Genomic DNA, 56,342 nt, shown 5'->3' with positions numbered 1-56,342 from the left:
GCCCGGGCCTGCGCCGCGCCGCCGACCTGGGGCTGGCGACCACAGTGGACGGTGTCGACTGGCTGCTGGCCCAGGATCCGCTGCCCGACCTCGTGTTCGAGGCGACGTCGGCGTCGGTGCACCGCGCGAACGCGCCGCGCTACGCGGAGGCGGGCATCCGGACCGTCGACCTCACCCCGGCGGCCGTCGGCCCGGCGGTGGTGCCGTTCGTCAACCTCCACGAGCATCTCGGAGCGCCGAACGTCAACCTCATCACGTGCGGCGGGCAGGCGACGATCCCGATGGTGTACGCGGTGTCGCGGGTGACACCGGTGAGCTACGCCGAGATCGTCGCGTCGGTGGCCTCGCGCTCGGCCGGGCCCGGCACGCGCGCGAACATCGACGAGTTCACCCGCACCACCGCCCGCGGCATCGAGGACCTCGGCGGCGCCGGCCGCGGCAAGGCGATCATCGTGCTGAACCCGGCCGACCCGCCGATGGCCATGCGCGACACTGTCTTCTGCGCCGTCGACCCCGGCGCCGACACCGACGCGATCGCGGCCTCGGTGGTCGGCATGGCCGCCGACGTCGCCCGGTACGTGCCCGGGTACCGGCTGACGAGCGAGCCGCAGTTCGACATCGTCGGCGACCGCCTGCGGGTCGGCATCTTCGTGGAGGTGACCGGCGCCGGCGACTTCCTGCCGAGCTTCGCCGGCAACCTCGACATCATGACCGCTGCCGCCACCCGGGTAGGCGAGGATCTGGCCCGCGCCCTCTAGGAGACTCCCATGCTTCCCCGCCGCTTCTCCGCCGACCTCGACGTGCGCATCACCGACTCGTCGCTGCGCGACGGCTCGCACGCCAAGCGCCACCAGTTCACCGCCGCCGAGGTCGGGGCCGTCGTCGCGGCGCTCGACGCCGCCGGGGTCCCGGTGATCGAGGTGACCCACGGAGACGGCCTCGGCGGCTCCTCGTTCACCTACGGGTTCAGCCACACGCCCGAACAGGAGCTCATCAAGGTCGCCGTGGCGACCGCACGCGCGTCCAGGATCGCCTTCCTCATGCTGCCCGGTGTGGGTGTGAAGGACGACATCCTCGCCGCCGCCGACAACGGCGCCGCGGTGTGCCGCATCGCCACCCACTGCACCGAGGCCGACATCTCCGTGCAGCACTTCGGCCTCGCCCGCGAACGCGGCCTGGAGACCGTGGGGTTCCTCATGATGGCGCACTCGTCGCCGCCGGAGGCGTTGGCGAAGCAGGCGCGTGTCATGGCCGACGCCGGCTGCCAGTGCGTCTACGTGGTCGACTCCGCGGGCGCGCTGGTGCTCGACGAGGTCGGCGACCGGGTCGCGGCGCTCGTCGCGGAGCTCGGCGACGACGCGCAGGTCGGCTTCCACGGCCACGAGAACCTCGGCCTCGGCGTCGCCAACTCGGTGCTGGCCGCCCGCGCCGGCGCGACGCAGATCGACGGCAGCACCCGGCGGTTCGGCGCCGGCGCCGGCAACACGCCGGTGGAGGCGTTCGTCGGCGTGTGCGACAAGCTCGGCATCCGCACGGGGGTCGACTTCTTCGCGATCGTCGACGCCGCGGAGGACGTGGTGCGCCCGACCATGCCCGACGAGTGCCTCCTCGACCGGATGGCGCTCATCATGGGCTACGCGGGCGTGTACTCCAGCTTCCTCAAGCACGCGTACACGGTCGCCGAGCGGTACAAGGTGTCGGGCGCGGAGATCCTCGTGCGGGCCGGGCAGCGGCGGCTCGTCGGCGGCCAGGAGGACCAGCTGATCGACATCGCGCTCGAGCTCACTCGGGAGAGTAGGTGACGGTCACGGTGCCGGTGACCGGGAGCGCCTGGCACGCCAGCGTGTAGCCGTCGGCGAAGTCCTCCTCCTCGAGCACCTCGTTGTTCACCAGCTCGACCTCGCCGTCGAGGATGCGGCACGCGCACGCGCCGCAGATGCCCTGCCGGCACGAGTACGGCGGGTTGAGGCCGGCGTCGATGATGACGTCGAGCAGCCGCTTCTTCGCCGGCCACGGCAGCGTGTGGGTCTGCCCGTCGATGGTGACCTCGGCGGTGTGGTCCGTACCCCCGGCGGCCTCCACGGGGGCCACCGGCTCGAACGGGTTCTCCAGCAACGACGAGAAGCGCTCCACGTGGATCCTCCGGCCGGGTACGGACAGGTCGGACAGCGCCGCGCGGGCCACGGTCAGGAACGCCTCCGGGCCGCAGATGTACACGTCGCGGTCGGCGTACAGGCGCAGCACGGGACCCAGGCCGGCGGCCGTGGGCGGGCCCTGCGCCGCGTCGAACCAGTGCACCACCCGCAGCCGGTCGGGGTGGCGGGTCTCGAGGCGCTGCAGCTCGTCCCGGAAGATCACCGACCCGGCGTCGCGGTTGGCGTACACGAGCGCGAGGTGACCGGTGCCGCCCGCGAGGGCCGCCTTGAGGATCGACATGACGGGCGTGATGCCGCTGCCGCCGGCGAGCAGGAGCAGGTCACCGTCCACTGTGGAGGGAGTGAACAGGCCAGCGGGCGGCAGCACGTCGAGGACGGCGCCGGGGGTGAGGGTGTCGCAGATCCAGTTCGACGCGTGCCCGTCGACGACCCGCTTCACGGTGATCTTCAGGTGCTCGTCGATGCCGGGCGTGCTCGACAGCGAGTAGCACCGGGCCACCGAGCCGCCGTCGGCGTGCGGCACCCGGACCGTGAGGAACTGCCCGGGCCGGTAGGCGAACGCGCCCTCCAGCTCCGGCGGCACGGCCAGCACCAGCGACACGGCGTCGGCGGTCTCCACGACGACGTCCTTGACCGGCACGCTGTGGTACGGCTGGCGGGCGCTCATGCGATCGCTCCGCTTCGCTCCGCGAGCCATTCGCAACGCCCTGAGTTGATGATTCGCTCGCGAGGCTCGCTCATGCGCTGCTCGCGGCCTTCGCCTCCAGGCGTCCTTCGCGCACCGCCCGCTCGATGGTCTCGCGCAGGGTCGTGCAGCCGTCGACCAGCGCCGTGGTCTCGCCGAGGGCGACGCGGGTGGCGAACTCCGCGCACTCGCGCACCGCCCGCGTGCTCCACTGGATGCTGGTGTGCTGCGGGCTGGTCTTCTTCACCCGCACCAGCGCCCCGCAGCCGTGGCAGGCCAGCTGCCGCAGCCCGTCCTCCAGATACAGCCGCTGGTCGGCGAGCGTCTCCGGTCTGCTCATGACTGCCTCTTCATGACTGTTCTGCCGCGGCCCGCTTGCGGGCGAGGTTCTCGGCGACCTCGACCTCCCACGCCTCGATGGCGCGGCTGGTGTCGACCTCGAACTCGTAGCGGGCCACCATGTCCTCGGTGATGTCGTCGACGTCGACGTAGAACTGGTCGTACCAGCGGCGGAGCTGGTACACGGGGCCGTCCTCGGCGCACAGGAGCGGGTTGTCGATGCGGCTCTTGTGCTTCCAGATCTCCACGTCCTGCAGGAAGCCGACGCCGATGCCCTTGGCCATCTTGCGCGCTACCTTGTCGGCCGTCTCGGCGTCGAGGCCGGGCAGCGTCTTGACGATGATGCCCCACTGCAGCACGAACGACGTCGGTGTCACCGGGTAGTGGCAGTTGATGAGGACGGACTCGACGGTCATGCCGTGGTAGTCGTGCCACAAATAGTCGATCATGTATGACGGCCCGAAGTACGACGCGTCGGAGCGTAGCGTGATGTCGGTGCTCGCGGTGTAGGCCGACGCGCCGACCATGTCGGGACGCGCGCGGGTCTCCAGGTACTGCGACGCGATGTGCCCTTCGAGCACGTTCTTGAACCGGGTCGGGAACGCGAAGTGGATGTAGAAGAAGTGCGCCATGTCGACGACGTTGTCGACGACCTCGCGGCAGTTGGCGCCCTCGATGCGCACCGAGTCCCAGGTCCAGTCGCTCCACTCGCCGGAGAACGCGCCGTCGATGCGCGGGATGACGACGTCGGCCGGCGGCGGCGCGCCCTGCGGGTCGTTCCAGACGAACAGCTGCCGGTTCTCCTCCAGCGTGCGCCATGACCGCGTGCGGGCCCGTGGCGGGACGCGGTGCGCGTACGGCACCTGCGCGCAGCGCCCGTCGCCGCCCCAGCGCCAGTCGTGGAACGGGCAGGCGACCTGGTCGCCCTTGACGGTGCCCATGCTCAGGTCGCCGCCCATGTGGCGGCAGAACGCGTCGAGCACGTGCAGGTCGCCCTTCGAGTCGGCGAAGACGACCAGCTTGGTGCCGAACGCCTCGACCGCGTGCGGCCCCCCGGTGCGGTAGGTGTCGGCGAGGCCGAGGCAGTGCCAGCCGCGGGCGTACCGCGTCGGTGGCGCACCCTGGTCGATCGTCCGCACGGTGTCCCGGTCGCTCATGAGACCCCTCCCGCTCAACTAGAACGTGTTCTACTATAGGCGTCGACGCAGGCGTCGTGGAAGGACATCCGATGAACTCACCAGATGCGGTGATCGCAGGGGTTCGTGAGCTGCTTCCTGTGCTCCGCGAGCGCGCGCAGGAGACCGAGGACCGGCGGGCCCTGTCGGCGGAGACCGTGAAGTCGTTGGCGGAGACGGGGTTCTTCCGGCTGCTGCAGCCCGCCAGGTACGGCGGGTTCGAGGCCGATCCCATGTACTTCTACACGGCCGTGCGCCTCATCGCGGGCGCCTGCGGCTCCACCGGCTGGGTGGCGTCGGTGGTCGGCGTGCACCCGTGGCAGCTCGGGCTGTTCCCCGACCACGCGCAGCAGGACGTGTGGGGCGCCGACGGGGAGACGCGCATGTCCTCGTCGTACGCGCCGACCGGCAAGGTGCGCGCCGTCGAGGGCGGCTACCGCCTCAGTGGACGGTGGAGCTTCTCGTCCGGCTGCGACCACGCCACCTGGGTGCTGCTCGGCGGCATCGTCATGGGCGACGACGGCCAGCCGCCCGACTTCCGCACGTTCCTGGTGCCGATCGGCGACTACGTGATCGAGGACGTCTGGAACACGATCGGGCTCCGGGGAACCGGCAGCAACGACATCGTGATCGAGGACGCGTTCGTGCCCGCGTACCGGTCGCTCAGCTTCTCCGACACGGCGAAGTGCGTGTGCCCGGGGCAGGAGCTGAACACCGGTCCGCTGTACCGGATCCCGTACGGCTCGATCTTCTCCTACGCGATCACCACCCCGATCATCGGCATGGCCGAGGGCGCGTACGAGGCGCACGTCGACTACCAGCGCAAGCGTGTGCGCGCCGCCTACGCCGGAACGAAGGCGGTGGAGGACCCGTTCTCGCAGGTGAAGGTCGCCGAGGCCGCGATCGAGCTCGACGCGGCGTGGCGCGCGCTGGAGGGCAACATGCGCGAGCTGATGGGGCACGTCACCGCCGGCGAGAAGATCCCGATGCGGCTGCGGCTGCGCATCCGGCGCGACCAGGTGCACGGCACCGCGCAGGCGATCGACGCCGTCGACCGGCTGTTCGAGAACTCCGGCGGACGCGCGCTCGCGGTCGGCACGCCGATCCAGCGGTTCTGGCGCGACGCGCACGCGGGCCGCGTGCACGCGATCAACGACGCCGAGCGGGCGCTGGTGATGTTCGGCCGCGGCGAGTTCGGGCTGTCGGTCGCCGACGCGATGGTGTGAGGAGATTCGCATGACGACCGTGTTCGAAGCGACCAGCCGCACCGTGCCGTACGGCGAGGGGCAGGTGCACTTCCACGAGGCGGGCGACTCCGGCGACCCGCCCCTGGTGCTGCTGCACGGCGGCGGGCCGGGCGCGTCTGCGTGGAGCAACTTCGGCCGCAACGTGCCCGTGTTCGCCGAGCGGTTCCGCACCCTCGCGATCGACCAGCCGGGGTACGGCCGGTCGGCCGTCGGCCCGGTCACGAGCCACTACTTCACGTTCGCGGCCGACGCGGTGGTCGCGGTGCTCGACTCGCTCGGCATCGAGAAGGCGGACCTGATCGGGAACTCGCTCGGCGGGGGAACGGCGGTGCGGCTCGCGTTGCGCCATCCCGACCGCGCCGGCCGCCTGGTGCTGATGGGGCCGGGCGGCCTCAGCCTCAACGTGTTCGCGGCCGACCCGACCGAGGGCACCAGGCGCCTCATGGAGTTCGGCGCGCCGCCCGGCCCGAGCCGCGAGAAGCTCGCCGCGTTCCTGAAGACCCTCGTCTTCGACCAGAGGCTCATCACCGAGGAACTGATCGAGGAGCGCTACGCCTACGCCAGCGACCCCGCCGCGCTCAAGGCGATGGCGGCGATGGGCGCCACGTTCAGGGACCCGAAGACGTTCGAAGACGGGATGCTGTGGCGCGAGGCGCACCGGCTGCGCAACGAGGTGCTGCTGATCTGGGGCCGCGAGGACCGGGTCAACCCGCTCGACGGCGCGCTCGTCGCGCTCAAGCTCATCCGCAAGGCCCGGCTGCACGTGTTCGGCGGCTGCGGGCACTGGGCGCAGCTCGAGAAGTTCGACGATTTCAACCGTCTGGCGATCAGCTTCTTGGGAGGGGACCGGGGATGATCCGTTCGTTGGGGTACCTGCGTGTCGAGGCGACGGACCTCGAAGCGTGGCGCTCGTTCGCCGTCAAGGTGCTCGGCATGGTGCTGGGACGCGGGCCCGATCCCGACGCGCTGTACCTGCGCATGGACGACTTCCCCGCCCGGCTCGTGATCGTCCCGGGGGAGCGGGACTGCCTGCTCGTCTGCGGGTACGAGGTGTCCGACTCGGCGTCGCTCGCCCGGATCGGGAAGACGTTGGAGGACGCGGGCGTCGCCACGAAGCAGGCCAGCGCGGAGGAGCTCGCCGAGCGCCGGGTGGCCGAACTGATCCGCGTCGACGACCCGTTCGGCAACACGCTGGAGCTGTTCACCGGCGCCGCGCTCGACGACCGGCCGGCGGTGAGCCACTACGGCAACCGGTTCGTCACCGGCGACGGCGGCCTCGGCCACGTGGTGCTGTCGGCCGATGACGACGCGGCCGGGCTGGCCTTCTACGGCGGGCTGCTCGGATTCCAACTGCGCGACACGATGCGCCTGCCGCCCGAGCTGTTCGGCCGGCCGGCCGAGGACGGTCCACTGTGGATGCGGTTCATGGGACCCGGCGTGCGGCACCACAGCGTCGCGTTCGCGCCGATCCCGGCACCGACCGGCATCGTGCACGTGATGCTCGAGGTCGACGACATCGACGACGTCGGGCGGGCGCTCGACCGGTGCCAGCGGAACAAGGCGCCGCTCGTGTCGACGCTCGGTCGGCACGCCAACGACAACATGATCTCGTTCTACCTGCGCACGCCGAGCGGGTTCGACATCGAATACGGCACCGGCGGACTGCTGGTCGACTCCGCGACCTGGGTGTCACGCGAGACCACCGCACACACGGTGTGGGGACACAAGTTCCTGCGCGGCCCCGCGCACTGAGATGCTGAAGCACAGCGTGGTCGACCCCCTGCGGTTCCGCCGCCTGTTCGGTCACTTCTGCACCGGCGTCACCGTGGTGACCACAGTGGACACCACCGGCGATACAGCCCTGCCCGTGGGCTTCGCCTGCCAGGCGTTCGCGGCGCTGTCGCTCGACCCGCCGCTGGTGCTGTTCTGCCCCGGCAACGCCTCGGCGACGGGGCACAGCATCGAGCGGGCCGGCCACTTCTGCGTCAACGTGCTGGCCGAGGACCAGCGTGACCTGTCGCGTACGTTCGGCACGCGGGGCGGCGACAAGTTCGCCGGGGTCGGGTGGACGCCGTGCCCATCCGGTGCGCCGGTGCTCGACGGGGTGCTGGCGTGGGCAGCCTGCCGGGTCGAGGCGGTGCACGACGCGGGCGACCACCGCGTGGTCATCGGGCTGGTGACCGACCTCGGCCCGGTGCGTGACGCGCGCCCCCTGCTGTTCTACAAGGGCCGCTACACCGCGACCGCGGCCCTGTCGCCCCACGATCCGCCCGAGGTCGCAGACACGCTGCTCGCGTGGCCCCGCCACACCGACTGGATCTGACCAGGGCCCCGCCCCGCTCCTCGCGATCTTGGACACTTATGCATCGAAATCGATGTAGAAGTGTCCAAGATCGCCCATGGCGGTCAGGGGGTCAGGGGGTGTCGGGGGGTGGGGGAGTGGAGCGGCGGCCGCCGTGCTGTCCGTGGGACTGGGGCACGGGAGGCGCCCTCACGCCCGTCACCACAACGCTTTCCGCGGAAGACGAACGACGCAGCCGCCGGCGGAGCGCGCCCACGACGGGGAACAGCGCCGACGCGGGACGCGTGGGGATGCGGTCGGCCGGGCGGAAGTGGCCGGCGAGCCACACGATCGCCACGAAAATCAGGAACTCGCCGTACCAGAGGAGGTAGAAGCCGGAGTCAGGTGTCTCGCGCACCGAGGGCAGCAGGTGCGTGAGGTTGCCCAGATGCAGGCGCTCGGTGAGGCCCTCGAGCACGGGGTCCTTTCCGACGCCGGCGCTCGTGGCGAAGCGGGCCACCGTGTAGTAGTCGCCGGTGACCGAGACCAGGAAGCCGCCCAGCGCGGCGAGCGCGGCCACCGTGACGGCGATCCATGAGTGCAGCCGTTGCAGCACCACCGCCACGTAGTACGCGAACAGCGGCGTCAGGACGACGAGCAGCCGGCCCGGTGGGCTCCAGCCGGCCCACCACGTCTTGAACGTCGACACGGTGAGCACGTACACCACCACGGTTCCCAGGATCACGACATGGCTGGGCAGGACGCGACGCCGGAACGCCAGCACCATTCCCGGCACCGCCACCGCGAGAAGCGGAAAGTGGCTCAGCAACCCGTACTGGCGGTCGAACAACAGCCCCGCTAGCCCGGTGTACGGCGGGATCTGGAACAGCCCGTCGCCGTAGGCGGAGTTGCCCGGCGCCGGGCTCAGCGTGTCGTAGCTGATGAAGTTGAACAGCTCCAGCGCCAGCACGAGCACCGCCATCGGCACGACGGCCGGAAGGTAGGCGCGCCACGACCGGTGGTCGGCGCGCGCGACCAGCAGCACACCGAGGATCACGGTGAACACGATGAACCTGCCGTGGATCCACGGCAGGTAGCCGAGCCCCGCCGACGCGACGGCGACCCTGGCCCACGACGGCTCCGGGTGCAGCACCACCCGCACCGCGAACACGACAAGCAACGCGCCGAGTGGCTCGATGAACTGCATCGAGGAGTACATGTAGAGCGGGGTGCCGACGATGAACAGCGCCGTGACGACCCCCGCGTACGCCTTCACGATGCCGAGTTCGCGCAGCAACCAGTACATGTTGATGACGTTGAGCACCGAGGCGAGCACGATGACCGCCGCCGCACCGGCCCGGCCCCACCAGTCGAACGGCAGCGCCCACACCAGCGGACCGCCGAAGTTGTGCAGCGGCACCATGGCGCCGTCGGCGTTGCGGAAGACGTGCTTGTCGATGTTCTCCGGGTAGAAGTCCCAGTAGTCCCGGTTCTCGTACGCCTGGGTGAGGTCGAACGTGTGGTACTTGCTCAAGGCGATGCTCATGATGAGGTAGTGGGGCTCGTCGCCCCACGGCTTCTCGTTGAGCCGCAGCCGGGTGGCGAAGGTGAACAGGGCCGTGGCCAGGGTCACCAGCACGGCGAGGAGACGCCGGTCGCTGAAGGGGAACCGCAGCTCGGGTTCCGCGTTGCCGTGCGTGGTGGACAAGCTCCGTCCCTTGTTCGTGGTACCGACCCAGCAGTCTGCCACGCGGCCGCACTCCCGGTTGACGATAGCTTGATCATCAATCTATCTTGCGGGGCGTGAAGGGCATGCGGGAACCGACGTTCCTCATCCTCGCCACGCTCGCGGGCGAGGCCAGGCACGGCTACGGCATCGCGCGGGAGGTGCACGAGCTGTCGGAGGGGCGGGTGCGCCTGCTCACCGGCACGCTCTACACGGCGCTCGACCGGCTCGTCGCCGAGGGCCTCATCGAGCCCGACCGCGAGGAGGAGGTCGACGGTCGGCTACGGCGCTACTACCGGCTCACCGCCGAGGGGCTCGCCGCGGTCACCGCGGAGACCGCGCGGCTGCGCCAGCTCGCCACCGCCGCGGAGGCCCGGTTGCGGCGGCTCCGGCCGAGGCCGGCGTCATGACCGGCCGCACGCGCCCGGCCGGCACGGACACCGACCGGCTGGCCCGCCGGTACCGCCGGCTCCTGGTCACCTATCCGCGGTCCTACCGCCGTGACCGCGGCGCCGAACTGCTCGGCGCGCTCCTCGACGCGTCCCCGCCCGGGCGCACCCGCCCGACCGTGCGGGAGGCGCTCGACCTGCTCCGCCACGGGTTGCGGGCGCGGCTGGGCCGCCCGGCCAGCCGGTCGGTCGTCGGGTGGGCGCTGCTCGTCGCGACGATCGGCGGCCTGTTCGGCGCCGCGTTCGCCACCCGCGCCGCGTGGGAGACCGCACCGCCGCCACCGGGCCCCGCGGAGGCCGTCGCGACGACCGCCGAGATCCTTCCCGGGCTGCGGTTCACCGGCTTCGTGACCCCGCCGGCGACCTTCACGATGTACGGGCAGCCGTTGAGCCGGGACCTGGTACCCGGGCTGCTGCTGGTCGACGGCGGTGAGTACACGCTCGCTGAGACGAGAGGGGAACTCGTCGGGGGACCGGTGCCGTCCGTGCCGGAACTGGCCGGGCTGGCCCGGCGGAACCTGGCGGCACACGGCTGGACGGTCCACCCGACCACCACCACCCCACCGGAGACCGTCGTCGTGGCGGCGCGGCGCGGCGACACGGCGTTCCGGTTGGAGATGTACACCGACCCGTCCGTCCGGCCGGGAGTCTCGGTGACGTTCCAGCCCGTCACGCCGATCGCCGTCTACCCGGCGGGAGCGGCCGGCGGCCTGGCCGGAGCGTTCGTCGCGTTCCTGGTGTTCGGCTGGGCCAGCCGGCGCACGCAGGGTGGGTGGACCGACGCCCTCCAGCGGGTCATGCTCGGCTTCACGATGCTCCTGTGGTGGGGGCCGACGGTGCTCGGGGTGACGTCGATGGCGCGGCACCACGCCGACGAGTCGCATCCGTCGTGGCATCCGATGTGGGAGTGGCTCGGGCAACCGGCGCTGTCGGGGGTGTTCCTCCTCGGCTGCGCGTCGGCGCTGACCGCGTTGCTCGCCGCCGCCGTCGGCGGTCGCGACGGGGTGGCCGTCAGATCCGCTCGATGATGGTGCCCGTCGCCATCGCGCCGCCGGCGCACATCGTGACGAGCGCGGTGCCGCCGTCGGAGCGTTCGAGCTCGTGCAGAGCGGTCGTCAGCAGGCGGGCGCCGGTGCTGCCGACGGGGTGACCGAGGGCGATCGCGCCACCGTTGACGTTCACCCTGGACTCGTCGGGGCGGTGTTCGCCCATCCACGACAGCACCACCGACGCGAACGCCTCGTTCACCTCGAACCGGTCGACGTCGTCGATCTTCATGCCGCTGGTCCTCAACACGTGTGAGGTCGCCGCGACCGGTCCGTCGAGGTGGTAGTACGGCTCGGCACCCACGAGGCACTGCGAGACGATGCGGGCACGGGGCGTGAGACCGAGCGCGCGGGCCCGGTCGGCGTCCATCAGGAGCACCGCCGCGGCACCGTCGGAGATCTGCGAGGAGGTGCCGGCGGTGTGCAGCCCGTCCTCGAGCACGGGGCGCAGCCGGGCGAGGCCCTCCATCGTGGTGTCGCGGAGCCCCTGGTCGCGGGTGACGGTCGTGGTGCCGCCGTCGGGATCCGGCGCCGTCACCGGGACGACCTCACGGTCGAAGCGGCCCTCCGCCCACGCGAGCGCCGCGTTCGCCTGCGACCGGACGCCGAAGGCGTCCACATCGGACCGTGACAGCCCGCGCCGGGTGGCGATGCGCTCGGCGGCGACGTACTGGTTGGGCAGGTCGATGCTCCACGACGCGGGTCGCGGTGTGCCCGCGTCGACGCCGATGTTGGCCCGCAGCGGCACCCGGCTCATCGCCTCGACCCCGCACGCGACGCCGACCGTGATGGCGTCGGCCGCGATGAGCCCGGCGATGAGATGCGCGGCCTGTTGGGCCGACCCGCACTGCGCGTCGAGGGTGAGGCAGCCGGTGCCGTACGGCAGGCCCGCGTGCAGCCACGCGGTGCGCGTGACGTTCGACGACTGCTCGCCACCCTGGGTCACACAGCCGCCGTGGACCTGTTCCACCAGACCAGGATCGATGCCGGCGCGCTCGACGAGCGCACGCTGCGCCGCACCGAGCAGCTCGGCCGCGTGCAGACCGGCGAGCCAGCCACCGCGCCTGCCGATCGGAGTGCGCACCGCCTCCACGATCACCGGTGTGCCCACGTGGCCGCCCCTCTCACAGAAAGTAGAACGTGTTCCTATATGGAAGCACGCGGGTTAGCCTAAGACGAGTGCCTATGCGTGAGAACCTGTTCCGTCAGGAGGGGCCGTGGCTGAGCTGCACATCCCGGAGGGATTCGACTTCACCGATCCGGACATTCTCGTTCACGGTCTGCCGCACGAGAAGTACGCGGAACTGCGCCGCGTCGCGCCCGTGTGGTGGAACGCGCAGCCGCACGGCGCCGCGGGGTTCGACGACGACGGGTACTGGGTGGTGACCCGGCACGCCGACGTGATGACGGTGTCGCGCGACTCCGACACGTACTCGTCGTGGGAGAACACGGCGATCGTGCGGTTCCGGTCGGACATGGACCGCGAGAACATCGAGATGCAGCGGCTCGTGATGCTCAACATCGACCCGCCGCAGCACACCAAGGTGCGGGCGATCGTCTCCCGCGGCTTCACCCCGCGCGCCATCAACGCGTTGCGCGCGGCGCTCACCGCGAGGGCCGAGCGGATCGTGTCGGAGGCGCTCGACTCCGGCACCGGCAACTTCGTCACCGACGTGGCGTGCGAGCTGCCGCTGCAGGCGATCGCCGAGCTGCTCGGCATCCCGCAGACCGACCGGAAGAAGATCTTCGACTGGTCGAACCAGATGATCGGCTACGACGACCCCGAGTACGACGTCGAACCGCTGTCGGCGGCGATGGAACTGCTCGCGTACGCCATGGCGATGGCCGAGGAGCGCAAGGAGGCGCCGACCGACGACATCGTCACCAAGCTCGTCAACGCCGAGCTCGACGGCGAGCACCTGTCGTCGGACGAGTTCGGGTTCTTCGTGCTGCTGCTCGCGGTCGCGGGCAACGAGACCACCCGCAACGCGATCTCGCACGGGATGCTCGCCTTCCTCGACCATCCCGAGCAGTGGGAGCTGTTCAAGGAGAAGCGGCCGAAGAGCGCGGTGGAGGAGATCATCCGCTGGGCCACGCCGGTGAACGTGTTCCAGCGCACCGCGAAGCACGACACCGTGCTCGCCGGCCAGGAGATCAGGGCGGGGCAGCGGGTCGCCATCTTCTACGGGTCGGCCAACTACGACGAGGCCGTGTTCACCGACCCGTACACGTTCGACATCATGCGCACGCCCAACCCGCACCTCGGGTTCGGCGGCAGCGGCGCGCACTTCTGCCTCGGCGCCAACCTCGCCCGGCTGGAGATCGAGCTCATCTTCAACGCGATCGCCGACCGGATGCCCGACATCCGGAAGGCCGCCGAGGTGGAGCGGCTGCGGTCGGGCTGGCTCAACGGCATCAAGGACCTGCCGGTCGCCTACCGCTGAAGGGGTGGGGGCCGCGGCCCCCCCACCACTCACGCCCGGCCGGCGACGAACCGGTCCATGATGCGCTCCGCGTTGGCGGTGATGGTCAGCGCCGGGTTCGACAGGCAGGCCGAGCCGGGCAGGGTGGAACCGTCCACACAGAACAGGTTCGGGTAGTCGACCACCCGGCCGCCGAAGTCGGTCGCCTTCCCCATCACCATGCCGCCCAGCGGGTGCCAGGTGTTCGCCGACCCGAGCCCCGAGCCGGTGCCGCGGTCGTAGTCGGGCAGACCGCTGAAGAGATGGCCCTTGCTGCCCTCGGTCCTCCACCAGAGGCGGGTCACCAGGTCGCGGGCGGCCTTCTCCGACGTGGTCTCCATGACCCCGTACGGCCAGTACACCCTGCCGGCGCCGGTGGCGGCGTCGTAGCGGATCTCGCCGCGTTCGGGCGCGAGGCTGGTGACCAGGTGCGCGGTCGTCTTCGGCAACCAGGTGGGCACCGGCGCGCTCTCGAAGGCCATCGACGCGACGGCGAACGGGTTCTGGTCGTCGATGAACTTCACGTTGCCCGGCCCGCCCTGTGCTGACCCGACGTCCTTGCGCAGGTTCAACCGGGCGACCAGGAAGTCGCCGTTGTTCCCCCAGCCCTTGCCGACGTTCGCGTTGGTGAGCCTGGGCAGGCCGCCCCGGGCGCGGGAGGTGAGCAGCAGCGAGGTCGTGTAGACCGACCCGGCCGCGAGGAACAGGTAGTCGCAGACGAACGTCCGCGTCGACAGCACCGTGCCGTACTCGTCGATCTGCCGGCAGCGGACCTCGAACCTCTCCTGCCCCGACACCTCGCGGATCTCGGTGACCTCGTGCAGCGCCAGCGTGGTGACGTTGCCGGTGGCCGCCGCCCACTGGAGGTAGTTGCGGTCGACGCTGTTCTTCGCGCCGGAGTTGCTGCCGTACGGACCCTCGCCGATCGAGTGGCACTTCGGCGCCTGCCCGGTCATCTCCTTGCGGATCGTGTCCCAGTTGACCGCGAACGGGATCGGCACCGGCGTCTGGCCGAACTCCGCGATGTACTCCAGCCACGCCCGGCAGCCCTTGAACTGCGCCGTGTTCTGGATGTCGGTGGGAATCGTCGCGGCGCCGAGGTTCTGCCGCGCCCGGGGCCAGTAGACGGAGTCGAACTCGTCGTAGCTGAGCTCGGCCGGGTACACCTGGGTCCACTCGCCGCGGCGCGGCTGGGGCAGGAACATCCCGATGACGAGCGACCCGCCGCCGACCCCGGATCCACTGAGGACCTTGATGCCGTCGCCGGCATGGGTGGCGATGAGCCCCGCCCGGCGCTGGATCGTCCGGCTCACGTCGATGCCGAGCGGCGGCCGGTCGGCGAACCAGGCGCACCGCCAGTCGGGGTTGCTGATCGTGCAGAACGTGGTGCCGGCGGCATTGACGTCCCAACGGCGTCCGCGTTCCAGCACGGTCGTCTGCACGCCGGCCCGGCCGAGGCGGTAGGCGGCGACGGCGCCGCCGAAGCCGCTACCGACCACCACCGCGGTCTTGCCGACGAGGGACGGCGCCGCTCCCACGGCGGCGAGCGGGACCTGGCTCGCGATGGCGCCGAGAGCGGTGGCCTGGAGCAGCGTGCGGCGGCTCGTCATCGGGGACTCCTTCCGACCACCCACATGGAGAAGAACTGGGACCCGCCTCCGTAGGCGTGCCCGAGGGCGGTGTCGACGTCGCGGACCTGGTGCTCCCCGGCGCGCCCCATCACCTGCATCGCCGCCTCGGCGAAACGCAGCAGGCCCGACGCGCCGATCGGGTTGGAACACAGCACCCCGCCCGACGGGTTGACCGGCAGCGCGCCGTCGAGGCCGGTCTCGCCCGACTCGGTGAGCTTCCAGCCCTGTCCGGGTGCGGCGAAGCCGAGGTTCTCCAACCACATCGGCTCGAACCACGAGAACGGTACGTAGATCTCGGCCGCGTCGATCTGCTCGAGCGGGTCGGTGATGCCGGCGTCGCGCCACAGCGCCTCGGCGGCCTCCCGGCCGGCGCGCGGGCTCACGTGGTCCTTGCCGGCGAACATCGTGGGCTCGGTGCGCATCGCGGTGGCCCGGATCCAGGCGACCTGGCGGTCGCTCGCCTCGGCCGCCTCCTGGTCGCCGATGACGACCGCGCAGGCGCCGTCGGACGAGGGGCACGTCTCGTCGTAGCGCACCGGGTCCCACAGCATCGTCGACGCGTCGACGGACTCGAGGGTGATGTCGGGCTGGCGCAGGTGGGCGTGCGGGTTCAGCGCGCCGTTGCGACGGTCCTTGACCGCGACCATCGCGCCGACGTGCCGTGGCGCGCCGGAGCGCCGGATGTAGGAGCGGATGTGCGGCGCGAAGTAGCCGCCGGCCCCGGCGTTGACGGGCATCGTGAACGGGGGAGCGATCGACAGTGCCCACATCGCGTTCGACTCCGACTGCTTCTCGAACGCGACGGCCAGCACCCTCCGGTGGACACCGGCGCGCACGAGGCTGCTCGCGACGACCGCGGTGGATCCGCCGACGGAGCCCGCGGTGTGCACCCGCAGCAGCGGGCGGCCGGTGGCGCCGATGGCGTCGGCGAGGAACAGTTCGGGCATCATCACGCCCTCGAACAGGTCCGGGGCCTTGCCGAGCACGACCGCGTCGATCTGCGGCCAGTCGACGCCGGCGTCGGCCATCGCCCGGTCGATCGCCTCGCGGCACAGGCCCGCCATCGAGACGTCGAGGCGCCTGCTCCGGTGGTCGGTCTGCCCGGTACCGAGAACCGCTGCCCTTCTCATCGGGCCTCCAGGACGCAGACGAGGTTCTGTTGGAGTGCGGGTCCGCTCGTGGCGTGCCCGAGCGCCCGGTCGGCGCGACCGGTGGTGACCGCCGTGGCGGCGTGACCGATGCGGCTCAGACCCGCGGCGAACATCGGGTTGGCGCACAGCGCGCCGCCGGACGGGTTGATCCGGGTGCCGTAGCCGAGGCCGAGCGCGCGGGTCAGCAGGAGTTCCTGGTGCGTGAACGGCGCGTGCAGCTCGGCGACGTCGATGCCGCTGGCACCCGCGGCGACCCCGGCGGCGGCGGTCGACGCGGAGGTGGTCAGGTCGCGCTGGCCGAGCCCGGGCGACTCCACCCGGTGCGCGAAGCCGTCGATCCACGCCGGTCGCGGGCTGAGCCGCCGCGCGGTGTCGCCGGCCGCGAGGATCACCGCTGCGGCGCCGTCGCCGACGGGTGCGCAGTCGTGTGCCCGGAGGGGGTCCGCGACGTAGTCGGCGTCGAGCAGATCGTCCACCGTGGACTCGCCGGAGACCTGGGCCCTGTCGTTCGACCGCGCGTCGGCGCGGGAGCGGACCGCGACCTCGGCCATCGCCCGCTCGCTGAACAGGCCGGCCTCGATGCCCAGCCGCGCCTGCAACGCGGCGATGCTCACCGAGTCGGGCCACAGCGGAGCGAGCACGTACGGGTCCAGCTGCAGGGCCAGGACGCGGCGCAGGTGGCCGGCCGAGGACTTGCCGAACCCGTACACGAGCGCGGTCTCCGCCTCGCCGGTCAGCAGCTTCGCGTACGCCTCGTAGAGCGCGAACGCGGCGTCCATCTCCACGTGCGACTCGACGATGGGCGGGAACGCGCCGATCGCGTCGACGGCCGAGACGAACGAGAACGCCCGCCCGGCCAGGTAGTCCGACGAGCCGGAGCACCAGAAGCCGATGTCCTGTTTGGACAGACCGGTGGCGGCGAGCACCTCCTGGAAGACCGGCACCAGCATCTCCACCCCGTTGGTGGTGCTGATCGCGTGCCTCTGGCAGGGAGCCTCGGCGAAGCCGACCACGGCCACGTCAATCATGGATGTGCCTCACAGGTGGTGGGCGTACGACTGGTACGGCGCGTCCGGCTCGCCGGTCGGCCGGAAGTGGTCGATGTTCTCGGGCGTGGTGCCCCACTCCTCGCGCGGCTTCCAGACCGCCTCGACCCGCATGCCCATCCGCACCTCGTCGGCCGGGCAGCCGAGGATGAGGTGCTGCATGGGGATGTCGGCACCGTCGAGGAGCACCTGCGCCGCCACGTACGGCGGCTTCACCCGCTGCCCGGCGAAGGGGACGTTGACGACGCAGAACGTGGTGACGGTTCCGGTGCTCGACAGCTCCACCTCGTCGGTGGTGGGTACGCCGTCGGCCGGGCAGGCGCCGCGCGGCGGGACGTACACCTTGCCGCACACGGGGCAGCGCTGGCCGAGGAGCCGGCCCTCGGCGAGGCCGCGCAGGTAACGCGTCTCCTCGGGCGAGACCATGTGCGTGTAGCCGAGGTGGATCGGCGTGGTGACACTCGCGATGGGCCCGGCCGTCACGGGTTGCGTCTCCGGCGGGCTGTCGCCGGGTTCGAAGCAGGCGATGTCGCGGATGTGGCCGACCGGACCGGCGGCCCACCGCACGCGCACGCGCATCCCGGTGCGCATCGCCTCCTTGGCGTCGGCGTCGACGGCGTGCAGCATCGGGGTGTCGGCTCCGTCGAGGCGGATCAGGGCCCAGGCGAAGGGACGGTCGAGAGGCTGGCCGTCGATCGGGCGCTCCACCCACGTCCACGTCGTGACGGTGCCGACGGGTGAGACCTCGACCAGGTCGGTCAGCGGCGCGTGGGTGACGGGGTCGTACTCCAGTGGCGGCACGTGCACGCGGCCGTCGGAGCCGCGGGTGCCGAGAATCCGCCGTTCGGCGAGCGCGGTCATGAAGCGGCTGAGCACCGGCCCCAGGGACCGGGTGTAGTCGAAGCTGATGGTCAGCGGGGCGCTCAGCGCTGTCTCCACACACGATAGTGAAACACGTTCTATTCATGGGAGCAACGACGTGTGAACGGCTCCTTGTCAGCAGTTAGAACGCGTTATACATTCACGAGCGTGACCGCCATCGGGCTCTGGGCCATCGCCGGCAGCGAGCCGCGGCGCACCGCGGCAGTCGAACCGGACGGCCGGATCGTGACGTACGCCGACCTCGCCGCCGAGGCCGACCGCATCGGCCGGGGGCTGCGGTCGGCCGGGTTGCGCGCGGGCGACTGCTTCGCGGTCCAGTTGCCGAACAGCGCGGCCCTGCTGGCCGCGTTCTTCGCCGCGCTGGAGACCGGCCTGTACATCGTGCCGGTCAACTGGCACCTCGTGGGCGCCGAGATCGGGTACATCCTGAAGGACTGTGGCGCGAAGGTCCTCATCGCCCACGAGCGCTTCGCCGATGCCGCCGTGGAGGCGGCCGACACCGCCGGGCTGCCCGCCGACGCGCGCTTCGCCATCGGTGCCGTGCCCGGGTTCCGCCCGTTCGAGGACCTCGGCGCCGACACCTCCGGCCGGCCCGCCGACCGGACGATGGGCGCGCCGATGGTCTACACGTCGGGAACCTCGGGGCGGCCCAAGGGCGTACGCCGCCCGCTCACCGGTGCCGACCCCGACGTGCTGCCGCCGAACGCCACGTGGTTCTTCGGGATCTTCGGGCTGAAGCCCAACGACTCCAACGTGCACCTGTGCTCCTCGCCGCTGTACCACACGGCGGTGCTGAACTTCGCCACGATCTCGCTGCAGCTCGGCCATCCCGTCGTGCTGATGGACCGGTGGGACCCGGAGGAGACGCTGCGCCTGGTCGAGCGGCACCGAGTGACGCACAGCCACCTCGTGCCGACCCAGTTCCGTCGGCTGCTCGCCCTGCCCGACGAGGTCCGGTCGGCGTACGACCTGTCCTCGATGCGGTGCATGATCCACAGTGCCGCGCCGTGCCCGGCGGAGATCAAGCGTCGGATGCTGGAGTGGTGGGGGCCGGTGGTCGTCGAGTACTACGCCGCCTCCGAGGGCGGCGGAACGACGATCTTCGCCGAGGAGTGGTTGCGGCGTCCCGGATCCGTCGGCCGGCCGTGGCCCGGCTCCGTGGTGCGCGTGCTCGACGACGACGGCAACGACGTGCCGACCGGCGACACCGGCCAGGTCTACATGCAGATGGGCGAGGCCACGTTCGAGTACCACAACGACGCGGCGAAGACCCGCGCGGCCCGCGTGGGCAAGCTGTTCACGGTCGGCGACATCGGCTACCTCGACGACGACGGCTACCTGTTCCTCTGCGACCGGCGCAGCGACATGATCATCTCCGGCGGGGTCAACATCTACCCGGCCGAGATCGAGGGCGAACTGCTGTGCCACCCCGACGTCGCCGACGTGGCCGTCTTCGGCATCCCGCACGACGAGTGGGGCGAGGAGATCAAGGCGGTCGTGCAGCCCGGGCCCGGGATCGAGCCGGGGCCGGAGCTCACCGCGTCACTGATGGCCTTCCTCACCGGGCGGCTGGCGAAGTTCAAGCTGCCCCGCACCATCGACTACACCGACCAGCTTCCGCGCGACCCGAACGGCAAGCTCTACAAGCGACGGTTGCGCGACGCCTACTGGAAGGACCGCGAGCGGTCGATCTAGCCGCCGTCGGTTCCGCCGGCCGCCCCGCACGGGGTCGGTCATCCCGCCCCGCGGACGACGACCGGGCACACACGAACATCATCACGCCCCGATGATGTTCCTCCGTGCCCGGTGACGGACCCGGCGCACGGCAGCCACCCTCGACCCACACGCGGCGTCGGGTGTCTAGGCGTCGGCGGTCTCGGCGTAGCGGACCGGCACGCGGGGCAACCTCCGGCGCAGCGCGGCACAGACCTGGTCGACGCCGCCCGGGTACTCGTCGGGAACGACGACGACCGCCGGCCGGGTGGCGCGCCCGTACTGCCCGAGGTGCCTGCGGAGCCTCCGCTGGCGGCGCGAGAGCCGACCGATCGTCGCCGGTTCAGCCACGGCGATCAGCAGGTAGTGCCGCGTGGGTGTCCCGGACCCGCCGTCGCGGGCCGGGTGGAGGGCCTGCAGAAGATCGATCCGGGTGATGGATTCGGCCGGCAGCCACGTCTCGCCGTCGTGCCGGCGCAGGCGGATGCCCTCCGGCGCGATGGTGAGCCGGTTGGTGCGGCCGGTCCACAGGAGGAACCCCGCGGCGAGGAGAAAGCCCGCGACCCAGGCGAGCGCCAGCCACCGTATTTCCCCGACGCGGAGGGCGATGATCCCGAACACCACGGCGAGCAGCGTGGCGCCCGCGGCCAGGATGCGGCGCCCCGCCTGCGGCTCGGTGAAGACCTCCCGCGCTCCACCGCGCTGCGCCGCCGTGACCCCGTCGTGCCGGGGCGCCGGTGCCCGCCGGATCTTCTCCCTGGGCGGCGCGGGCGACACCCAGAAGTAGATGGCGACGACATACGCGATGAGCGTGGCCATGTACAGGAAGAGGGTCAGGAATATCGTCAAGTGCCCGAGCGTACCGTGGCTCAGCGACCCCGGAAGTCCGGCTTCCGCTTCTCGATGAACGCGCGGGGGCCTTCCTTCGCGTCGTCGCTGCGGAAGACGTCCATCCCGATGCGGGCCTCGAGCTTGAACGCGTCGTTCTCGTGCATGCCCTCGCTCTCGCGGATCGTCCGCAGGATCGCCTGCACCGCCACGGGGCCGTTGGCGGCGATCATTCCGGCGAGTTCCAGCGCCTTCGACAGGGCCTCGCCGTCGGGGACGACGTGACCGATGAGCCCGATGTCGCGCGCCTCGGCGGCGGACAGGTGCCGGCCGGTGAGGAGGATGTCGGCGGCGACCGTGTACGGGATCTGGCGGGGCAGCCGCACGGCCGAACCACCGAGCGGGAACAGGCCCCACCGCGCCTCGGAGACACCGAAGCGGGCGCTCTCGCCGGCGACGCGGATGTCGGTCGCCTGCAGGATCTCGGTGCCGCCGGCGATCGCGGGCCCCTCCACCGCGGCGATCAGCGGCTTGGTGAGGCGGCGGCCCTTGAGCAACGGCTCGATCGTGGACAGGTCGAAGTTGCCTGCGTTGTCGCCCGGATGCGACTCGGTCATCGCCCTGAGGTCGGCGCCGGCGCAGAACGCGCCGCCCGCGCCCGTGAGGACGCACGCGCGGATGTCGGGGTTCGCGTCGACCTCGTTCCAGGCCTCGCGCATGATCGCCATCATCGGGCCGGAGAGCGCGTTGCGCTTCTCCGGACGGTTCATCGTGACGATGAGGACCGGGCCCTGCCGCTCGACGAGGGCGTGCGGCTGCTGCGACGTGGCATCCACAAGTATCTCCTCGGGAAGGGCTTGTTCGAGACGATAACACGTTCTACTTTCTAGGCCATGGTGGCCAACATTGCCGATCTGTTCGAGCATGCGGCTGACCAATTCCCACAGCGTCTGGCGGTCGCCTGCGAAGACAGCGAGGTGACCTTCGGACAGCTGGAGGAGCGGGCCAACCGCCTAGCGCACCACCTGGCCGGTTGCGGGGTCGGCCGGGGTAACCACGTCGGCATCTACGCGCGCAACTCGATCCACTACATCGAGGCCCTGATCGCCGCGTACAAGTGTCGAGCGGTACCGATCAACGTCAACTACCGGTACGTCGAGAACGAGTTACGGTATCTGTTCCGCGACGCCGACCTCGTGGCGCTGGTGCACGACCGCCGGTACGCCGACCGGGTGGCTGCCGTATTGCCCGACGTTCCCGGTCTCGCCAACGTCGTGGTCATCGACGACGGGAGCGACGCCGACTTCGGGCGCTACGGCGGCGTGGGGTACGAGGACGCGTTGGCGGCGGCGTCGCCCGAGCGCGACTTCGGGCCCCGGTCACCCGACGACATCTACATGCTCTACACCGGCGGGACGACCGGCTACCCCAAGGGCGTCATCTGGCGGCACGAGGACGTGTGGCGGGTGCTCGGCGGCGGCATCGACTTCCTCACGGGCATCCCGGTGGAGGACGAGTGGGCGCAGTCCAAGCGCGGAATCGAGATAGGCGGCCTGGTGCGGCTGTGCCTGGCGCCGCTGATGCACGGCAACGCACAGTGGGCGGCGCTCGCGTCGCTGTTCGCCGGCGACACCGTGATCCTGGTACCGAAGTTCGACCCCGACGAGATCTGGCGCACCGTCGAGCGCCGCAAGGTCAACGTCATGGTGCTCATCGGCGACGCGATGGCCCGTCCCCTCATCGAGACCTTCCACAAGGGAGGCTACGACGCGTCGTCGGTGGGGTTCATCTCCAGCAGCGCGGCGCTGTTCTCGCCGATCGTCAAGGGCCAGTACTGCGAGACGTTCCCGAACGTGATGGTCACCGACGCGATCGGCTCGTCGGAGACCGGGTTCATGGGCATCAGCCTCGTGTCCGCCGACGACGAGCCGACCGAGGGCGGCCCCCGCGTGATGGCCGGCCCGCAGACGACGGTCATCGACGAGTACGGAAAGGTGGCGGCGCCGGGCGTCGTCGGCCGGCTGGCCCGCGGCGGGTACGTGCCGATCGGCTACTACAAGGACCCGCAGAAGACCGCCGACCTGCTGATCGAGGTCGACGGCGTGCGGTACTCGATGCCGGGCGACTTCGCGCGCATCGAGGAGGACGGCACGATCACGCTGCTCGGCCGCGGCAACACGTGCGTCAACACCGGCGGCGAGAAGGTGTTCCCGGAGGAGGTCGAGGGCGCGTTGAAGTCGCACCCCGACGTCTTCGACGCGATCGTCGTCGGCGTGCCGGACGAGCTGCTCGGCCAACGGGTCGGCGCGCTGGTGCAACCGCGCGAGGGCGCCGCTCCGGGCCGCGAGGTGCTGGAGTCGCACGTGCGCGGGCAGCTCGCCGGGTACAAGGTGCCGCGCAGCATCTGGATCGTCGAGCGGATCACCCGGACCCCCAGCGGCAAGGCCGACTACCGCTGGGCGAACCGGTACGCGGAGGAGCACGCGGCCGAGGCCGCGTAAGGAGGGCATGGTGCGGACCCCGTTGTGCGAGCTGCTCGGTATCGAGCACCCGATCGTCGGGTTCACCCCGTCGGAGCACGTCGCCGCGGCGATCAGCCGGGCCGGCGGGCTCGGGGTGCTCGGATGCGTGCGGTTCAACGATCCGGCCGAGCTCGACGAGACGTTGACGTGGCTCGACGCGAACACCGACGGGAAGCCGTACGGCGTCGACATCGTGATGCCCAACCGGGTGCCCACCGAGGGAACCCCGGCCGACCTCGGCAAGCTGATCCCGGACGGCCACCGGGACTTCGTGGAGAGCACGCTCACGAAGCTGGGCGTCCCCCCGCTGCCCGCCGAGGGCGCACCCGACGGCGAGGGGGTGCTCGGCTGGCTGCACTCGGTCGCCCGCTCGCACGTCGAGGTCGCGCTGACCCACTCGCCGAAGCTCATCGCCAACGCGCTGGGTCCGCCGCCACCGGACGTCATCGAGCAGGCGCACGCCCACGGGCTGACGGTGGCGGCCCTGGCCGGGCGGGCGGCGCACGCCCGCGCGCAGGTGGCCAGCGGCGTCGACATCGTGGTGGCGCAGGGCTACGAGGCGGGCGGGCACACCGGCGAGATCGCCAGCATGGTGCTCGTCCCCGAGATCGTCGACGAGGTCGGCGGCGCGGTGCCGGTCCTCGCCGCGGGCGGGATCGGAAGCGGCCGGCAGGTGGCGGCGGCGCTCGCGCTCGGCGCGGCCGGCGTGTGGATGGGCTCGTACTGGCTGACAACGGAGGAGTACGTCATCGGCACCACCATGCCGGCGCTGCGGGAGGCGTTGCTGGCGGCGGGATCCAGCGATACGGTGCGGTCGCGGATCTACTCCGGCAAGCCGGCGCGCCTGCTGCGCAACCGGTGGACCGGCGCGTGGGAAGAGTCCGACGCGCCCGCGCCGCTGCCGATGCCGTTGCAGAACCTGTTGGTGAGCGAGGCGCACCGCCGCCTGATGGAGTCGGGGGACCCGACCGTCGTGCCGATGCCCGTGGGCCAGATCGTCGGGCGGATGAACGAGGTGCGGCCGGTCGCCGACGTCATGGCGGGCCTGGTGGCGGAGACCCGGGAGACGCTCGACCGGCTGGCGAAGCTCGCATGACCCTCGTCGAGGTCGACACCGTCATCGACGCGCCGGTCGAGGCCGTGTGGGCGGCGATGCTCGACCTCGACAACTATCCGCGGTGGAACCCGTTCATCGTGCGGGTCGACCGGCCCAACGGCCGTCCCGCGCGCGTCGGCGACACCATGACGCTGCACGTGCGGTTCAAGAACGGGCAGGCGAACACGAGCCGCGAACGGATCTCCCGGATCGAGTCGCCGACCCTGCTGGAGTACGGGTACGTCGGGTGGCTGCACCGGGTCGGCCTCCTCCACGGCACCCGGATCCAGCGGCTGGAACCCGCCGACGGTGGCGGCACCCGCTACCACACCGAGGAACTGCTGCGCGGGCCCCTGAAGTCGGTGGTGTTCAAAGGCGTGCGTGACGGCTTCCGCCGCCACGCCGCCGCGCTCAAGGAGTACGTCGAGTCCCGCTAGCCAGCTCCGCGCCGATGCGGCGCAGCTGCGCGGTGGCGCCGCCGAGGCTGAGCTCGTGGTGCTTGGCGGCGAGGAAGTAGCGGTGCACGCTGTGGTCCACGTCGATGCCGACGCCGCCGTGGACGTGCACGGCCGTGTGCGCGACCCGGTGACCCGCCTCGGCGGCCCAGAACTTGGCCGTCGCGACCTCGGTGGCGCACGGCAGCCCCTCCTGCACTCGCCACGCCGCCTGCCACAGCGTGAGGCGGATCGCCTCGACGTCGATGTAGGCGTCGGCCAGCCGCTGGGCCACCGCCTGGAACGTGCCGATCGGCCTACCGAACTGCACCCGGGTGCGGGCGTACCCGGCGGTCAGCTCCAGGACCCGTTCGGTGACGCCCAGCTGCAGGGCGCACAGCCCGACGAGTGCCCGGTTCCGCATCCAGTCGGCGACGCCGTCGCCGGCGAGCAGCGGGGCCTCCACATCGGACAGTTCCAGCCAGCCGGCGCCCTCGCCGCCGGTGACCCGCTGCGGCTCGATGTGCACGCCCCGGTCGCCAGGTGCCACGAGGAAGACGCCGGCGTCGGTCGGCACCAGGATCAGGTCGGCGTACGTCGCGGCCGGCACCACGGGAACGGATCCGGTGAGGGTGCCGGTGGCGCTGACGCGGCCCTCGTCCGACAGCGCGGCCGTCAGGACGAGGTCGCCCCGGGCGGCCGGTACCGCCCAGCGGGCCGCCTGGCCGGCGTCGCCGAACCGGGCCACGGCCGACGCGGCGGTGACGATCGACGAGAGGTACGGGACGGGCGCGACCACGCGTCCCAGTTCGATCAGCACGCCGCACTGTTCCAGGAGGCCGTACCCGTCGCCGCCGGCCTCCGCCGGCAGGGCGGCGGAGAGGACGCCGGCGTTCGCTAGCTCCGTCCACAGGGGACGGTCGAACGGCTCGTCCTTGGCTTCGAGCTCGCGCAGCCGCTCGGGGGTGACGCGGTCGGTGAGGATGCTCCGGGTGAGCGTGGACAGGTCGTGGAAGGCCTCGGGCAACGCGAAGTCCATGGTGGCTCCTTAACGGCGGGCGGCGGGCAGGCCGAGGCCGGCGAAGGCGATGATGTCGCGCTGGACCTCGTTGGTCCCTCCGCCGAACGTGAGGATCAGCGCGGCGCGGTGCAGGCGTTCGATCCGGCCGTTCAGGAGCGCGCCGCGGGACCCGTACCGGACCGACGCGTTTGCGCCCAGCACCTCCATCAGCAGCCGGTAGGCCTCGATGGCGAACTCGGTGCCGTACACCTTGGTGGCCGACGCGGCGGCGGGTCCGGGCGAGCCGTCGGGGTCGCTGGCCAGCCGCCAGTTGAACAACGTGAGGAACTCGGTCTTCGCGTGCGCCCGGGCGAGGTGCGTCCGCACCCACTCCTGCTCGATGGCACCGGTCTCGTGGGCCCACTCCAGCACCTCGGCGAGCGCGGTGCGGATCGGCGCCGCGGAGGTGAGCGCCACCCGTTCGTGGTTGAGCTGGTTGGTGATCAGCGGCCAGCCCTGATTGACGGCGCCGACGAGCGCCGACTCCGGTACGCGCACGTCGGTGTAGTAGGTGGCGCTGGTCGTGGGACCCGCGACGGTGCGCACGGGCGTCCAGGAGAAGCCGGGCGCGTCGGTGGGCACGATGAGGATCGACAGCCCCTTGTGCTTCGGCGCGTCGGGGTCGGTGCGGCAGGCGAGCCACACGTAGTCGGCGTGCTGGATGAGGCTGGTCCACATCTTCTGGCCGTTGATGAGCCAGCCGTCGCCGTCGCGCACGGCGCGGGTGCGCAGCGACGCGAGGTCGGTGCCGGCCTCGGGCTCGGAGTAGCCGATGGAGAAGTGGATGTCGCCGGCGGCGATGCGCGGCAGGTAGAACGCCTGCTGCTCGGGCGTGCCGAACCGCATGATGGTCGGCCCGATCGTGTTGAGCGTCAGGAACGGGACCGGTACGCCGGCGGCGGCCGCCTCGTCGGTGAAGATGAGCTGGTCCACCATGGACCGTCCGCCACCGCCGAACTCGGTGGGCCAGCCCAGCGTGAGCCAGCCGTCGGAGCCGAGGCGCCGCACGGTGTCGCGGTACGCGGTTCCCTCGCCGTACTCGCCTTCCGCCGGGTTGAGCGCCTCGCGCAGCTCCGGGGTCATCAGGTCGGCGAAGTACGCGCGCAGTTCCTGCCGCAGGCGCTCCTGCCCGGGCGTGTAGCCGATGTGCACGATGCGACCCCCAAAGTAGAACTTGTTCTAGAACTATATCGAAGTTCGGCGTAATCTCCGCTAGCGTCTGTTGGGAGAGGGGGGCCGAGCCGAGGGGAGGTCCAGGCGGCGACCCGGCAAGGCGCGGCTTAGTCCCGATACCGGTGTCGTATCGGGGCGAAGCCGCAACGCCGCCGGTCGTCGTCTGGACCCGCCGCAGGCCGGTCCTCCCTTTCCCGGCAGACGCTGTGGAGAACGCGTTCCAGATGCGATGGATGGTGCGGCATGACCCTCTCGATCAAGTCGGCCCGCGACGCGGCCGGGCTCTCCACCGGACAGCTGTTCGTCGACGGGCAGTGGATTCCCGCCGCAGACGGACAGACGTGGAGCCACGCGCATCCCGCGACCGGCGAGGAGGTCGGCGAGTTCGCCGTGGCCGGCGTCGCCGACGTCGACCGGGCGGTGCGCGCCGCGCGCCGGGCGTTCGACGAGGGGCCGTGGCCACGCACCCGGGCCAAGGAGCGCATCCGCGTGATGCGCCGGGCCGCCGACCTGATCCGGGAGCACGCCGACGAGCTGCTGCGCCTGCTGGCGCTGGACAACAGTGTCCCGTTGTCGTTCGGCACCATCTACGCGATGTCCGCGGAGTGCGCGGCCGACATCTTCGACCACCACGCCGGCTGGATCGACAAGCTCGGCGGCACCACGCTCCCGGCGTTCCAGGGCGGCGACCACGTGACGATGACGCTGCGCGAACCGGTCGGCGTGGTCGCCGCGGTCATCCCGTGGAACGGGCCGCTGCTGCTGGCCGCGCAGAAGCTCGCGCCGGCGCTGGCCACCGGGTGCACGGTGGTGCTCAAGCCCTCGGAGTACGCGACGTTCGCGGTGCTGCGCCTGGTGCGGCTGCTCGAGGAGGCGGGCGTACCCGCGGGCGTCCTCAACGTGGTGACCGGTCCCGGCGAACCCACCGGCGACGCGCTCATCAACCACCCCATGGTCGACAAGATCACGTTCACCGGCAGCCGGGCCGTCGGCCGTCGCGTCATGGAGGCGGCCGCGACCGGGTTCAAGCGGGTCAGCCTGGAACTGGGCGGCAAGAGCCCGGCCCTGGTCTTCGCCGACGCCGACGTGTACTCGGCCGCGGCCACCACGATGGGCACGGTGACGCTCGGCCTGTCCGGACAGGTGTGCCTCGCGCAGACCCGGGCCCTCGTGCACCGCGACGTCTACGACCAGTTCCTCGCCATCGCCGAGGGAATGACGGCCATGGTGAACTACGGGGACCCGTTCGACCCGGCGACCACCGCGTCACCGCTCATCAACCCGCGCCAGCTCGAACGCGTCCTCGGCTACATCACCCGGGGGCAGGAGGAGGGCGCGCGGATGGTGTGCGGCGGCCAACGCGGCGACGGCGACCTGGCGAACGGCAACTTCGTGACGCCGACCCTCTTCGCCGACGCGACGAACGACATGACGATCGCCCGCGAGGAGATCTTCGGACCGGTGCTCGTGGCCGTGCCCTTCACCGAGGAGGACGAGGCGGTGCGCCTGGCCAACGACACCCAGTACGGCCTCGCGGCGACGGTGTGGACCACCGACGTCAAGCGCTCCATGCGGATGGCGAAGGCGCTGCGCGCCGGAACCGTGGGAATCAACGGGTACCAGCTCGAGCCGCACGCGGAGTTCGGCGGGTTCCGGCAGTCGGGGCTGGGCCGCGAGGGCGGGCGCACCGCGATCGAGGCCTACACCGAGGTGAAGACGGTGCTCGTGCCGACCACCGAGGAGATGATGTAAACGCTAGACGAGGTCGCGGAGCTGGCGGACCGCCGCCAGCCGCGCCTCGCGGGTCGGCGCGAGCGGCGACACCAGCAGCGTGGTGACCCCGGCGGCGGCGTAGGCGGCCAGCCGGTCCTTGACGTACGCGGCCGGACCGACGAGTGCCGTCGAGCGGACGAGGTCGTCCGGCACGGCGGCCATCGCCTCGGCCCGGCGGCCGCTCAGGAAGTGGTCCTGGATCAGCGCGGCCTCCCGCTCGTAGCCGTACCGGCGCACCAGCTCGTTGGAGAAGTTGCGTTCCCGCGCGCCCATCCCGCCGATGTAGAGGGCCAGCATCGCGCGGTGGGCGTCGAGCAGCGAACCCGGGTCGTCGGTGACGGCGAACGGCACCGTGGCGAGCACGTCCAACGGGCCCAGGGCCGGGTCGCGCAGCCGGGTGCCGTCGGCCAGCGGCCCGGCCCAGACGGACGCGGCGCGCTCCGGGTGGAAGAACAGCGTCCACCAGCCCTCGGCGATCTCGGCCGTCATGGCGACGCTGCGGGGACCGACGGCGGCGAGGATGACCGGGATCCGCGGCCGTACCGGGTGGTTGATGAGCTTCAGCGGCTTGCCCAGGCCGGTGCCGGCACCCGGTGGCAGCGGCACCCGGTAGTGCCGTCCGCTGTGGACCACCGGTTCCCGGCGCCACACCTGGCGGCAGATCTCGACGATCTCCCGCGTGCGGGCCAGCGGCGCGTCGTAGGGCACCCCGTGGAAGCCCTCGACCACCTGCGGGCCCGACGCGCCGAGCCCCAGCGAGAAACGGCCGCCCGACACGTAGTCGAGCCCGGCGGCCGTCATCGCCGTGAGCGTCGGTGTGCGCGAGTACAGCTGGACGATGCCGGACGTGAGCTCCATCCGCGTGGTGCGCGCCGCGACGAACCCCAGCTGGCTCACCGCGTCGAAGCTGTACGCCTCCGGAACGGCGACGATCTCGACACCGGACCGCTCATGCTCGACCAGTTCGTCGACCGCGGCCGCGAAGCCCTCGCCGCTGTAGCCGAGCATGATCCCGAGGCGCATGGGCGACGGTCACTTCTCGTCGGCGCCGACGGCGGCCGCCGGGGGAGGGCTCGCGGCCGGTGGCGCGGCCACCGGCTGGGTCACCGTCTCCTGTGGACGCACGGTGCGCCGCCGGCGGCGGGCCAGGAAGAGCGGCGTGAGCGCCAGCAGGATCGCGAGAACGACGAGCGCGATCGGCACGATCACCGAGATCAGCCGCAGCCCCGACGCGGCCGATTCGGCGTCGGCGGTGATGGTCCGCACGGTGTCGGGGGCGAACCGCAGGTCGAGGGAGAACGCCGACGCGAGCGGGACGACGATGGGGCCGAGCGCGAGGCTGACGTCGATCTTCTGTTTGCGGGCCACGTCGACGACGTAGCCGGTCGTGATGTCGACCCAGAACGTGTTCTCGCCCTCGGCGGTGTAGCTGAGCGGCAGCTGGTCGGGCAGGAGCGCCTCGTACTGCTTCAGCTGCGCCTGCTGGTCGGGCGGCAGCGACGGCGCGAACGCGAGCAGCACCTGCTTCGACAGCGCGGTCGGCAGGTCGCCGGCCACGGACGGGTCGGCCAGCGGTCCCGCGGTCTTCATCTGGTACACGTAGGTCTCGCGACCGGCACGCTGCTCGGTACGCACGTACGCGGCCGTGGCGCCCATCGCGGTCGGGTAGTCCCAGTACGTGTAGTCGGTCGGCTCCGGCGGGATCGGGAAGCCGACCGTGAGGCCCTGGTGCGGCTCCACGGTGACGCCCGCGGGCGCCGGCGCGGCGGCGAGGTTCCTCCGGTCGACCGCGAACGTGTGCTTCGTGTTCGACAGCCGGTTGTCGTCGGGGTCGGTCAGCACGGTCTCGTCGGTGACGACGACCGTGTCGCCGTGCGCCGAGACGACCCGCACCCGCTGCTCCAACTCCACCGGGACGCCGGTCTTGAACCCGTTGGCGAGGTCGCCCTTCATCAGCGCGGCCTCGTCGAGGATGTCGGCGGTTCCCGTGTAGTGCAGCGTGGTGTCGAGGTCGTCGGGCAACTGCTGCAGACCGGGGACGATCGCGAACCGCAGCACCGCCGCGAAGGCGAGCACCACGACGGCTCCACCCGTCAGAAGCACGGTAGATCTACGCACGATGCTCCTCCCGAAAGATCAGTGGACGACGATCTGGCGGATGACGTCGCCGCGGCCGAGCGCGCCGAACGCGTCGTCGAGGTCGTCGAGGGTGAGCCGGTGGGTGATCATTCCCTCGAGGTCGAGCCGGCCGGCCCGCCACAGGTCGAGCAGCCGCGGGAAGTCGCGCACCGCGTCGGCGGACCCGAACAGCGACGACAGGATCCGCTTGCCCTCGAAGAGCAGTTCGAACGGGCTGAACTCGACCTGGTGCTCGACCCGGCCGGCGCCGACGACGACCACGGCGCCACCGCGGCGCGCGGCCGACCACGCGGTGCGCAGCGTCTGCGGGACCGCGACCACGTCGAAGGCCCAGTCGTAGCCCTCGCCGGTGACCTCCGTCGTGAGGTCGCTGAGACCGTCGGGGGTCACCGCGTGGGTGGCGCCGAACCGTCGGGCGATGTCGTGCTTGGCCTCCACCGTGTCGACCGCCACGATCGTCGACGCCCCGGACAGCCGGGCGCCCTGGATGGCGGCGATGCCGACACCGCCGCACCCGATGACCACGACCGTCTCACCGGGACGCACCCGCGCGGTGTTGATGACGGCGCCGACGCCGGTCATCACGCCGCAGCCGACGAGCGCGGCCACCTCGTAGGGCACGTCGTCGCCGATCTTCACCGCGCCCACGCGGGGAACGACGATCTCCTCGGCGAACGCACCGACGCCGGCCATGCCGAACACCGGGGTGTCGCCGAGCATGAAGCGCGGCTGGACGTAGCCCATCATCACGTGGGCCATGCACAGGTACGGCTCGCCGCGTACGCACGAGGAGCAGGTGCCGCACGCGGGCAGCCAGTTGGCGATCACGCGGTCGCCGACGGCCAGGTCCTCGACCCCGTCGCCGACCTCGACGACGTCGCCGGCGGCCTCGTGGCCGAGCACGGCCGGCACCGGCTGGGGGAGCCCGCCGTCGCGGGCGGACAGGTCGGAGTGGCACACGCCGGTCGCCCGTAACCGGATCCGGACCTCGCCGGGTGCCGGCGGGATGACCGTCACGTCGTCACGGATCTCGAACTTGTCGGCTCCGACCGAATGGAGTATCGCCGCGCGCATGCTGCCACCCTCCAGAATTGAAACTTGTTCTACTCTAGAGTTCTCCCGTATAACCAAGCAAGCGCTTCGGGAACTGGAACCTGTTGCCTACCCGGGAGGTGTCCGATGGGCCGGCTCGACGGGAAGGTCGCACTCATCACCGGAGGCGCGCGCGGCATGGGCAAGGCGCACGCCCGGCACTTCGTCGCCGAGGGCGCGCGCGTGGTCATCGGCGACGTGCTCGACGAGAAGGGCGAGTACGTCGCCGGCAAGCTCGGCCCCGACCTCTGCCGCTACGTGCACCACGACGTCACCAGCGAGGAGCAGTGGGCCGCGGCCGTCGCCGCGACCGTCGACGCGTTCGGACGCATCGACGTCCTGGTGAACAACGCCGGCATCCTCACCAACGCCACGATCGCGGACATGCCGCTCGCGGACTTCCGCCGGGTGCTCGACGTCAACCTCGTCGGCTGCTGGCTCGGGGTCAAGGCCGTGATCGCGCCGATGACGGCCGCCGGCGGCGGGTCGATCGTGAACGTCTCCTCGATCGAGGGCTTCGCCGGGGCGGCCGGCCTGTCGGCCTACAGCGCCGCCAAGTTCGGCATCCGGGGCGTCACGCGGGCGGCGGCGCAGGAGCTCGGGAAGGTCGGAATCCGGGTCAACTCGGTGCATCCGGGCGGCGTCATGACCCGCATGGTCATGGAGACCGCGCAGTCGTTCAGCAGCGTCGACCCGGTGCAGTTCATCAACAGCATGCCGATCCCGCGGTTCGCCGAGCCGGTCGAGATCTCCCGGCTGGTCGCGTTCCTCGCCTCCGACGAGGCGTCGTACTCCACGGGTTCGGAGTTCGTCGCCGACGGCGGGATCCTCAGCGGTCCCGGCTACTGACCTGAGGAGTACACAGTGGACGGTCCCTACGGTCTCGACGGCGCCGTGGCGGTGGTCACCGGCGCGGGCGCCGGCCTCGGGCGCGCGGAGGCCCTCGGGCTCGCGGCCGCCGGGGCGCGGCTGGTGCTCAACGACCTGCCCGGCCGCTGCGGCACCGACGCGGTCGAGGCCGTCGCCGCCGAGATCGCCGCGGCCGGCGGCGAGGCCGTCCTGTGTCCGGGCGACATCGGCGAGTGGACCACGGCACAGGCGCTCCTCGCCGCGGCGCTCGACGCGTACGGGCGGCTCGACGTCGTGGTCAACAACGCCGGTGTGCTCCGCGACCGGATGGTGTTCTCACTGTCCGAGGAGGACTGGGACCTCGTGCTGCGGGTGCACCTGCGCGGGCACTTCGTCACCACCCGGATCGCCACCGCGTACTGGCGCGAGCGCAGCAAGATCACCGGCGCGCCGGTGCACGGCCGGATCGTCAACACGTCGTCGGAGGCGTTCCTGCTCGCCCCGCCGGGCCAGGCGAACTACGCGGCCGCGAAGGCCGGCATCGTCGCGCTGACCGCGTCGACCGCCCGTGCCTGCGGCCGCTACGGCGTGCGGGCCAACGCGATCTGCCCCCGCGCCCGCACCGCGATGACCGCCGGCCTGATGGGACCGGCACCCGACGGCGCCGACCCGTTCGCGCCGGAACACGTCGCCCCGCTGGTGACCTACCTCGCCGGCCCGGCCGCCCGACGGATCAACGGTGAGGTGTTCGTCGTCCACGGTGGACTGGTCGCGCTGATGGCGCCGCCGACCGTGCGGGCCAGCTTCCGCACCGACGACGGGGCCTCGTGGACGCCGGCCGGGCTGGACGGCGCGTTCGACAAGCTGTTCCCGCGCTCTGATGCGGGCGCCGAACCCCCGGTGGGGTTCGTGTGCGAGGAGACGCTGCCGCTCGCGGGTGACGCGTGAACGAGCGCGCCCGGGCCGCGATGACCGCCGACGAGGTGGCCGACCTGCTGGCCGCCTCCCGCAAGACGCACCTCGCCACCATCAACCGCGACGGCACCCCGCACGTCGTCACGATGTTCTACGCGCTGCGCGACGGCCGGATCACGTTCTGGACGTACCGCGCCTCGCAGAAGGCCCGCAACCTCGCCCGCGACCCGCGCCTCACGTGCCTCGTCGAGGACGGCGAGGACTACTTCGACCTGCGCGGCGTGCAGGTCAACGGGATCGCCCACCCCATCGGGGACCTCGCCGGCGTGGCCGCCGTCGGGCGGCTGGTCGCCGAGGGTCCGCTCGGGGTGCCGGCCGACGTCGTGGGCGGGTACGTCGAGCACGCCGCGCGCAAACGGGTGGCCTACGTGGTCGAACCGGTGCGGGTGGTCAGCTGGGACCACCGGAAGCTGACGCGCTGATCCGCTCCAGCTCCTCCGCCGACAGCGCCGGGTTGCCGGCGGCCGCCTCCCGCAGGAGGAGGTCGTCGCCGTCGAGGAGCGCCCGCAACCGGTCGGCGGGCAGACCCGGGTTGGCGGCGGCCGAGAAGCCCACCCCCGGGTCGGGATCGTCGAGCAGCCGCACGAGGACGTCCGGCGGCGTGTCGGGCCGGGTGGCGACCGCCTGCCGGGCCAGCGGGTCGTCGGCCGCGTCGGCGAGATGGCGCACCGCGACCTCGACGGGCAGGCGCGGGTTGCGGAGAAGGTCCCAGCGGCTGTGACCGGGATGCGTCGTCGCGACCTCCGCCAGCACCTCCGGCGCAACCACGTCGCCGTTACGCTCGCAGACCAGCAGCCGGGTCGGCCAGTCCGGGTCGGCGGCGAGCGCGTGGACCGCCGCCGGCGGCAGGTCGGGGGACAACGCGAGGGTGCGGCGGAACGCGGGGTTGGGATGGTCCAGATAGGACAGTCGCTCCGCGAGTCCTGCCTCCCCGTGCCGCAGCGACGTGACCGTCGGCAGCGGCTCGTCGTCCTCGTCGGCGGCGAGGAGCCGCCGACGCAGGCCGTCGGGCAGGTCGGTGCGCCGCAGGAGCTCGCGGTGCACCTCGGGATCCATGGTGGCGACGAGCGTTTCGAGCATCGCGGCGGGAAGCGCGGGGTTCTCGGCCAGAGCCGGTGCGACGTCGAGGAACCCGGGCATGAGGTCGGCCGGGAGGCTGGGGTTGCGGGCCAGCGCCGGCCGGTCGTCCCGGAACCGCCCGATGAGCGCCGGGGTCAGGTCGACCATCGCGATCGCGGTCTCCCGGTACCAGCCGCCTCCGGCCAGGAACGGCTCGGCGAGGTGCGCCGGGATCGTCTCCGTCGGCGCGTCGATCCTCGCCCGGGAGAGCGCGGCCTCGCGGACAGCGCGGTCGGGGTCGCCGACCAGCCGGTGCAGGGTCTCCGTCGGCAGCCCACCGAAGGCGGTGCGCCGGCGCACCTCCGGGTCGGGATCGGCGGCGAGGGCCAACCGCAGCGCCACGGGTGTCAGGCGGTTGCCGGCCACGGCGGCGCGCACGGCGGGCTCCGGGTCGGCCGCGAGGGCCGGCAGCGCGGCGACGGGTGTCGTGAGCGGGGGCTCGCCCCACAGCTGCGTCGGGCCCGCCACCTCGGCCCGTACCCCCGGGTCGGGGTCGCTCGCCAGGGCCGCGCGCACGCGGTCCATGGTGGACCTGTGCGCGACCAGCCGCCGCCGCACGGTGGCCCTGGGATCGACGGACAGTCGCTCGACGACCGACGGCGGCAGATCTGCGCGGCCCAGCAGGGAATGAGCGAGGTCGGGCCGCTCGGACAGCCGCAGCAGCAACGGTTCCGGCGTCGACGGGTTGACGGCGACGCCGCGCAGCACGGGGTTCACCGGGTCGCCAGGCCGAGGCGGGGGAAGGGCGGCGGCCTCGTGTGGTCGTAGCCCCAGCCGCCCAGGACGAGGTCGGCGGGCGAGCGGGTGCCGTGCACGTCGCGCAGCGTGGCGACGGTCAGGTCCGCGAGGCGGTGGTAGCCGTCCCAGCGGGCCGGCCACTCCAGGTGACGGGTCCAGTTCGCCGCGCCGTCGGGCGGCTCCCAGCCGAGGGCGGTCAGCCGCTGGCGCTGGTCGGGGGTCAGCTGCCGGTGGTCGTCGCGGAAGTGGTCGCTGATCGTCTCCGCGGTGAGGTACGGGGGCGAGTACTGCTCGAACTGCATGAACTGTACGTAAGCGTCGGAGGCGGTGCGGTCGGCGAGGATGACGACGTGGTCGGGCTCGAGGTCGGCGAGCTCCGCGGTGAGCGTGTCGGTGAACCGGGCCCAGTCGCCGTCGGCCCATCCACCGGGCGGGGGCGGGGAGGCGGCGGTCTCGGCCCGGGCCGCCGCCGCGACGGCGGCCGCGGCGAGCCGGTCGGCCTCGTCGTCGGAGCGGACCGCGAGCTCGACCCCGCGCGCGTCGGGCGAGTAGCACAGGGTCAGCGTGGCGTGGCGCCGCCGCCACAGCAGGCCGCTCCCGCGGATGCGCGGCAGCCGCCAGGTGACCGCCGGCCACGCGCCCGGACGCTCGGAGGCCGGCGACCCGAACCGCTGGCGCAGCGCGGCCGCGGCGTCGGCGAAGGCGTCCACGATGGACGCTCGACCGTCCGGTGTGGACACGAGCGTCGCCCGCACCTCGGTGACCGCCAGCCGTCCGCGGAGGTGGACGTCGGCCACCCCGGCGTCGGCGACCACCCCGTCGCCGCCGAAGTCCCGCAGCGCCCGCCACCCGAGAGCCTCCGCGACCGCCTCCGGCGCGGTGCCGAGCAGCGGACCGGCGGCGGCGACCGCGTCGGCCAGCCGCTCGGTGGTCACGGCGACGGTTCCAGGGCCACGTGCGCGGTAGGGGAGGCCCAGCGGGTGCCGGTCGGGTCGGGAACCAGGGGCTCGTCGCAGGCGACGCGGTACACCGGCAGCGCCGGGTCGTCGGGCTCGATCACCATGAAGCCGGCCTCGTGCCGCGCATGGAACGGGTGCCGCCGCGCGCGGAACCCGTGCTGGCCGTGGAGGAGCGCGAGCCTGTCGGGCGACGGACGCCACGGGTACCGGCCGGTGTGGGTGGCCGTGCCCAGCGGTGCGCCGGAGCCGGTGTCCCACAGACGCAGCCCGGTTCCCTTGCCGCCGGCCACCAGCACCGTTCCGTCGCACGAGAACACCAGCCCGGTGACGTCGTCGACGGTGCCGAGGTCGTGCTCCACCGCGCCGTCGGCGCCGTGGACGCGGACGACGCCGTCGGAGGCGGCCGCGAACCGGGAGCTGTCGGGTGACCAGGCGGCCTCGGCCATGCGGCCGAACGCGGCGAGCTCCGCGCCGTCGCGGGTGCGCAGGAGCCGCGCACCGCCATCGCGGTCGGCGTGGAGGTACGACCGCGCGTCCGGCGCGATCCACAGCCGGTCGCGGTGCAGCGAGTAGCGACGGTCGGGGTCGGCGGCGACGGGCGCGCCACTGACCGCGTCCCACATGGTCATTCCCCGCAGCGGCGTGAACTCGACGACCTCGGTGTCGCCGACCACCCGCGCATCCGGTGGCGGGCCGCCCTCGAGGTAACCGGTCCCGTCCATCAGGAGCACGGCGACCAGCCGGCCGCCGGTCCCCTCGCACAGCGCCGACCCGGTGAGCAGCCGGCTGCCGTCGGGCGACCACATCGCATACGCGAAGCCCGAGCCGGTGCCCGGCAGTCCGCCCTCGGCGTCGCCGAGCCGGTCGAGGGTCCACACCCGCGCGACGGAGTCGCCGACGGTGACGAGCCGGGTCCCGGCCGGGTCGACGGCGCCGACACCGGCCCCGACGTGTCCACTGTGGACGACCGTGCCGGTGGCGCCGTCGAGCACGAACAGCCGGCCGCGCGAGAATGCGAGCACGCGGGCGCCGTCGGGCGTGCACGAGAGGCCGGCGACGTGGGCGCCCGCCTTCTCCCACCGCCACCGCACGGCGCCGTCGTCGATCCGCACGACGACCCCGTCGTAGTCGTAGCACCAGCCACCGGCGAACACGGCGCCGCCCTCGGCGACGGCGACCGCCTCGTACCGGTCCTCGTCGTTGACCTGAAGGTCGAGCAGCACCGCGTCGGAGTTCAGGTCGACCACGCGGCACTGGCCGAACCCGGTGCGGAAGTCGACCGTCCAGAACGGCCCGGCGGCGGCCGTCGACGGGCGCCGGGCTCCGGTCGCGCGGTCGACCACCGTCACCGAGTCCCCGCGTACCACGGTGACCGTTTCGTCGGTGAGCGACACGGCGTCGGCGCCCGAGAAGTCGCCGCGGTACTCCTCCTCCAGCGGACCGGACAGCGGGAACGCCGGTGGCCGCAGCGCCCTCGCCCACGGCCGGCCCGCGTGCTCCTCCCGCCACCGGTCGAGCGTGCCGCGCAGCGCCGGCGTGAAGTACCCACGCGCCCACACGGTCTGCAGGGTCCGGGCGGGATCGGCGACGATCGCCGCGAGGTCGACGCGTAACGCCTTCGCCAGCCACCGGGAGAGGGGGTCGGACCGCAGGGCGTCGACCATGTCGCCGAGCGTGCCCTCCCGGGCCGCCGCTTCGACCTCGCGCAGAGACGTCACCGAGCCGATGATACGGCCGCCGCGTGCCAGGCCGCGCCGAGCAGGGGAGCGTCGTGCGCCGACGCCGCCCGCACGAGGTGCGGCACCGCCGTGACGCCGGCGGCGGCGAGCCCGGCCCGCACGGGCGGCTCGATGAGGTCCCAGGCACCGGACATGCCGCCGCCGAACACGACGACGCCCGGCCGGAACCCGGTCACCCACGGGGCGAGGGCGCGGCCGAGTGCCTCGAAGGCGTGCCGGAGCACCTCGACCTCCGCCGGGGCGCCGGCGCGGGCCAGGCGGGCGAGGTCGGCGACGTCCCCGGTCGGCGAGCCCCAGGCCCGCAGCAGCGCGCGCCGGGACACCGTCTCCTCCAGGGGCGCGCCGTCCACTGTGGTCAGATCGATGCGGCTCTCCGGCGGCACGAGCGGACCGTCGGCGACCATCGCGCCGTCGGCGAGGAACGCCGATCCGACGCCGGTACCGAGCGTGACGCCCATCGCCCGGTCGTATCCCGCCGCCGCGCCGGCGATCGCCTCGCCGCGCAGGAACGCGTGCGCGTCGGGCGTGAACCCGATCGGACCCGTGACGCCGCGCGCCCGCAGCCCCGCGCCGACGTCGACGCCGTTGAGCGCGTCGAACTTCGCGACGCCGTGGTACCGCGCGATGCCGGTGGCGTAGTCGAACGGCGCGGGCAGCGCGATCGCGACGGGACCGTCGGTGGTGACGGCCCGGACACAGTCGGCGATCCCGTCGAGCAGGTCGCGGGCGGAGCCGTCGGCGGGCAGCGAGAACTCGGCGGCGGTGCTCGGCACGACGCGCCAGCCCGCCGTGTCGACCTGCACGCCGCGGATGTGGGTGCCGCCGACGTCGAACGCGCCGACGCGGGTGATGATCTGTCGCACGGGGAGATTGTGCCCCGGCCCGAATGTCGTACCCGGATGCCATGCTCGTCGGGTGGAGTACTTCTTCGAGGCCGAGCTGTGGGTCTGGGACGCGCGGCGCGACGAGACCTGGACGTTCGTGAGCCTGCCGGCCGACGCGTCCGAGGACATCCGGGAGCTGTCCGAGGGCACACGGCGCGGGTTCGGCTCGGTGCCCGTCCGGGTGTCGATCGGCACCAGCACGTGGCGCACGTCGGTGTTCCCCGACGGCGTGCGCGGGGTCTACGTGCTGCCGGTCAAGCGCGCTGTCCGGCGGGCCGAGGGCCTCGACGCCGGCGACGTCGCGAGCGTCACGGTGGAGCTCGTCTGATGCTGCTCGACGACTTCGTGACGGCGAACCGGGAGCGGGAGCTGGGCGCGTACGGCATCTGCGTGCAGCGGGCCGGCGAACCGGTCCTGGAGCACCGGTTCCGCTCCGACGACCGGGTCAACCTGTACTCGGTCTCGAAGACCTTCACGTCGGTGGCGCTCGGGCTCGCCGAGGCCGAGGGCCGGCTGACGCTCGACGACCGGTTCCTCGACCACTTCCCCGAGCTGCGCGGACTCGCCGCGGAGGGCTTCGAGCGGGTGACGCTGCGCCACCTGCTCACGATGACGAGCGGCACCAGCCACCGGTGGTACGCCGTCCACCGCATCGTCGCCGCCGACCTGCTGCACGACGTCGTCGCGGCGCCGCTCGACGCCGAGCCGGGAACGCGGTTCCAGTACACCGGGTCGGGGCCGTACGCGCTCGGCCGGGTGCTGGCCCGCGCCACCGGTGCCGACGTCCGCGCCTACCTGCTGCCGCGCCTGTTCGCACCCCTCGACCTGCACAACCCGGCCTGGCACACGTGCCCGCTCGGCTACCCGTTCGCGGAGAGCGACCTGTTCCTGAAGACCGGCGAGCTGGCCCGCTTCGCGCTCCTGCTGGCGCAGGAGGGCCGGTGGAACGACCAGCAGGTGGTGCCGGCGGAGTACGTGCGGCGGATGCCGGCCGAGTCGGTCGACACGAGCGCGCTCGACTGGGGTCCGCGGCACGCACACGGCTACGGGCTGGGCGTGTGGCTCGACGCGTCCGGCACCTACCGGATGGCCGGCAGCTACGGGCAGAACGCGATCGTCTGCCCGCGGCGGCGGGTCGCCGTCACGGTCACCGCCCACAGCGAGAACGCCCGCGAGTACGACCTGCTGGAAGCCGTCTACACGCTCGTCGTCGACCGGCTCTAGCTAAGCCCCGCGGAGGCGGTTCAGGGTTTCGCGGCCGTGGTTCTCGAAGGTCGGGTCGCCGTGGGCGCGGGCCCACAGGATCGTGGTGATCGCGGCGACGGCGCCGATGCAGTCGAGCATCCGGTCCTCGTCGTCGGTGAGGGGTCTGCCGTAGCCGTCGAGGAAGGCGTCGCCGAGGGCCGGGTCGGCGCGCCATTCGGCCTGGCGCATGCGTTCGACGTCGCGGAGGTGGAGGTCCCTTTTCGACTTGCCGAAGTCGATGAGGCGGACCGTACCGTCCACATCGGACAGCCAGTTGCGGGGCTGGTTGTCGTTGTGGATCGGACCGGCCAGCGGCGCGGGCATCGACGCCATCAGCGCGATCTGCGCCCGCACGAAGTCGACGTCGTCGCGGTCGACCACTCCGGGCACCCTGTGCAGCCACCCGTCGCCGTTGTGGCGGGCGCGGGCCGGGTAGTCGGGGTCGGGCTGTGCGGGCCCGGCGTCGTGGAGGAGGCGGATCAGGCGGCCGGCCTGGCGGAACTCGTCGGGGGTCGAGGCGGTGCCGGCCCGCCCGGGGAGGCGGTTCATGACCAGGAGGGCGTGGTCGGGCAGCGTGGCGCGCAGGCTCGGCGCGCGGCCCGCACCCAGGCGCGGTGCCCAGTGGGTCAGCGCGTGGACCTCACGGTCGTACGCCTCCCTGTGCTTGACCCGCTTGACGATCCAGGCTCCGCCGCCCGGATCGCGGACCTCCAGCACCTCGGCCTCGCCGTGCGGCCAGGAGTGGTCGCGCACCGGGCGCACGGTGGTGTTCAGCGCTTGTTCGGCGAGCTGGAGCACGGGCTCATTATGATCAGGTCGTGCCGAACCCCGCGCTGCTGGTCATCGTCCGTCATGCCGAGTCCGCCCGTAACCAGGTGAAGAAGGACAGCGTCTACTTCGCCGACGACGCGGCCCGCCGCGTGCTGCGCGGCCAGCCCGACCACAAGATCGAGCTCACCGACGACGGTCACCAGCAGGCCGAGCAGACCGGCCACGCCGTGCGGGAACGGTTCGGCGTCTTCGACCACGTCTACACGTCGGGGTACACGCGCACGATCCAGACGACCGAGGGCATCCTCGCCGCGTACCCGAAGGAGGAACGCGACCGGATGCCGGTCGACATGAACATCTTCATCCGCGAGCGCGACTCCGGCTACGCCTACGACATGACCGAGGACGAGGCGACGGCGGCGTTCCCGTGGCTCGCCGAGTACTGGCAGACGTTCGGCGGGTTCATGGCCCGTCCGCCCGGCGGGGAGAGCCTGGCCGACGTGGTCAGCCGCATCCAGCAGTTCCTCGACATGCTCGACCGCGACCGCGCCGGCAAGCGGATCCTCGTGGTGACGCACGGGCAGGCGATCCGCTGCTTCCGGTTCGCGTTGGAGCAGTGGGACTACCAGCAGGCGGAGAAGTGGCCGCCCGGTCAGGCGCCGGCGAACTGCGGGGTCACGGTGTACGAGGCGGTCCGCGACCGGCTCGAACTGGCCGAGTACAACACCGTCCACTGGACCGTCGGCTCGTCCGAGGACGGGGTTTCGTCGTAGCCCCTCGCTAGACTCCCGCCGTGTTCACAGTCACCGTCATCGACGAGACCACGGCCGGAGTCCGGGGCGACACCTGGCATCTGGAGATCTTCGAGGAGACCCTGACGCTGCGGGAGCTGATCCGCCGTCGGGTGTTCCAGGAGGTCGCCGAGCACAACGCCCGGGCGCCGGAGTACTTCCGCGGCCTGGTGCAGCCCAGCGACGCCGAGGCCACGCTGAACGGGTACAAGCTGCGCTCGAAGCGGCGGGTCGACCCCGAGAAGCAGGCCGCCACGGCGATGGCGGCGTTCGAGCGCAACGGTTTCGTGGTGCTGGTCGACGACCGTCAGGTGGAGGACCTCGACGCCGACCTGCGGCTCACGATGGAGACGCGCGTGACGTTCCTCAAGCTCGTTCCGCTGGTCGGTGGGTGATGGCGTTCCTGTACCCCGACGAGGTGGCGGCCGTCCGCGCCAAGGCGAAGGCGCGCGACGTCCCCGCACTGGCCGACGAGCTGATCCATGTCGCCGACATCAACGACGGCCACTGGGGTCACGACGGCCGGCGCGTCACCGACGCCCTCGACGCCCTCGACGAGAGCGGGAAGCACGAGCTGGTGGCGGCGCTCATCGAGCGGGCGTCGGGCATCACCGCGCCGGGGCACCGGGCGTCGGTGCACACGCTGGTCACCGTCGTCGGCCGCACGTTCGGCGCGGGGCTGCCGCCCGACGTGGCCGAGACCATGCTGCAGGACGCGGCGAAGCACCACACGTACTGGCCGGCGACGCAGCTGCGCACCTACGCGGAAGCGGTGGTGGGCGACGGACGCCGGCTGTCGCCGGAGGCGGTCGCGGTGATCCGGAGAACGGCGTACGGGGCCCGGTGGCAGGGCGAGGACCTGAAGAAGTATGCGAAGACGCTCACCGAGCCGGTCCTCAACCGCGGCGAGGCGTGGGCCGACGCGGTGATCGCCGACCTGCCGGCGCTGGGTGGGGCGTGGGCGAAGCTGGTCGCGCACGCGGCCACCGCCACGGCCGCGCGCCCCTCGGAGACGTGGAACAAGAAGGCCGTCGCGCTGCTGGCCGACATCCCCGACGAGCAGGCCGGCGACACGGTGCGGCGCTGGCTGTCGCTGGTCGGGCGGCCGCGCACCTGGCCCCTCGAACGGGGCGAGTACGAGCACGAGGTCAACGAGTCCTACGACCTGTTCAACTCCGTCGCGTTGCGGGGGCTGGTCTGGCTTACGGTCCACCTGCCCGAGCACCCCGACACGGCCCGGGTGCTCGGCGGGCTCGTGGAGACGTCGCTGCGCAAGGTCGCCGGGCTCGGTCCGCGCAGTCCCAAGACGGCGAACGCGGCCGTGCTGGCGCTGGCGGGCCTCGGCACCGGCGCGGCGCTGGCGCAGCTCGCCCGGCTCATCACGAAGGTCACCTACAAGGGCACGGTCAAGGAGCTCGACGCGGCGCTGGAGGCGATGGCGCGGTCGCTGAACCTGTCCCGCGACGAGGTGGAGGAGCTGGCCGTTCCCACGTACGGGTTCGCGGAGGTGGGGCGGCGCGTCGTGGAGTTCGGGTCCGGTGACGACCGTGCGGCCACGGCGGTGGTTTCGGTTCAGGGAGGCAGGGCCACGCTCACGTGGTCCAATTCAACGGGACGCACGGTCAAAGCGCCCCCGGCGGCCGTGCGCACCGACCACGCCGAGGACCTCAAAGAGCTCAAGGCGACCGTCAAGGACCTCGACCAGATGCTGTCGGCGCAGGCCGAACGGCTCGACCGGCAGTTCCTCGCGCAGCGGGTGTGGCCGTTCGCGGCCTGGCGCGAGCGGTACCTCGACCACGCGCTGGTCGGCACGCTGGCGCGGCGGCTGATCTGGGTGGTCGACGGCACACCGGTCGCGTTCGTCGACGGTGCGCTGCGCACGCTCGACGGCTCGGCGGTCGACGACGGCGGGTCCGTGGAGCTGTGGCACCCGATCGGCCGGCCGGTCGAGGAGGTCGTGGCGTGGCGGGAGTTCCTGGAACGGCACGGGATCACGCAGCCGTTCAAGCAGGCCCACCGCGAGGTGTACCTCCTCACCGCGGCCGAGGAGCGCACCCGCACGTACTCCAACCGGTTCGCCGCGCACATCCTGCGGCAGCACCAGTTCCACGCGCTGGCCGCCGTGCGCGGCTGGAGCAACCGGCTGCGGCTGATGGTCGACGACACGTACCCGCCGGCGACGCGGACCCTGCCCGGGTGGGGGCTGCGGGCCGAGTTCTGGGTCGAGGGCGTCGGCGAGGAGTACGGCGAGGACACCACCGAGGCGGGCGCCTACCTGCGGCTCGCCACCGACCAGGTGCGCTTCTACCGGCACGGGGCGCCGGAGAACACGGCGCACGCCGGTGGCGGCGGCTACGAGCAGTACCGGTACGTCGAGAACGCGCTCGACGACCCGGTTCCGCTCGCCGACGTGCCGCCGCTGGTGCTCAGCGAGGTGATGCGCGACGTCGACCTGTTCGTCGGCGTCGCCAGCGTCGGCAACGACCCGACCTGGCAGGACGGTGGCCCGCGGGGCCGGTTCCGCGACTACTGGGCCGAGTACAGCTTCGGTGAGCTGAGCGGCACCGCCGAGACCCGCCGCGACCTCCTCGCCCGGCTGGTGCCCCGGCTCGCGATCGCCGACCGGGCCCAGGTCGTCGGCCGGTTCCTGGAGGTGCGCGGGAACCTGCGCACCTACCGGATCCACCTCGGGTCGGGGAACATCCTGATGAGCCCGAACGACCAGTACCTGTGCATCGTGCCGAAGCAGGCGCAGGAGGAGAAGACCGGGCCGGTGTTCCTCCCGTTCGAGGGCGACCGCGTGCTGGCGCTGATCCTCAGCAAGGCCCTGCTGCTGGCGAAGGACGACCAGATCACCGACCGCTCGATCGTCAGCCAGCTCCGGATGTGAGGTCCGCGGCGGCGAGCCGGTGGCGGACCGGCTGCCGGCCGTCGTACCGGAACCGCAGCAGCTCGGCCGCGCCGATCGTGGCGCGGCCGAAGGGCCGGCGGCGGCGTTCGGCCACGAACCGCACGAGGGCGTGCGGGTCACGGATGTCGCCGGTGAAGTGCACCAGCGTGGCGTAGCGGATGTCGCGCCGGAACGCGGCCTCGAACCAGCCGTCCGGGCCGAGCTCGTGGGCGAGCCGGTCGGCGAAGTGGTCGGCGGCGCCGTCGGCCGGGAACGCGCACGCCATGACGCCCGACGGGGTCAGGGTCAGCCCGCGGAACGTGAGACCGACGGGACCGGAGGCGGCGGCCGCCCGGGCGAGCGCCCGCGCACAGCGGTCCGCGAGGTCGCCGGGCGGCGTCGTGCGGTACGGCTCGATGGCGCGCACGGTGACGTGCACCGCGTGGGGCGTGCCCGTGGGCCAGTGGTCGTCGCCGGCCACCGCGAGCGCGTCGGCCGTCGCGGCGGCGAGCGCCGTCCGCGTGCTCCGGTCGGGGACCAGGACGACCGACATGCCCCAGCGGCCACCGTCCACCGGCGGCACGTCGCGGACGTGGGCACCCGAGAGCACGGCGTCGCGTCCACGGACGAAGAGGCGGTCGAACGCGGTCACCGCGGGCAGTCTAGAACCTGTGGAGCGTGAGACACCTTCGACGCACGCCGTGGACTTCTCGCCGGCCATGTGCCGGCGGCTGCGCGCGGTCTCCGGCGCGCTGGTGGTGCGGGCCGACGCCGGCCGGCTGCCGTTCGCCGACGGCGGCTTCGGCACCGTCGTCGCCAACCACATGCTCTACCACGTCGACGATCCCGACGCGGTGCTACGCGAGCTCGCCCGGGTGCTGCGGCCCGGCGGGCGGCTGGCGGTGGCCGTCAACGGGTCCGACCACCTGCACGAACTCGACGCGGTCGGCCCCGCCGTCGGGCGGCCGGACCTCGGCCGGTCGGGCACCCGCAACGACGTGACGGCCGCGACCGCGCCGGCGTACGTGGCGCGCCACTTCACCGGTGTCACCGCCGAGCGGTACCCGGGCGACCTCCGGATCCCCGACACCGGGCCGGTGCTCGCCTACCTGGCCAGCCTGACGGACGAGCCGCTGACCGCCGAACAGGTCGCGGCCGTCACCGCGCTGGTCGGCGCGCGGATCGCCGCGGAGGGCAGCTTCCGGGTCCGCAGGCACACGGTCCTGGTCACCGCCGTCCGCCCGCGGAAATGAGCGGGCATTGACCACGAACTGACGTGGACAGTGAACAGAGCCGCACCCCATCCTCGGCGCACCACCGAATTCGGGAGCGCGGACATGACATATCTTCTCGGACACGACCCGGCCGAACTGGCCCGGCTGGAACACCAGGCGCGGCTGCTCGCACCCGCCACCGGAACCATTCTGCGGCTGGCGGGCATCGAGCCGGGGATGCGGGTACTCGACCTGGGCACCGGCGCGGGTGACGTGGCGCTGCAGGTCGCCGAGCTGGTCGGCCCCACCGGCTCGGTCGTCGGCATCGACCAGTCCGACCGGCCGTTGGCCCTCGCCGCGCACCGGGCGGAGCAGCGCGGCCTGACGAACGTGTCGTTCGTCCACGACGACCTGCACACGGTGCCGGTCACCGGTACGGTCGACGCGGTCGTCGGCCGGCTGGTCCTGCTCTACCTGCCGGACCCGCACGCGGTCCTGCGCCGGTTCGCCGACCGGGTGCGCCCCGGCGGGACCGTCGCGGTGATGGAGTACGAGATGGGCGCGGCGGGCACGGTGCCACCGACCGAGCTCAGCGCGCGGGTCACGCACTGGATCACCGAGTCGTTCCGCCGCTCCGGCCTCGACGCCCATCTCGGCGCCCGCCTGGCACAGGTCATGCGGACGGCGGGGTTCGCGGACGTGACGACGCTCGGGGTGCAGGGGTACCGCGAGATCGGCGACCCCGACGGTCCCCGGATGGCGGCGGGAATCGTCCGGACGCTGCTGCCCGCGATCGAGAAGACCGGCGTGGCGACGCCGGCCGAGGTCGACATCGACACCCTGGAGGACCGCATCGCGCGGGACTGCGTGGACAACGACGCGATCCTGAAGACGCCTACCCTGGTCGGCGCGTGGGCCCGGGTCCCGTGAGCAGGCCGGTCGCGGTGCGCCCGGCGGCGCCGGTCGCGGTGCCGCTCTCGGTTCCGGTCTCGACGGTCCAGAGAAGGTCGGTGAGGTGGTCGACGGCCTTGGCCAGGTGCCGGCGGTAGGTGCTCAGCGGAAGGTCGAGAACCTCCGCCGCGGCCTCCTGGGTCGGTGCGGGTCGCAGGTACGTGCGGTGCAGCACGGCGCGCAGCTGATCACCGCGGGGCTGGTCACCGAGGCTGGTGACGGCCGCCTCGATGGTGGCCCGGAGCCGGGCGATGGTGGGCCCGGCCGGGGTGGCGGCCAGCGCCGTGCCCATCAGCGGGTTGGCGGCGAGCCGGTCGGGGCGGTGCAGGGCGGGCAGGGCCGCCTTGACGGCCGCGGCGAACCGGGTGCGGTCCAGGGGCGGCGGACGCAGCAGGGCGGCCGGTGGCGGTCCGGTCGCGCCGGACCGGCCGCGCTCGTGCATCAGGTCGAACCAGACCTCGACCGGGATGCGCCGCCAGTCGATGCCGTAGACGACGTGCCGCAGGCCGCCGACGTCGACCTCGGCCACCGGGGCGAAGGCCATGTAGTCGAAGAACGGAGCCCAGTGGTCGACCTCGACGACCACGATGAACGCCCACGCGAGCGGACGGGTCAGCCACTCGATGATGCTGGAGACGCAGGCGACCAGCAGCGCGTACAGGCCGCGCTGGTACTCGCCGGCGGCGGCCAGGTACCGGGCGATGAACACCCGTTCGCCGGGCCGCAGCGGCGCGTGGCGGGCGACGTGGTCGAGCGCGGCCCGCACGGCCGGGTCGCGGTCGTCGAGCGCGCAGCCGCTGGGGCACAGCAGGTTGATCGCGAGACCCGCGATGCCGTCGCCGGCCCGCACGACGCTGAGCTGGTCGGGCTGCTCGCGGAGCCAGGCGCGGGCCAGCTCCGCGCTGACGGGCCCCTCGAACCGTTCGAGGATCGCGCACACCTCGTCGTGGTCGACGGGGTGGCCGGGGGCGACCGTCGCCGAGCCCTGCGCGCGCAGGGTGGAGATCGCGTGCGCGAGCGGGCTCGTGCGCATCAGGCACATCAGCTGCTGGGCGTGCAGCCTCCGGTCGAGGTCGCTGCCGGCGCGCAGCCCGTCGACCGCGTGGGCGTAGATGGTCCAGCGGGTGGCGCGGTACCGCTCGGGCGCGCGCCGCTGGAACTCCGCGTCGAGCACGTCGCGGGCCAGGTGATGGAGCAGCAGGCCGCGCGGGCCGGCGGTGATGAACGGCCGCCGGGTCAGCCAGGTCCACACCTCGGGGGCGTCGGAGCCGACCAGCCGGGCGAGGAGGTCCTCGGTGGTCAGCCAGGCGATCGCGCAGGTCACCAGCCCGGTCAGGTGCGCGTCGCCGGGAACGTCGTCCAGGAACGACTCCAGGAGCGCGGTGATCAGGTCGGGCGCGTCGGCGAGGGTGTCGGGTACCTCACCGGAGACGGCGAGGTCGGCGAGCAGGGCCATGGTCAGCGGGTGCCCCCGGCCGAGCGGGAGGAGCCGCTGGCGCAGCGGTGCCGCGACCCCGGCGAGGACCAGCAGCTCCTCGCTCTCGGCCGGGTCGAACGGGTCGAGGCGGTGCACGGCCACCACCTGCCGCCAGCCCGGGTCGGCCCGCCACGGCGCGGCCGGTGGTTCGCGGCCGGCGAGCACCGCGACGCTGTCGGCGCGCAGCCGCGGGATCAGCCCGTCGCGCACCCATCCGTCGATCGCGGCGAGCTGTTCGTAGCCGTCGACGAGCAGGACCGCGCCGGCGAGCAGCCGCTCGACCGGTTCGTCGCCGCCGTCGAGGGCCTGGCGGACGGCCGCCTCCAGCCCCCGCGGCGACGGGTCGACGTCGCGGCCGTCGATCTGCACGACGCGCCGCCCGGCCGCCCGGGCGCGGGCGCGGAACTCCTGCAGCAGGGTGGTCTTGCCGATGCCGCCCTGGCCGTGAACGAACAGCACCCGTCGGCTGGAGCGTCCGGCGACGGCGTCGTCGAAGCTGGCCAGCTCGCGGCGGCGCCCCACGAGGCGTTGCCGCCGCGCGGTGTCCAGCAGGTCGCCGAGGTGCGTCGTCACGCCGTCCACTGTCCCACCCCAGGGCCGGGCGGGGACTGTCGTGCGTTTGTCACTTTTGAACGCTGTGACCGTCAGTGATGCATGGCCGCTCCGCCGGGTGGGTATCCGGCAACGCACGCGACCGTAACCGGTGCGAACCGGACGAGACAGAGGAGTCCACGCGTGCAGATCCAGGTCCACACCGACAAGTACGTGACCGTCAGCGATGGGCTGGTCCAGCATCTCGAGGAGCAGCTCGAGTCGTCGTTGTCGCGGTTCAGTGGCCAGATCGACCGCGTGGAGGTCCACGTCAGCGACGAGAAGGCCGGCGGGCCCGGCCCGTCCGACATGCGCTGTGTGATGGAGACGCGGCCGGCCGGGAAGGCGCCGCTCGCGGTGACCAACCACGCCGAGACCGTCGGCGAGGCGTGCACCGGCGCCGTGCACAAGCTGAAGACGCTGGTCGAGAACCGGTACGCGAAGACGAAGGACCACAAGGGCGCGGAGTCGATCCGTCACCTCGAGGTCGTCGACGAGCCGATCTAGCGCCCGACCGCGCCCGATCGATCACCCCTCCCGATCACCCCGACCGGTCGTCGCCGGCCAGGGCGGCCGGGAGGGGTTCGGCGTGGATGACGTGGAGCACGCTCACGGCCCGGGTCAGCGCGACGTACAACCGGTTCAGGCCACGGGGTTCGGCGGCCACGATGCGCGCCGGCTCGGCCAGCACCACGACGTCGAACTCCAGGCCCTTGGCCAGGCTCGCCGGCACACACACCAGGCGGTCGGTCTCCATCGCGTTCTCGTCGCGGCCGAGGAGGGTGGCGTCGAGCGCCGCGCACAACGCGACGATGTCGTCGTCGGCGGCGATCAGCCCGACCGAGCCGTCGCCGTCGAGGTGGCGCCTGCACTCGCGCGCGACGGTGGCCGCGAGGTCGTCGGTGGCGGTGACCCGCAACGCTCCCGCCGACCGGCGCACCGACGTGGGTGCGGGGTGCCCGGGCGCGATGTGGGGCAGCAGCCGGGCCGCGTACCCGATGATCTCCTCGGGTACGCGGAACCCGCGGTCGAGCACGTGCAGTTCCGTGTCGGGCTGACCGAGGTGGCCGAGCACGGTCGCCCAGTCGTCGGCCGCCCACGGGCTGGTGCCCTGCGCGATGTCGCCGAGCACCGTCATCGATCCGGCGGCGCACAGGCGTCCCAGGGCGCGGCACTGCATCGGGGAGAGGTCCTGCGCCTCGTCGACCACGAGGTGGCTGAGCGACGCGGTGCGGTCGGTCAAGCCCGCGAGCTCGTCCAGCAGAACGACGTCGGCGGCCGACCACTTCGCCGACCTCGCCGACCGGTACGGCTTCGCCCAGAGCAGTTCCGCCTGCTCCCGGTCCAGAAGAAGATCCTCACCCGCGACGGCCAGGAACTCACGGTCGGACAGTAGCCGGAACAGCACCTGTTCCGGTGTGAGCCTGGGCCAGACGGTCTCCAGCACCTGCTTCACGGGCCGCGACCGGGCCACCGCCGCATGGTCGCGGTCGTCGGGGGTCGCGCCGCGTCGTTCCATCTGGACCAGGACCAGGTGGGCCAGGCGCTGCGCGACCGCCTCCCGCCCGGGCGCGTAGCGGGTGCCCGAGTCACGGATGTCGGCCACGATCCGCGCGACGCGCCCGCGGTCGACACGGTACCGCGTGGACCCCTGCAGGTAGACCAGATCGTCGGCGGGCTCGCGCACGTGCAGCCAGAGGGCGCGGCGCAAGAGGTCGGCCATCCGCGCGTCACCCTTGATCCGCGCGGCCCCGGCCGGGTCGGCGCCGGTGACGGTCCGCTCGAAGATCTCCTCGACGGTCCTCTGCCGCACCGACACCTCACCGAGCGCCGGCAGCACGTGGCGGATATAGGACAGGAACGACCGGTTCGGCCCGACCACGGTGACCCCGCCGGTGAGCCGTTCCGGCTCGGTGTAGAGCAGGTACGCGAGCCGGTGCAGGCCGACCGCGGTCTTGCCGGTGCCGGGTGCGCCCTGCACGCACAGGCTGGGCCGCAACGGCGCCCGGACGAGCGTGTCCTGCTCGGGCTGGATCGTGGCCACGATGTCGCGCATCGGCCCGGACCGTGGCCGCTCGATCTCCGCGGCGACCAACGCGCTCTCCGCGGCTGGATGGTCGAGGGGCTCGTCCTCGTACGCGGTGAGCTGGCCGAGGTCGGAGAAGCCGTAGCGGCGGCGCAGCCGCACGCGGTGCGGATCTTGTGTGGTGGCACGGTAGAACGGCGTCGACACGGGCGCCCGCCAGTCGACCACGAGCGGCGTGCCGGCCTCGTCGCGCACATGCCGCCGCCCGATGTAGATGCGGTCGTCGCTCTCGGCCACGGTGCCGGGTTCGTAGTCCAAACGCCCGAAGAACAGCGGCACCTCGGGCAGGTCGGTGAGCTCCTCCCGCCGCCGGGCGCGGGCCAGCCGGTACATGGTGTTGAACCAGACCTCGTCGGAGTCGGAGGACACGTGCTCGGGCGTCTCGGTGCCGACGACGTCGGCCCGCATGCGCCGCAGCGCCTCGCGGGCCCTGTCGAGGTACCCGGCCTCCCGTGAGATCTCCGCGGAACCGACCGTCGTAGCGTGCGCGGGCATGGCAGAGCCCTCTCAATGGACGCGAAGTGAGCAGGCGACGCTACGCAGACCCACCACCCACCTCAACCGAATTAGCGCCCGCCGTGATCGCCGACGGCCCTGCCCGCCGATGTCTTTCACGCCGCTCGCGTGGCTTCCGGCTGACCGTTATCGTCTTCTCCTGACGCGGCAGGTCCGGTGTGGGAGGTGCGATGATCGCGCTGACCGGTGCGTCCGGGCGTCTCGGGCGGCTGGTGACCCGGATGCTGCTGGAGCGCGTCGACGCCGCCGGGGTGGTGGCGCTCAGCCGCACGCCGCAGGCGCTTGCCGGCATCGGGGTGGCCACCCGCGAGGTGGACTTCGACCGGCCGCACACGCTGCCGCGGGCGCTCGACGGGGTCGACCGGCTGCTCCTCATCTCCACCAACGTGCTCGGCCGGCGCGTCCGCCAGCACGACGTGGCGGTGCGGGCGGCGGCCGCGGCCGGGGTGGGGCACGTGCTGTACACGTCGATCGCCCGGGCCGCCGACGACGACAACCCGGCGTCGGTGGCGGCCGACCACCGGGCCACCGAGGGTGCGCTCGCCGCGAGCGGTGTTCCGTACACGGTGCTGCGCAACAGCCCCTACACGCAGCTGGTGCTCATGGGCATCGAGACCATGCTCGCCACCGGCACGCTGCTCGACAACAACGGCGACGGCGCCACGGCGTACGTCACCCGCGAGGACTGTGCGGCCGTGGCCGCCGAGGTGCTGGCCCGTGGCGGCCACCGCGGCGAGGTCCTCGAGGTCACCGGGCCGCAGGCGCATACGCAGTTCGACATCGCCGCGCTCATCAGCGCGTTCAGCGGCGTGCCGGTGCGGTACCAGCCGATCAGCGACGAGGCCACCGTCGCCGACCTCGTGGCCGCGGGCATGGGCGAGCCGGAGGCGCGCGAGTTCGCCACCATCGGCAAAGCGGTCCGGCACGGCTACACCAGCCTGGTCACCGACGTGGTCGAGCGGGTCACCGGGCGGCCCGCCACCTCGGTCGCCGAGTTTCTGGAGTCGCGGCTGCCGGGCCGCGCCGAACGCTGGTCACCCGGAAAACGTCCCACGGCCGAGCGCCGCGCGTTCCAGGCCGCGCGGACGCGGCCAGGCTCGCGGCGGCAGAGACCACGTGACGCGCGTTAGCGTGGTCCGGTGACCTTGGGTGGAACGATCAGCACGGCCCGGCTGGGCGATCTGACGGTGAACCGCGTCGGGTTCGGCACGATGCGGCTACCGCAGACCGGCACGGCGTTCGCGCCCGACGCCGTGCCCCGCGACCGCGGGCAGGCCGTGGAGGTGCTGCGCCGCGCGGTCGACCTGGGGGTGAACCACATCGACACGGCCGCGTTCTACTTCTCGCGCACCCGGTCGGCCAACGAGCTGGTCAACCGGGCGCTGGCCCCGTACCCCGACGACCTGGTGATCGCCACGAAGGTCGGGCCGCGACGGTCCGCCGACGGCGGGTGGCTGGAACCGGCGACCCCGGAGCAGCTGCGCGGCGAGGTCGAGGAGAACCTGCGCCAGCTCGGGCGTGACCACCTCGACCTGGTGTACCTGCGCGTGTCCGGGCCGGGACCCGTCGGTGAGCACGTCGGTGCGCTGGCCGCGCTGCGGGAGGCCGGGCTGATCCGGCACCTCGGGCTGTCGGCGGTCGGGCCGGCGCAGGTCGCCGAGGCCGAGGCGATCGCTCCGGTGGCGAGCGTGCAGAACGCCTACGGGCTCGGCCACCGGCCCGGCCAGGACGCGTTCGTGCGCGCCTGCGGCGAGAAGGGGATCGCGTACGTGCCGTTCTTCTCGATCGCCGGTGCGGGGCGGGAGGCGGGCACTCCCGCGGACTCCGCGGACGATGCCGAGGTGATCGCGGTCGCGGGGAAGAACGGGCTCACGGCCGCGCAGGTGAGGCTGGCCTGGGTGCTGCAGCGGTGGCCGCACGTGCTGGTCATCCCGGGCACCGGCGATCCCGCGCACCTGGCCGACAACATGGCGGTCGGCGGCGTCCAGCTGAGCGCGAACGACCTCACGAGGCTCGACCTCGTTCACCAGCGATCTTGAGGATGACGCGCACGCTCGCGTCGACGTCGTCCTCGTCGGTGAGCCAGTTCGACACCGAGATCCGCATCGCGGCGCGGCCCCGCCAGGTGGTGCCGCTCACGAAGCAGGTGCCCTCCTTCCGGACCGCGTCGAGGATGGCGTGGGTGCGGTCGTCCGGTCCGTCGAACCCGACGAGGACCTGGTTCAGCACCACCTCGTTGAGCACCGTGACCCCGTCGGCGGCCGACAGCCGGTCGGCGAACCTCCGGGCCAGCGCGCAGCAGCGGTCGACCAGGTCGGCGACCCCGCTGCGGCCGAGCGCGCGCAGCGCCGCGTAGACGGCGAAGCCGCGGGCACGCCGGGAGAACTCGGGGTTGTGGTCGAGCGGGTCACGGTCGCCGCTCGCGGAGTGGATCAGGTACGCGGCCCGCACGCTCATCGCGGCCCGGTGCGCGGCCGGGTGGGCACAGAAGACCAGCCCGGAGTCGTAGGGGACGTTGAGCCACTTGTGGGCGTCGGTGGCCCACGAGTCGGCGCGCTCGACGCCGGCCAGCAGCGGACGCGTCGCCGGGCTGGCCATGCCCCACAGCCCGAACGCGCCGTCGACGTGCACCCAGGCGCCGGCCGCGTGCGCGAGGTCCACGATCGGGCCCAGCGGGTCGACCGACCCGGAGTTCACGTTGCCCGCCTGCGCGCACACGATCGCCGGCCCGCTGTGCGTCGCCAGGGCCGTGCGCAGCGCGTCCACCCGCATGCGACCCTGACCGTCGGCCTCCACCGCCACGATCGAGCCGGTGCCGAGGCCCAGGAACCGCAGGGCCCGGTCGATGGTGTCGTGCCGGCCGGCCCCCGCGAACACCCGGATCGGCGGCGCGCCGACGAGGCCGTGCGTCTCGACGTCCCAGCCGACGCGGCGCAGCACCTCGTGGCGGGCCGCGGCGAGCGCGGTGAGGTTCGCGAGCTGGGCGCCGGTGACGAAGCCGAACGAGGCGTGCGGCGGCAGCCCGAGCAGGTCGACCAGCCACCGTCCGGCGACCTCCTCGACCGTCGCGGCGGCCGGGCTGGTCGCGTGGAGGCCGGCGTTCTGGTCCCAGGCGGTGGCGAGCCAGTCGGCGGCGAGCGCGGCCGGGGTGGCGCCGCCGATGACGAACCCGAAGAAGCGTCCGCTGCCGGTGGCGACCAGTCCCGGCGTGGCCGCCGCGACCAGGTCACGGACCACCTCCTCCGCGGGCGTCGGCGTCTCGGGGGTCGGGCCGCCGAGCGCCGGTCGGGCCTTCCCGCTGCCGACGGGACGGTCGGGCAGGCCGGTCAGGTGGGCCAGTGCCAGCCGGTACGCCTCGCCCAGGGGTGTCTGCCAGTCGGTTTCGCGCATGCTCCCAGGGTGGACGCCGGGCGTGTGAGCCGGCGTGTGACGGCGCCGCCGCTATCCGACAGATTGTCTGCAGACGGTCTCCACACGGTCTCCATGTCCCGGGCGGCCGGTGCGGGCAGAGTCCCCGGTATGGACACGCTGACCTCTTTCAGGAACGGCATCGACACCACCGTGCTCGACGTCACGGTCGACGTGGTGCGCGGGGCACCGGAGACCGGCCGGTTCCGGTTCCGGGCCGAGACCGCCTGGATCGACGGGACCCACAGCCGCAGCAGCGTGCGTGACTTCTACGGCGTCGGCCAGAACCGCCCCCGCGACCGCGCCTTCACCCTGGACGCCGACCACCCGCCGGTGCTGGTCGGCCGCGACCGCGGCCCGACCCCGGTGGAGTACGTGCTGCACGCGTTGACCTCGTGCCTCACGGCCGGGATCGTGCTGGCGGCGGCCCAGCGCGGTGTGCGCCTGACCGACATCCGCTCGACGGTGGTCGGCGACCTCGACCTGAACGGGCTCATGGGCCTGGACCCGGCGGTCCGCAACGGCTTCGAGGGGATCGGCATCCACATCGTCGTCGACGGCGACGCGTCCGAGGAAGTGCTCGCCGAGATCGTGGAGCACGCGCGCACCCACTCGGCGGTGTTCGACATCGTCACCAACCCCGTGCCGGTCACCATCGACATCGCCTGACCCGCGCCCTACGGCGTGCCCTCGTCCCTGACCCGCGCGCTCCGGCGTGGCCGCGTCCCTGACCCGCGTCGATCTTGCAGTTGTGGCCGCCCCTATTTGCGTAAATGTCGTGTTTTGAGGGAGGCCACAACTGCAAGATCGGCGGAAGGGGGGCGTCGTGAGGGCCGTGGACGGCGCCCACCTGTGTCGCTGGATGCGTTGCGCCACACGGCGGTCTCGCGAACCTGACAAAGCACCAGTAGTGTCACGGGTCGCAGGTTCGCGCGCAGTCGTGGGTTGGGCAAGGGTGACATATCAGCCCGGCCCGCCACTGTCCGTCATCGCAAATCCGCCCACCAGGTCTGTGCGGTCGCCCTGATCGTCG

General features: G+C 72.5%; 53 protein-coding genes (1 of these 53 running past the window's edge). 28 read left to right on the top strand and 25 right to left on the bottom strand.

What is annotated here, in order from left to right:
- Together Voc01_RS29765 and dmpG are read left to right on the top strand one after the other, a co-directional pair.
- On the top strand, positions 1-758 hold the 3' portion of the coding sequence (locus Voc01_RS29765; RefSeq protein WP_203930908.1) for an acetaldehyde dehydrogenase (acetylating). Its footprint begins 112 nt before the window's first position; only the last 758 of its 870 coding nucleotides appear in the window; its start codon lies beyond the left edge, outside the window; it ends in the stop codon at positions 756-758.
- Positions 759-767: 9 nt separating this feature from the next.
- Positions 768-1,802 (top strand): 4-hydroxy-2-oxovalerate aldolase, encoded by a 1,035-nt coding sequence (gene dmpG / locus Voc01_RS29760; protein WP_203930907.1) that lies wholly within the window; start codon positions 768-770, stop codon positions 1,800-1,802.
- Here dmpG and Voc01_RS29755 read toward each other — a convergent pair.
- The 3 genes from Voc01_RS29755 to Voc01_RS29745 form a co-directional block, all read right to left on the bottom strand.
- The gene (locus Voc01_RS29755; protein WP_203930906.1) at positions 1,783-2,823 is read right to left on the bottom strand and encodes a ferredoxin--NADP reductase; all 1,041 of its coding nucleotides are present in this window, start codon (positions 2,821-2,823) and stop codon (positions 1,783-1,785) included. The genes dmpG and Voc01_RS29755 overlap by 20 nt on opposite strands.
- Before the next feature lie 70 nt (positions 2,824-2,893).
- Complete coding sequence (locus tag Voc01_RS29750; RefSeq protein WP_239160571.1) at positions 2,894-3,181, bottom strand: hypothetical protein; 288 nt, start codon at positions 3,179-3,181, stop codon at positions 2,894-2,896.
- A 10-nt stretch (positions 3,182-3,191) separates the two neighbouring features.
- Positions 3,192-4,337: a 3-ketosteroid-9-alpha-monooxygenase, oxygenase component gene (locus Voc01_RS29745; RefSeq protein ID WP_203930905.1), complete on the bottom strand. Its 1,146-nt coding sequence runs from the start codon at positions 4,335-4,337 to the stop codon at positions 3,192-3,194.
- 71 nt (positions 4,338-4,408) lie between these two features.
- On the opposite strand from Voc01_RS29745, the gene hsaA reads away from it, so the two are divergent.
- Genes hsaA through hsaB form a run of 4 tightly spaced genes read left to right on the top strand, consistent with a single transcriptional unit; the run spans position 4,409 to position 7,925 of the window.
- Positions 4,409-5,581, top strand: a complete 1,173-nt coding sequence (gene hsaA, locus Voc01_RS29740; protein WP_203930904.1) for a 3-hydroxy-9,10-secoandrosta-1,3,5(10)-triene-9,17-dione monooxygenase oxygenase subunit — start codon at positions 4,409-4,411, stop codon at positions 5,579-5,581.
- A gap of 10 nt (positions 5,582-5,591) precedes the next feature.
- Entirely contained in the window at positions 5,592-6,458 is an 867-nt protein-coding gene (hsaD, locus tag Voc01_RS29735; protein WP_203930903.1) for a 4,5:9,10-diseco-3-hydroxy-5,9,17-trioxoandrosta-1(10),2-diene-4-oate hydrolase, read from the top strand.
- On the top strand, positions 6,455-7,354 hold the full coding sequence (gene hsaC, locus Voc01_RS29730; RefSeq protein ID WP_203930902.1) for an iron-dependent extradiol dioxygenase HsaC: 900 nt from the start codon (positions 6,455-6,457) through the stop codon (positions 7,352-7,354). Before hsaD ends, hsaC begins: the two co-directional genes overlap by 4 nt.
- A 1-nt stretch (position 7,355) precedes the next feature.
- Positions 7,356-7,925, top strand: coding sequence for a 3-hydroxy-9,10-secoandrosta-1,3,5(10)-triene-9,17-dione monooxygenase reductase subunit (hsaB, locus tag Voc01_RS29725; protein ID WP_203930901.1), 570 nt, complete (start codon positions 7,356-7,358; stop codon positions 7,923-7,925).
- A gap of 91 nt (positions 7,926-8,016) precedes the next feature.
- Here hsaB and Voc01_RS29720 read toward each other — a convergent pair whose 3' ends face one another.
- A complete protein-coding gene (locus Voc01_RS29720) occupies positions 8,017-9,591 on the bottom strand; it encodes a hypothetical protein (protein ID WP_203930900.1) in 1,575 nt (524 codons plus the stop codon).
- Positions 9,592-9,695: 104 nt separating this feature from the next.
- Between Voc01_RS29720 and Voc01_RS29715 the strand changes: the two genes are divergently transcribed.
- Both Voc01_RS29715 and Voc01_RS29710 read left to right on the top strand, forming a co-directional pair.
- Entirely contained in the window at positions 9,696-10,019 is a 324-nt protein-coding gene (locus tag Voc01_RS29715) for a PadR family transcriptional regulator (RefSeq protein WP_203930957.1), read from the top strand.
- The gene (locus Voc01_RS29710) at positions 10,016-11,086 is read left to right on the top strand and encodes a hypothetical protein (protein WP_203930899.1); all 1,071 of its coding nucleotides are present in this window, start codon (positions 10,016-10,018) and stop codon (positions 11,084-11,086) included. Before Voc01_RS29715 ends, Voc01_RS29710 begins: the two co-directional genes overlap by 4 nt.
- On the opposite strand, the gene Voc01_RS29705 is transcribed toward Voc01_RS29710, so the two are convergent.
- Positions 11,070-12,215: a steroid 3-ketoacyl-CoA thiolase gene (locus Voc01_RS29705; protein WP_203930898.1), complete on the bottom strand. Its 1,146-nt coding sequence runs from the start codon at positions 12,213-12,215 to the stop codon at positions 11,070-11,072. The genes Voc01_RS29710 and Voc01_RS29705 overlap by 17 nt on opposite strands.
- A gap of 106 nt (positions 12,216-12,321) precedes the next feature.
- Between Voc01_RS29705 and Voc01_RS29700 the strand changes: the two genes are divergently transcribed.
- Positions 12,322-13,548, top strand: coding sequence for a cytochrome P450 (locus tag Voc01_RS29700; protein ID WP_203930897.1), 1,227 nt, complete (start codon positions 12,322-12,324; stop codon positions 13,546-13,548).
- A 29-nt stretch (positions 13,549-13,577) separates the two neighbouring features.
- Here Voc01_RS29700 and Voc01_RS29695 read toward each other — a convergent pair whose 3' ends face one another.
- The 4 genes from Voc01_RS29695 to Voc01_RS29680 are packed head-to-tail and all read right to left on the bottom strand — an operon-like array spanning position 13,578 to position 18,333.
- Positions 13,578-15,176: a GMC oxidoreductase gene (locus Voc01_RS29695; protein WP_203930896.1), complete on the bottom strand. Its 1,599-nt coding sequence runs from the start codon at positions 15,174-15,176 to the stop codon at positions 13,578-13,580.
- Positions 15,173-16,327, bottom strand: coding sequence for a thiolase family protein (locus Voc01_RS29690; RefSeq protein WP_203930895.1), 1,155 nt, complete (start codon positions 16,325-16,327; stop codon positions 15,173-15,175). Before Voc01_RS29690 ends, Voc01_RS29695 begins: the two co-directional genes overlap by 4 nt.
- On the bottom strand, positions 16,324-17,376 hold the full coding sequence (locus Voc01_RS29685; protein ID WP_203930894.1) for a thiolase family protein: 1,053 nt from the start codon (positions 17,374-17,376) through the stop codon (positions 16,324-16,326). Before Voc01_RS29685 ends, Voc01_RS29690 begins: the two co-directional genes overlap by 4 nt.
- Before the next feature lie 9 nt (positions 17,377-17,385).
- Complete coding sequence (locus Voc01_RS29680; RefSeq protein WP_239160570.1) at positions 17,386-18,333, bottom strand: Zn-ribbon domain-containing OB-fold protein; 948 nt, start codon at positions 18,331-18,333, stop codon at positions 17,386-17,388.
- A 90-nt stretch (positions 18,334-18,423) separates the two neighbouring features.
- Between Voc01_RS29680 and Voc01_RS29675 the strand changes: the two genes are divergently transcribed.
- Positions 18,424-19,971 (top strand): acyl-CoA synthetase, encoded by a 1,548-nt coding sequence (locus tag Voc01_RS29675; protein ID WP_203930893.1) that lies wholly within the window; start codon positions 18,424-18,426, stop codon positions 19,969-19,971.
- 165 nt (positions 19,972-20,136) lie between these two features.
- Here Voc01_RS29675 and Voc01_RS29670 read toward each other — a convergent pair whose 3' ends face one another.
- Both Voc01_RS29670 and Voc01_RS29665 read right to left on the bottom strand, forming a co-directional pair.
- Positions 20,137-20,838 (bottom strand): hypothetical protein, encoded by a 702-nt coding sequence (locus Voc01_RS29670; protein ID WP_203930892.1) that lies wholly within the window; start codon positions 20,836-20,838, stop codon positions 20,137-20,139.
- A gap of 20 nt (positions 20,839-20,858) precedes the next feature.
- Positions 20,859-21,653 carry a crotonase/enoyl-CoA hydratase family protein gene (locus tag Voc01_RS29665; RefSeq protein WP_203930891.1) on the bottom strand — a complete coding sequence of 265 codons (795 nt, stop codon included), beginning with the start codon at positions 21,651-21,653 and terminating at the stop codon, positions 20,859-20,861.
- 57 nt (positions 21,654-21,710) lie between these two features.
- Here Voc01_RS29665 and Voc01_RS29660 point away from each other — a divergent pair, with 57 nt between their 5' ends.
- From Voc01_RS29660 to Voc01_RS29650, 3 genes are read left to right on the top strand one after another with little or no spacing between them, the layout of a single operon-like run.
- Complete coding sequence (locus tag Voc01_RS29660) at positions 21,711-23,318, top strand: acyl-CoA synthetase (RefSeq protein ID WP_203930890.1); 1,608 nt, start codon at positions 21,711-21,713, stop codon at positions 23,316-23,318.
- A 10-nt stretch (positions 23,319-23,328) separates the two neighbouring features.
- Positions 23,329-24,435 (top strand): NAD(P)H-dependent flavin oxidoreductase, encoded by a 1,107-nt coding sequence (locus Voc01_RS29655; protein WP_203930889.1) that lies wholly within the window; start codon positions 23,329-23,331, stop codon positions 24,433-24,435.
- A complete protein-coding gene (locus Voc01_RS29650) occupies positions 24,432-24,872 on the top strand; it encodes an SRPBCC domain-containing protein (RefSeq protein WP_203930888.1) in 441 nt (146 codons plus the stop codon). The genes Voc01_RS29655 and Voc01_RS29650 overlap by 4 nt, the downstream gene beginning before the upstream one ends.
- Here the strand turns inward: Voc01_RS29650 and Voc01_RS29645 are convergent.
- Together Voc01_RS29645 and Voc01_RS29640 are read right to left on the bottom strand one after the other, a co-directional pair.
- The gene (locus Voc01_RS29645; RefSeq protein ID WP_203930887.1) at positions 24,847-25,908 is read right to left on the bottom strand and encodes an acyl-CoA dehydrogenase family protein; all 1,062 of its coding nucleotides are present in this window, start codon (positions 25,906-25,908) and stop codon (positions 24,847-24,849) included. The two genes, Voc01_RS29650 and Voc01_RS29645, sit on opposite strands and share 26 nt — an antisense overlap.
- Positions 25,909-25,917: 9 nt before the next feature.
- Positions 25,918-27,081: an acyl-CoA dehydrogenase family protein gene (locus Voc01_RS29640; protein WP_203930886.1), complete on the bottom strand. Its 1,164-nt coding sequence runs from the start codon at positions 27,079-27,081 to the stop codon at positions 25,918-25,920.
- Positions 27,082-27,345: 264 nt separating this feature from the next.
- Between Voc01_RS29640 and Voc01_RS29635 the strand changes: the two genes are divergently transcribed.
- Positions 27,346-28,854: an aldehyde dehydrogenase family protein gene (locus tag Voc01_RS29635; protein ID WP_203930885.1), complete on the top strand. Its 1,509-nt coding sequence runs from the start codon at positions 27,346-27,348 to the stop codon at positions 28,852-28,854.
- A 3-nt stretch (positions 28,855-28,857) separates the two neighbouring features.
- Here the strand turns inward: Voc01_RS29635 and Voc01_RS29630 are convergent, their stop codons facing one another.
- The 3 genes from Voc01_RS29630 to Voc01_RS29620 are packed head-to-tail and all read right to left on the bottom strand — an operon-like array spanning position 28,858 to position 32,088.
- A complete protein-coding gene (locus tag Voc01_RS29630; RefSeq protein ID WP_203930884.1) occupies positions 28,858-29,898 on the bottom strand; it encodes an LLM class F420-dependent oxidoreductase in 1,041 nt (346 codons plus the stop codon).
- 9 nt (positions 29,899-29,907) lie between these two features.
- Positions 29,908-30,993, bottom strand: coding sequence for a porin PorA family protein (locus Voc01_RS29625; RefSeq protein ID WP_203930883.1), 1,086 nt, complete (start codon positions 30,991-30,993; stop codon positions 29,908-29,910).
- 18 nt (positions 30,994-31,011) lie between these two features.
- A complete protein-coding gene (locus tag Voc01_RS29620; RefSeq protein WP_203930882.1) occupies positions 31,012-32,088 on the bottom strand; it encodes a Zn-dependent alcohol dehydrogenase in 1,077 nt (358 codons plus the stop codon).
- 105 nt (positions 32,089-32,193) lie between these two features.
- Here Voc01_RS29620 and Voc01_RS29615 point away from each other — a divergent pair, with 105 nt between their 5' ends.
- From Voc01_RS29615 to Voc01_RS29605, 3 genes are read left to right on the top strand one after another with little or no spacing between them, the layout of a single operon-like run.
- Positions 32,194-32,955 carry a glucose 1-dehydrogenase gene (locus tag Voc01_RS29615; RefSeq protein ID WP_203930881.1) on the top strand — a complete coding sequence of 254 codons (762 nt, stop codon included), beginning with the start codon at positions 32,194-32,196 and terminating at the stop codon, positions 32,953-32,955.
- Positions 32,956-32,970: 15 nt separating this feature from the next.
- The gene (locus tag Voc01_RS29610) at positions 32,971-33,903 is read left to right on the top strand and encodes an SDR family NAD(P)-dependent oxidoreductase (protein ID WP_203930880.1); all 933 of its coding nucleotides are present in this window, start codon (positions 32,971-32,973) and stop codon (positions 33,901-33,903) included.
- Complete coding sequence (locus tag Voc01_RS29605; protein ID WP_203930879.1) at positions 33,900-34,352, top strand: pyridoxamine 5'-phosphate oxidase family protein; 453 nt, start codon at positions 33,900-33,902, stop codon at positions 34,350-34,352. Before Voc01_RS29610 ends, Voc01_RS29605 begins: the two co-directional genes overlap by 4 nt.
- Here the strand turns inward: Voc01_RS29605 and Voc01_RS29600 are convergent.
- From Voc01_RS29600 to Voc01_RS29585, 4 genes are read right to left on the bottom strand one after another with little or no spacing between them, the layout of a single operon-like run.
- Positions 34,321-35,766, bottom strand: coding sequence for a hypothetical protein (locus Voc01_RS29600; protein WP_203930878.1), 1,446 nt, complete (start codon positions 35,764-35,766; stop codon positions 34,321-34,323). The genes Voc01_RS29605 and Voc01_RS29600 overlap by 32 nt on opposite strands.
- Complete coding sequence (locus Voc01_RS29595; protein WP_203930877.1) at positions 35,763-36,722, bottom strand: DUF6301 family protein; 960 nt, start codon at positions 36,720-36,722, stop codon at positions 35,763-35,765. Before Voc01_RS29595 ends, Voc01_RS29600 begins: the two co-directional genes overlap by 4 nt.
- Complete coding sequence (locus Voc01_RS29590; protein ID WP_203930876.1) at positions 36,719-38,464, bottom strand: WD40 repeat domain-containing protein; 1,746 nt, start codon at positions 38,462-38,464, stop codon at positions 36,719-36,721. The genes Voc01_RS29595 and Voc01_RS29590 overlap by 4 nt, the downstream gene beginning before the upstream one ends.
- Positions 38,461-39,348, bottom strand: coding sequence for an ROK family protein (locus Voc01_RS29585; protein ID WP_203930875.1), 888 nt, complete (start codon positions 39,346-39,348; stop codon positions 38,461-38,463). The genes Voc01_RS29590 and Voc01_RS29585 overlap by 4 nt, the downstream gene beginning before the upstream one ends.
- Before the next feature lie 52 nt (positions 39,349-39,400).
- Here Voc01_RS29585 and Voc01_RS29580 point away from each other — a divergent pair, with 52 nt between their 5' ends.
- Together Voc01_RS29580 and Voc01_RS29575 are read left to right on the top strand one after the other, a co-directional pair.
- Positions 39,401-39,697, top strand: a complete 297-nt coding sequence (locus tag Voc01_RS29580) for a DUF1905 domain-containing protein (protein ID WP_203930874.1) — start codon at positions 39,401-39,403, stop codon at positions 39,695-39,697.
- Positions 39,697-40,593: a serine hydrolase domain-containing protein gene (locus Voc01_RS29575; protein WP_203930873.1), complete on the top strand. Its 897-nt coding sequence runs from the start codon at positions 39,697-39,699 to the stop codon at positions 40,591-40,593. The genes Voc01_RS29580 and Voc01_RS29575 overlap by 1 nt, the downstream gene beginning before the upstream one ends.
- Here Voc01_RS29575 and Voc01_RS29570 read toward each other — a convergent pair whose 3' ends face one another.
- Complete coding sequence (locus tag Voc01_RS29570; RefSeq protein ID WP_203930872.1) at positions 40,594-41,412, bottom strand: phosphotransferase enzyme family protein; 819 nt, start codon at positions 41,410-41,412, stop codon at positions 40,594-40,596.
- Positions 41,413-41,432: 20 nt separating this feature from the next.
- Here Voc01_RS29570 and Voc01_RS29565 point away from each other — a divergent pair, with 20 nt between their 5' ends.
- From Voc01_RS29565 to Voc01_RS29555, 3 genes are read left to right on the top strand one after another with little or no spacing between them, the layout of a single operon-like run.
- The gene (locus Voc01_RS29565) at positions 41,433-42,158 is read left to right on the top strand and encodes a histidine phosphatase family protein (protein ID WP_203930871.1); all 726 of its coding nucleotides are present in this window, start codon (positions 41,433-41,435) and stop codon (positions 42,156-42,158) included.
- Positions 42,159-42,178: 20 nt separating this feature from the next.
- Positions 42,179-42,571 carry a hypothetical protein gene (locus tag Voc01_RS29560; RefSeq protein ID WP_239160569.1) on the top strand — a complete coding sequence of 131 codons (393 nt, stop codon included), beginning with the start codon at positions 42,179-42,181 and terminating at the stop codon, positions 42,569-42,571.
- Entirely contained in the window at positions 42,571-45,066 is a 2,496-nt protein-coding gene (locus tag Voc01_RS29555; RefSeq protein WP_203930870.1) for a DUF4132 domain-containing protein, read from the top strand. Before Voc01_RS29560 ends, Voc01_RS29555 begins: the two co-directional genes overlap by 1 nt.
- Here the strand turns inward: Voc01_RS29555 and Voc01_RS29550 are convergent.
- On the bottom strand, positions 45,047-45,718 hold the full coding sequence (locus Voc01_RS29550; protein ID WP_203930963.1) for a hypothetical protein: 672 nt from the start codon (positions 45,716-45,718) through the stop codon (positions 45,047-45,049). The genes Voc01_RS29555 and Voc01_RS29550 overlap by 20 nt on opposite strands.
- 19 nt (positions 45,719-45,737) lie before the next feature.
- Here Voc01_RS29550 and Voc01_RS29545 point away from each other — a divergent pair, with 19 nt between their 5' ends.
- Together Voc01_RS29545 and Voc01_RS29540 are read left to right on the top strand one after the other, a co-directional pair.
- The gene (locus tag Voc01_RS29545) at positions 45,738-46,319 is read left to right on the top strand and encodes a class I SAM-dependent methyltransferase (RefSeq protein WP_239160568.1); all 582 of its coding nucleotides are present in this window, start codon (positions 45,738-45,740) and stop codon (positions 46,317-46,319) included.
- An 84-nt stretch (positions 46,320-46,403) separates the two neighbouring features.
- The gene (locus Voc01_RS29540; protein ID WP_203930868.1) at positions 46,404-47,210 is read left to right on the top strand and encodes a methyltransferase domain-containing protein; all 807 of its coding nucleotides are present in this window, start codon (positions 46,404-46,406) and stop codon (positions 47,208-47,210) included.
- On the opposite strand, the gene Voc01_RS29535 is transcribed toward Voc01_RS29540, so the two are convergent.
- Entirely contained in the window at positions 47,176-49,281 is a 2,106-nt protein-coding gene (locus Voc01_RS29535) for an AAA family ATPase (protein WP_203930867.1), read from the bottom strand. The two genes, Voc01_RS29540 and Voc01_RS29535, sit on opposite strands and share 35 nt — an antisense overlap.
- Positions 49,282-49,443: 162 nt before the next feature.
- Here Voc01_RS29535 and Voc01_RS29530 point away from each other — a divergent pair, with 162 nt between their 5' ends.
- On the top strand, positions 49,444-49,806 hold the full coding sequence (locus Voc01_RS29530; RefSeq protein ID WP_203930866.1) for an HPF/RaiA family ribosome-associated protein: 363 nt from the start codon (positions 49,444-49,446) through the stop codon (positions 49,804-49,806).
- A gap of 34 nt (positions 49,807-49,840) precedes the next feature.
- Here Voc01_RS29530 and Voc01_RS29525 read toward each other — a convergent pair whose 3' ends face one another.
- The gene (locus Voc01_RS29525) at positions 49,841-51,880 is read right to left on the bottom strand and encodes a HelD family protein (RefSeq protein WP_203930865.1); all 2,040 of its coding nucleotides are present in this window, start codon (positions 51,878-51,880) and stop codon (positions 49,841-49,843) included.
- Between the two features lie 191 nt (positions 51,881-52,071).
- Between Voc01_RS29525 and Voc01_RS29520 the strand changes: the two genes are divergently transcribed.
- A complete protein-coding gene (locus Voc01_RS29520) occupies positions 52,072-53,031 on the top strand; it encodes an NAD(P)H-binding protein (protein ID WP_203930864.1) in 960 nt (319 codons plus the stop codon).
- Between the two features lie 9 nt (positions 53,032-53,040).
- On the top strand, positions 53,041-53,940 hold the full coding sequence (locus Voc01_RS29515) for an aldo/keto reductase (protein WP_373873886.1): 900 nt from the start codon (positions 53,041-53,043) through the stop codon (positions 53,938-53,940).
- On the opposite strand, the gene Voc01_RS29510 is transcribed toward Voc01_RS29515, so the two are convergent.
- A complete protein-coding gene (locus Voc01_RS29510) occupies positions 53,906-55,291 on the bottom strand; it encodes a pyridoxal phosphate-dependent decarboxylase family protein (RefSeq protein ID WP_203930863.1) in 1,386 nt (461 codons plus the stop codon). The genes Voc01_RS29515 and Voc01_RS29510 overlap by 35 nt on opposite strands.
- Before the next feature lie 129 nt (positions 55,292-55,420).
- Between Voc01_RS29510 and Voc01_RS29505 the strand changes: the two genes are divergently transcribed.
- On the top strand, positions 55,421-55,978 hold the full coding sequence (locus Voc01_RS29505) for an OsmC family protein (RefSeq protein ID WP_203930862.1): 558 nt from the start codon (positions 55,421-55,423) through the stop codon (positions 55,976-55,978).
- The last annotated feature ends 364 nt before the right edge of the window (positions 55,979-56,342 follow it).

This window comes from Virgisporangium ochraceum, from assembly GCF_016863655.1.
Taxonomy (GTDB): domain Bacteria; phylum Actinomycetota; class Actinomycetes; order Mycobacteriales; family Micromonosporaceae; genus Virgisporangium; species Virgisporangium ochraceum.
This window is presented reverse-complemented; position numbering and strand designations above follow the sequence as displayed.

Coding starts and splice junctions, on each gene's coding strand:
- dmpG (WP_203930907.1), top strand. CDS start 768: ATGCTTCCCCGCCGCTTCTCCGCCGACCTCGACGTGCGCATCACCGAC.
- Voc01_RS29755 (WP_203930906.1), bottom strand. CDS start 2,823: ATGAGCGCCCGCCAGCCGTACCACAGCGTGCCGGTCAAGGACGTCGTC.
- Voc01_RS29750 (WP_239160571.1), bottom strand. CDS start 3,181: ATGAGCAGACCGGAGACGCTCGCCGACCAGCGGCTGTATCTGGAGGAC.
- Voc01_RS29745 (WP_203930905.1), bottom strand. CDS start 4,337: ATGAGCGACCGGGACACCGTGCGGACGATCGACCAGGGTGCGCCACCG.
- hsaA (WP_203930904.1), top strand. CDS start 4,409: ATGAACTCACCAGATGCGGTGATCGCAGGGGTTCGTGAGCTGCTTCCT.
- hsaD (WP_203930903.1), top strand. CDS start 5,592: ATGACGACCGTGTTCGAAGCGACCAGCCGCACCGTGCCGTACGGCGAG.
- hsaC (WP_203930902.1), top strand. CDS start 6,455: ATGATCCGTTCGTTGGGGTACCTGCGTGTCGAGGCGACGGACCTCGAA.
- hsaB (WP_203930901.1), top strand. CDS start 7,356: ATGCTGAAGCACAGCGTGGTCGACCCCCTGCGGTTCCGCCGCCTGTTC.
- Voc01_RS29715 (WP_203930957.1), top strand. CDS start 9,696: ATGCGGGAACCGACGTTCCTCATCCTCGCCACGCTCGCGGGCGAGGCC.
- Voc01_RS29710 (WP_203930899.1), top strand. CDS start 10,016: ATGACCGGCCGCACGCGCCCGGCCGGCACGGACACCGACCGGCTGGCC.
- Voc01_RS29695 (WP_203930896.1), bottom strand. CDS start 15,176: ATGACGAGCCGCCGCACGCTGCTCCAGGCCACCGCTCTCGGCGCCATC.
- Voc01_RS29690 (WP_203930895.1), bottom strand. CDS start 16,327: ATGAGAAGGGCAGCGGTTCTCGGTACCGGGCAGACCGACCACCGGAGC.
- Voc01_RS29685 (WP_203930894.1), bottom strand. CDS start 17,376: ATGATTGACGTGGCCGTGGTCGGCTTCGCCGAGGCTCCCTGCCAGAGG.
- Voc01_RS29660 (WP_203930890.1), top strand. CDS start 21,711: ATGGTGGCCAACATTGCCGATCTGTTCGAGCATGCGGCTGACCAATTC.
- Voc01_RS29650 (WP_203930888.1), top strand. CDS start 24,432: ATGACCCTCGTCGAGGTCGACACCGTCATCGACGCGCCGGTCGAGGCC.
- Voc01_RS29645 (WP_203930887.1), bottom strand. CDS start 25,908: ATGGACTTCGCGTTGCCCGAGGCCTTCCACGACCTGTCCACGCTCACC.
- Voc01_RS29635 (WP_203930885.1), top strand. CDS start 27,346: ATGACCCTCTCGATCAAGTCGGCCCGCGACGCGGCCGGGCTCTCCACC.
- Voc01_RS29630 (WP_203930884.1), bottom strand. CDS start 29,898: ATGCGCCTCGGGATCATGCTCGGCTACAGCGGCGAGGGCTTCGCGGCC.
- Voc01_RS29620 (WP_203930882.1), bottom strand. CDS start 32,088: ATGCGCGCGGCGATACTCCATTCGGTCGGAGCCGACAAGTTCGAGATC.
- Voc01_RS29615 (WP_203930881.1), top strand. CDS start 32,194: ATGGGCCGGCTCGACGGGAAGGTCGCACTCATCACCGGAGGCGCGCGC.
- Voc01_RS29575 (WP_203930873.1), top strand. CDS start 39,697: ATGCTGCTCGACGACTTCGTGACGGCGAACCGGGAGCGGGAGCTGGGC.
- Voc01_RS29555 (WP_203930870.1), top strand. CDS start 42,571: ATGGCGTTCCTGTACCCCGACGAGGTGGCGGCCGTCCGCGCCAAGGCG.
- Voc01_RS29540 (WP_203930868.1), top strand. CDS start 46,404: ATGACATATCTTCTCGGACACGACCCGGCCGAACTGGCCCGGCTGGAA.
- Voc01_RS29525 (WP_203930865.1), bottom strand. CDS start 51,880: ATGCCCGCGCACGCTACGACGGTCGGTTCCGCGGAGATCTCACGGGAG.
- Voc01_RS29520 (WP_203930864.1), top strand. CDS start 52,072: ATGATCGCGCTGACCGGTGCGTCCGGGCGTCTCGGGCGGCTGGTGACC.
- Voc01_RS29510 (WP_203930863.1), bottom strand. CDS start 55,291: ATGCGCGAAACCGACTGGCAGACACCCCTGGGCGAGGCGTACCGGCTG.
- Voc01_RS29505 (WP_203930862.1), top strand. CDS start 55,421: ATGGACACGCTGACCTCTTTCAGGAACGGCATCGACACCACCGTGCTC.